Source organism: Eisenbergiella massiliensis (assembly GCF_003435485.1).
The window spans coordinates 173,014-230,684 of sequence record NZ_QVLV01000006.1 but is presented as its reverse complement, the minus strand read 5'-3'; the positions used below and the strand labels follow the sequence as shown (position 1 = coordinate 230,684).

Sequence of the window (57,671 nt, the reverse complement as noted above, 5' to 3'; positions counted from 1 at the left end):
AAGAAACACCGTAAACAAAGCGCCCTCTCCCAAGGTACTCTCCACACTTATCGTCCCTTCATGCCCTTCCACAATCGCCTTGGCCAGAGGAAGCCCCAGCCCGGCCCCTTCCCCGTCATTGGAGAAACGGCTCCTGTAGAATCGTTTGAAGATAGCGTACATGTCCTCAGGATGGATACCGTTTCCGTTGTCCTTTACCTGAATCCTTGTTCCGGTTCCCACCGCTTCCCAGGAAATCTCTATTTTCCCGCCTTCTTTTGTATGATCCAGCGCATTTTTCACCAGGTTGGAGACGGCTTCCTGCATCCAGTCCCTGTCGCACACAGTATAGCAGGCCGGGCTGCCCTCCAGAATTATCTCTTTGCCCTCCCTCTGCGCACGGGTTTCAAATTCCGAACGGATATCCTCCATCAGTCCGCGCACTTTTACCTCCTGGCTGCCGAACCGGATCATATCCGCATCCAGCCGGGCGATTTTAAGCAGATTCAACACAAGCGTCTGCATCCGTTCCAGGGCGGCCACGGATTTGGCGGCAAATTTTTTCACCGTTTCCTCTTCTCCGCTCTCCTGCTGAATGATATCCTGATACATAAAAAGAGCGGCCAACGGCGTTTTCAGCTGATGGGAAATATCGGAAATCGTATCCTTCAGAAATTCCTTTGCCTTCCTCTGGGCTTCCCTGTGGGAATTCAGCGAGGATGCCATTTCATTCACCGCCGTGGAAAGCAGCGCGAAATCACCTTCCCCTTCGGCAGCGATCCTCCGGTCAAAATTTCCTTCCGTAAACCGGCGCACATTTTCTTCCATTTCCTTAAGCCTGATATGCTCCCTTTGCAGCAGCCAAAATACCAGAAATACCGACAGGCCAATGGCTGTCAGGCCAAAAATGGAGTAGACAGCTCCCCATTTACCGCCCAGGGAACGCAGGACAGGCATCAGGTAAACCGCCAGCGTCTCTTCATATCCTGCCTGGCGCATCAACAGCCTGCCCTGCGCAGCCATTTCTTCCGATATCTCCCCGGCAAGCAGCTTTGCCGCCCGGGCCGGATCCACACCGGCCTCCAGCAGCGCGCCTGCCGCTTCCGCCTGCTGCTGCAGGTATACTTTTTTTATATCCTCCATCTGCCTGAACAGAAGGAAGCCGCCTGTCAATACCAGACATAATATCAAAGCGGCGCTTCCCGCCAAAAACCTGCGTATATCCCTGTCTTTCCCTAAACTTCCCACCATTAAACTCCTTTGCCGCCAGACTTATTCCTTCCACTGATAACCAAGCCCCCGTACCGTGAGCAGATGCTTCGGAGAAGAAGGCTCCTCTTCTATTTTGCTCCGCAGCCTCCTGATGTAAACGGACAGCGTATTATCGTCCACAAACTCCCCGTTTCCGTCCCAAAGCCTGTCAAGGATCCGTTCCCTTGTCAGAATCATGCCCTGATTCTTAAGAAACAGACAAAGCAGCCGGTATTCCTGCGCTGTAAGCTCAAGCGGCTCCTCCTCCAGCCAGGCCCTGTTTCCCACCAGATCCACCCGGATACCGCCGGACTCCAGCACAGGTTCCTGTACCGCGCCCGCCCCTTTTCCTCTTTTTCCGGCCCTTCTTTGCAACGAATGAATCCGGGAAAGAAGTTCGTTGAGCCGAAACGGCTTGGACACATAATCATCCCCGCCCATATCCAGCCCCCTGACCACATTGAACTCCTCATCCGCAGCCGTCAGAAACAGAATCGGCACTTCCGAGGTCCGCCGGATCCGTTCGCAAATCTCAAATCCGTTCCCGTCCGGCAGCGAAACATCCAGCAAAACCACATCAAACCTTCCGTCCGTGTAAAGCTTTCCAAACTCCTCCACACTCCTTGCTACCTCCACCTCAAACCCGTCCTTCTTCAGGGCGTATTCCAGCCCGTCAATCAGGCTTCCATCATCCTCTACCAGCAAAACCCTGTCCTTATCCATTTCACGGTTCATTCCCTGTTTCCTTCCTTCCATTCTTCCCTTAATTTTCTATCTGTTAAAAAACCACTCACCTGTATCCCGCTCATTTTCCTCTGCTTATCCCTACATTATAAAGTCCTCCTGCCCAAAAGACAATATTCCTGTCCAATACGTTCAGTGCAGCTTCACAGTTCAGTAACCTTCCCCCCTGTTTTTCACATAAGCAATTGACATCGCCTTTTTGCTGGATTATGATAGGAAAGGACTATTTTAACCAAAAATTCGGAGGTATATATCCGGCCGCATTATAACCGGAGAAAAAAAGATGGAAAACTTAAACATCCCTAAAAATTACGAATCAGCCCTTTCCCTCCACGATACCCAGATCGGCATTAAGACGGTAAAGGACTTCTTTCAGACGCTGCTGGCAGAACGGCTGAACCTGCTGCGTGTATCTGCGCCGCTTTTTGTAGACCCTGCTTCCGGCCTGAACGATAACCTGAACGGGATTGAGCGTCCCGTAGCTTTCGGCATCAAGGAACAGAATGATTACGAAGCCGAGATCGTACAGTCTCTGGCCAAATGGAAACGCTTCGCGCTGAAAAAATACGGCTTCCAGCCCGGCGAAGGCCTCTATACTGATATGAGCGCCATACGCAGGGATGAGATTACGGACAATATCCACTCTATTTACGTGGATCAGTGGGACTGGGAAAAAATCATAACCAAAGAGGAACGCAGCCTCGACACGCTGAAGGATATCGTGCGCATTGTATATAAGGTACTGCGCAAAACGGAAAAGTTCATGTCCATCCAGTACGATTACATAGAAGAAATCCTTCCCCACGATATTTTCTTTGTTACCACCCAGGAGCTGGAAACCATGTTCCCTGACAATACGCCAAAGGAAAGGGAATACTATATTGCCAAGGCCAAAGGCGCTGTCTGCATCATGCAGATCGGCGATACGCTGGAATCCGGCGAAAGGCATGACGGCCGCGCGCCGGACTACGACGACTGGTCCCTGAATGCGGATATCGTGGTTTATTATCCGGTTCTGGACATTGCGCTGGAGCTGTCCTCCATGGGTATCCGTGTAGATAAAGAGGCCCTGCTTTCCCAGCTTGAAAAAGCAGGCTGCCCGGAACGGGCGCAGCTGCCCTTCCAGAAGGCTATTATTGAAGAAAAGCTGCCCTACACCATCGGCGGCGGCATCGGCCAGTCCCGTATCTGTATGTTCTTCCTGAGAAAAGCCCACATCGGGGAGGTTCAGTGCTCTCTGTGGCCGGAGGAAATAATGGCGGAAGCGGAAAGCCACGGCATCCATCTTCTGTAGGCCGTATTTTTACGATAAGAAAGCCCTGACCGGCACACACTGCCGGCGGGGCTTCTTCAAATTACAATTCCAGGAGGCAGCTAAAAATGGCAGCTGATAAAACCTTTCTCCGTCCGCTCACCGAGGCGGACATTGATACCATCTATTCCCTTACCTCAGATCCCAGGGTGGCAAAATACATGCGTTTTTCAACCCATACCAGCCGGAAGGAGGCCGAGGAGCTTTTTTATGAATATACCAAATCCGGCAATTCCGGCTGGCTTATCTGTCTGACAGAGGACGAATCCCCTGTGGGCATTGCGGCGCTGAAGCAGGAGGAAAATGAGCCGGATACGCGCTCCATGTCCGTATTCCTTTATCCTGACTGCTGGAATAAGGGCTACAGCACCGAAGTGGTGCGGCACATGAAAAATGCTGCTGCCGCTGAAAAAATCGGGTGTCTGAAGGCTTACGTAGTCCAGGACAACGCAGGCTCCTGCCGGGTTCTGGAAAAAAGCGGCTTTTCCCTGCAGGAAATCCTTCATTTTCCTGATATGGCCTCAGGCCTCTGCATTTATACCCTGCAGCTGTAAACGTGCGCCTCCGGGCGCGCCGCAAAAAACCAGCTCAGCCATTTTTCCACATGGCTGAACTGGTTTTTATTTTCCATTTATTCCTGTATTATTGTACCCTGTTTCTTACTGCACACGCTTCCCTGTCATTGTCTGGGAAACAATGCTCTCCATCATATCAGGGCTTAGCGCTCCCTGCGCATATCCGAATACATTGCCGTCCTTATCAATCATGAAGGTGGTGGGGAAGGAACGGATGCCGTAGACGGAAAATATTTCGCCGGTGGTATCCATGACTACAGGAAAGCTGTAGCCGCTGTCACTCAGGAATTTTTCCACTTCCTCCTGAGTCCCGTCCTGATTGTAGGGATATTCATCCGACTTTGGATTGGCAATGCCGAGCACTACCAGATCTTCGCTGTTTTCCCCGTATTTTTCATATAACGCCTGGATGTCGGGCATTTCTCCCTTACAGGGAGGGCACCAGGTAGCCCAGAAGTTCAAAAACACCGTTTTCCCTTGATAATCCGAAAGCGTATGGGTTTCACCATACTGATCCACCAGTGTGAAATCAGGCGCAGGCGTCTTTTTCTCCTCAGCCTGTGTGCTCTCCTGAGCGGCTGTGCCTGAAGAATCGCTTTCTGACGATGCCTGTCCGGGCTGCGAAGGGGTATTCGATGCGGTTTCCGGAGTGCTCTCCGGCACGGTTTCAGCCGCATTCTCCGTTTCCGTTATCTGGGACTGCTCCGGCGCATCGCCAAGCTGCGCTTTGGAAAGGTAGCTGGTAATGCCGTTCATAAATCCGGTAAGAGTCATAACACCCATCAGGATCAGCAGCGCCGCGCCGACCTTTACTGTATATTTTACCACATTTCTCTTTTTCTTAAAGAAATCAAGCACGGAGCCGGTAAAGATTCCCACTGCCAGGAAAGGAATGACGAAGCCCAGTGTATATACGCCAACCAACAGGAATCCCTTTGCCGAAGAGGAGGAAGAGGAGGCCATCAACAGCACGCTTCCCAGCGTAGGACCTACGCAGGGTGTCCAGGCGAAGCTGAAGGTGAAGCCAAGCAGCAGCGCCACCAGCGGATTCATGGAAAACCGATCCAGCCGGAAGGGCAGGCGGTGCTCTCTCTCAATGGTTTCGGATCGTCCGAACACTCCCAGCTGGTAAAGGCCGAACATAATCATGATAATTCCGCTGATCCGTGCGAACCACACCCGGTTGTTGGTAAAGAAACGCCCCATCGCCGAGAAGCCGAAGCCCAGCAGGAAAAAGGTAAAACTGATACCCAATACGAAAAACAGCGTATTTATCAACACCTTTTTCCGTGGATAATGTACAATACCATTTTCGTCCACTGTCTTGGTCCCGCCTGCCAGATAGCTGACATACAGAGGAACAAGGGGCAGGACGCAGGGTGAGAAAAAGCTTAAAATACCCTGAATAAACACTGTAATTACCGGAACTCCGGTTTCAACTGAAAAACCCATAATCATCTCCTTAGCTTTCTTTTATATATTTTAATGTAACTGTCCAGTTTTTCTCAGTAACTGCTAACCTCCATCCTGAATCGCCTTTAGCGATGGATTGAATCTTTTTTACGGTCATTGCAAAGCGCTGGCCTGCGCAGCTACATGTGCTGGCTTGGCGAACAGTCAGATTTAATTTACCGCTGCGAACAAATCGTTCAGGGCCTCGCTCATGGTAGGATGCGTATAAATATTATCTCTCAGAACCGTGTAGGGAATACCTGCATCCATGGCAAGCTTGAACAGGTTGATTATTTCATAGGATTCCGCGCAGTACAGATGCGCCCCCAGAATCAGTCCTGTTTTTCCGTCAATCACAGCCTTCATCATCCCGGCTGTGGCTTTCAGAACGCGCGCCTTGGGAACCGCCGCCATCTGCAGCCGTGCCGTTTTTACTTCATAGCCGGCTTTGCGGGCTTCCGCTTCCGTCATACCCACTCTGGAAAGCGGGGGATCCAGAAATACACTGTAGGGAACCGCGCCTCTGTTGGCGGTGGTACGGCTGCCGTCACCCAATATCTGGGATTTTACGATACGGCTGTCATCCAGGGATATATAGGTAAACTGCAGACCTCCTGCCACATCGCCCATCGCCCAGATATGAGGGACGGACGTCCGCAGGCCTTCATCTGTTTTCACGGCGCCGCGCTGTGTCAGCTCGATGCCTGCCCTTTCCGGATGAAGCTCAGCCAGGTTGGGGCGTCTGCCTGTGGCTACCAGAATTGCATCCACACTCAGTTCCTCTTCTCCGCCTTCCGTTTTAATGGAAGCTATGGCTTTACCGTTCTCATCCCTTACTGCAGTTACCGCTGCTTTTCTGAGAATCCGCATACCCGCTGCCGTCATATGCTCAAGGACAGCTGCCGATACCTCTTCATCTTCCCTGGGAATAAAGGCTTCCCCATCCTGCACGATGGTTACCTGGGAGCCAAAATTGGTATAGTAGGAAGCAAATTCCAGCCCTATATAGCCGCCGCCGATAATAAGCAGTTTCTCCGGAAGCTCCTCCAGTTCCATCATGCCCTCGCTCGTATAGGCATAACGGCTTTCCTTCAGCCCTGTAATGGGAGGTACAAAGGGCGTCCCCCCGGTATTAATAAATATTCTCTTTCCGTACAGCTCTTCCGTATTTCCTTCCGGATATGTAACCAGAATTCTGTGGTCATCCAGAAAAGCTGCCGTTCCGGTAAGCACTTCTACCCCGGCCCCAACGGCTTTATTATAATTTTTCTGACGAAGTTCAGCTGTCAGCTGCCTTTTTTCCTCAATTACCTTACGGTAGCGGTCTGCCTTATCCTGAAAGCTTCCGCCCTCCGCCGCTGACATTCTGGCGTTGTTTTCCAGAAATTTACTGGGGATACAGGCCACATTTATGCACGTACCGCCATACATTTTATCGGAGCGCTCTATCAGCGCTGTCTTTTCCCCTTTAGAAGCAAGAGCGCCTGCCAGGGTCTTTCCGCCTTTTCCGAAACCTATAATTATATTGCCATATTCCTTCATTTGATTTCTCCTTGTTTTGTGAAGCAAAAATGAAATTTATCTGCGGGCAGAAGAATTATCCCACTGCTGCTTTCGCCTGTTTTTGCGCCCGTATTTCTATCAGTTTCCGTTCTATCTCGCCTATCGTAATCGTTTTCAGCTTCTCCAGGCACATGTCATTTAAGTTCAGGTAAATTTCATCCATCACATCCGCCATGCCCGAAGCAATCATACAGTTCATATCACTGTCCCCGCTGCGCCAGGAAGCTTCCACAAACCGGATATCCAATGCTTCGGCAACCCGGTACAGCGTAATATCTTCCGCCTGCTCCACAGACGTATAACCGCCCACCTTTCCTTCCTTTGTCTGCACCAGGCCCACCTTCTTCAGCCTAGCCATTACTTTTCTTACGCGGGCCGGATTGGTACAGATATTTTCCGCCAGCTCTTCACTGGAAATTGTGCATCCCTTATGCTTCAGAAATACCAGGCCATGCACGGCCACACAAAAATCACTGTTCAATACATTACCCCCTTCTGCGTTATTGCGCCCATATTTTATTTTCATTTGTAACTGTAATTATTTGTTGTACACTTTGTACTGTAACTATATCATTTACAGATATAGTTGTCAATCCCTTTTTTCCTCTTAACATTATTTTTTCCAGTTGGATAAAAATGATATTACCATAACACATATAAAGGCATTTGTCCCCACAGATTCCCTGGACAAAACTTATTGCTTATGCCGCCTCCTGCTCCTGGAAGGCCGGACCGTTTCTGGCAAAGGATAGAATGTACCGGCGGAACAGCACCGCCGGCAAAGGGAATCATGGCAAAGCCTTCTGCAACATTTTAACGCAAAAAAATGCGCCCTCTGTCCGGAGGGCGCATACAAACCGCAAAAACGGCCATCAGCTTTATACCGCAGCCACATCCATTAAGTAACAGATGTCAGGTATTCAGTCATATATACATATATATATTCAAAAATCAGGCAAACATCACAGCATCAGCGCTGTACTCTTCCCGAGGCATCTCCGCCTGCAAGCTTGGAAACCTCATCCACGGTTACCATATTGAAGTCACCTTCGATGCTGTGCTTCAGGCAGCTGGCAGCAACGGCAAACTCAATGATCTGCTGAGGCTCCATATTCTGCAGGCAGCTGTAAATCAGCCCTGCGCCGAAGGAATCCCCGCCGCCTACACGGTCAACGATGTGCATCAGATAATTTTTGCTGAAATAAAAATCCGTTCCGTCATACAGCATGGCAGCCCATTTGTTGTCATTTGCGGAAATGGACGTCCTTAAGGTGATTGCCACCTTCTTAAAGCCGAATCTGTCAGCCAGCTGCTTTGCCACGTCCTTGTAGCCCTCGTGATTTACCTGTCCGCTGGTTACATCGGTATTTGCCGCTTTGATGCCGAATACATCTCCCGCATCCTCTTCGTTGGCAATGCAGACATCCACATATTTGCAGAGCTCTCCCATAACCTGTCCTGCTTTTTCCTTACTCCACAGTTTATTTCTGTAATTCAGGTCGCAGCTTACGGTGATTCCCTTTTCCTTCGCTTTCTTTACGGCTTCCAGACAGATTTCTGCCACATTGTCGCCCAGCGCGGGAGTAATCCCGGTAAAATGGAACCAGTCTGCGCCTTCAAAAATCTTATCCCAGTCAAAATCCTCTTTTACCGCTTCCGCAATAGAAGATCCGGCACGGTCGTAAATAACCTTGGAAGGACGCTGGCTTGCGCCTTTTTCCAGGAAATAAATACCTACACGGCTGCCGCCTCTTACGATATCTGAGGTATCCACGCCAAATTTTCTCAGGGAATTCACCCCTGCCTGTCCGATTTCATGCTTCGGCAGTTTGGTCACAAATTTGGAATCCAAACCAAAATTCGCCAGAGATACGGAAACGTTCGCTTCCCCTCCGCCATAGGTTGCGCCATAGGTATCCGCCTGTACGAAGCGGTAATAGCCTTCCGGTGCAAGTCTCAGCATGATTTCCCCGAATGTAACTACTTTACTCATAATTTTCCTCACCTTTCCTTTATCCGTTTCTCTTATTTCTGTACCAGATGAACCGCAAAACCGCCGACTTCTTCCTTCAGATAAATTGCCTTGAGGCTGCCCTTGTCATCATATTTTGCACTGGACTGATCAAATTCAACACCCTGGTATTCGAGATAATTAACCGCTCTGTTGATAAAGTTGGTCCTGATGCCGATATGTCCCTTAGCGCCCAGCCCGGGTGTCTTCATCACTTCTACTGCAGTTCCTGCAAATACGGAGCTGGCGCCGGTTTTCTTCGTAAATCCGAAAATGGATTCAAAACGTCCTGCTGTTTTGTCGGCAGCATCTTCATCCGTCTCATTAATTCCCACATGCGCCAGTTCAAAGCCAAGCATCAGCTGTACCGCTTCTCTTGTAAGCGCTTCAATTTTATCAAATTCACCCGCATTGATCAGCTCGCTCTTCACCATCCAGCTTCCGCCGCAGGCAATAATTTTATTAAAACCAAGATATTCATTCAGGTTCTTGGCGCTGATTCCGCCGGTAGGCATAAATTTCATATTTACATAAGGAGCGGACATCGCTTTGATCATGGCCAGGCCGCCTGCCGCCTCTGCCGGGAAAAACTTCACAACATCAAGCCCCAGGGAAATGGCGATTTCAATATCGCTGGGATTCGAACAGCCGGGGGTGACGGGAATTTTATTATCCACACAGTATTTTACCACTTCGGGATTCAGCCCGGGGCTGACAATAAAGGTCGCTCCTGCATCCATGGCTTCATCTACCTGTTTTGTGGTCAGCACGGTTCCTGCGCCCAGCAGCATTTCCGGGAACGCCTTTCTGATGGCGGCAATCGCTCCTGCTGCAGCTTCCGTACGGAAGGTCACCTCCGCACAGGGAAGACCGCCGTTGCAAAGCGCTGCTGCAAGCGGCACCGCATCCTCCACTCTGTCAATTTTCACAACCGGGACAATACCGATTCTGCTGATTTGTTCCAATACTTCGTTCATTCTCTTTCCTCCCCTTTTTAGGTGATAGGTTATTTATTCCTGCGTACAACGGACCGGATGGCTGCGGCGGGCGCAGAAACCAGGATTTGTAGATATAATGTCGTCTACGCTGACATTATATCATGTTTTATCTATTATTTACTATATCATCTTATTTCTTCCGTATCTTGTTGGTTTTTTTCGTAAATATGGTTTTTTTTGAACCATTACGGAAAATACTTATAATCCTTATTATCCTTTGCCATTCTGATACTGCTCTCATGAACGGCTGCTGCTTTCAGGGAAATACGCTCATCCGCCCGGAAGAACTTCTGCCGCTGGACAGCGCCCGGAATCTCCACACCAATCAGGGAAAGCCAGGCTTGCCCGCCTGATCAGTTGTTGGAAAATGAAGGCCGCATTGCAGACATTTTGGAAGCGGCAAAGAATGCCGCGGTCAGGAACAGATTATATAAAAAGTACGGGCTATAGCAGCGTGTGAAAACGGACTGCTATACCGCCCGCAGAAAGAGAGGGACTCTTCCATTCATTGGAGGGGTCCCTCTCTCTTTTCCTTACAAAAATAAACAGTGACTGTCCAGCGCTTTCACAGTTACAATAAATACTATATTACCCCAAATCCGGTTCCGCCAGCAGGGAAATACTGTCTGCGCATTTTCCTTCCGATTCAAAAAGAATGATTTCGTTCTCCCCTTTTTTCAGAAGCGCTCCCGGCAGATACAGCCTTTTCTGCGGGCCTGCCTCCCAGAACCTTCCCAGATGGAAGCCATTTACAAAAACACAGCCCTTTCCCCAGCCGCTGCAGTCCAGGAAGGTATCTCCAGGCGCCTCCACCGTAAAGGCAAACCGGTAAAACGCAGGCATTCCCTCATCATAGCCTCTGGTAAAATCCAGCTTCTCCAGGTTATCCATGGGAAGGCAGTACTGCTGCCAGCCATGCTGGGCGAAACAATCGTTTATCATTACGCAGCCGTCGATTCCCTTCCTCTGCCAGTTTATCATAGGCCCATAATTGACCCTTCCCATGTTTTCCATGAGAATATCCAGCCGGATATCCTGCGATACTGTCGGCTCCACCTCATGGCGTTCCAGAAGCTCCCTGTCCATTGCAGTGAGAATCCTTTTTCCATCGGCAAAGCAAATGGCCCGATCCGCCGCCTGATAAAGCCTGATGCTGTGCAGCTGTCTCTCCGTATGCAGAACCGAGGAATACAGGGTATAACCGTAGCTCTGCCCCAGCCGTTCCATGGACATGGGACTGAGTGTCCCTACAGGCTCCGCCAGGCAGTCCAGCGCATGGAACAAATCTACCTTCTGCGAAACATTGCATGTGCCATAGGCAGTTCTTTCCCGGAAATTCTTTTCTTCCCCATCTTCTCCGGATAATTTGCTGCCGGTAATACTTTCATCCGGCTCCGCCCCTTTTCCGCGATGCCTGCTGATGATCTCCTGGAAACGTCTGTATTTCTCCGTAATCTGTCCGTCCTCGGTAAGCAGGGCGTCATAATCGTAAGAAGTCACATCCGCCGTCAGATGATCTCCGTAATTGGATCCGTTCATAAAGCCAAAGTTAGTGCCGCCCTCAAACATATAAAAGTTCACATTTCCCAGCTCCAGAAGCTCCTCCAGCTCCTTTGCGGCAATTTCCATATTGCCCTTATGGTGCTTCTCATCGCGCCAGGCATCAAACCAGCCTATCCAGAATTCCGTGCACATACAGGGACCGCCGTCCGTATATTCCTCCAGAATAGAAAAAGCCCTTTTCGTGCCTGAGCCGAAATTCGCGGTGGGAAGCACACCGTCAATCCTGGTATTGGAAAGCATGTTATGCCCCGGCCCGTCGGATGCAAAAAGAGGCACCGTAATTCCCTGTCCGCGCATCATATCCCGCAGGCTTTCCAGATATTTCTTATCATTGCCGAAGGAGCCGTATTCATTTTCCACCTGAAGCATGATGACGGGGCCGCCGTGATCAATCTGGAGCGGCGCCAGCAAAGGCATCAGCCTGTCATAATAGGCTCTCACATGGCAGAGAAATCTTTCATCGCTGGTTCTTAAGGCCATATCCCCCTGCGCCAGCAGCCAGGCGGGCAGGCCTCCAAAGTCCCACTCCGCGCAGATATAGGGCGAAGGGCGCAGAATCACCCACAGCCCCAGCTGCTGTGCCTTCCGGATGAAAGACACTATGTCCAGCATGCCGTGTACCTTTTCCCCATAAAAGTCAAACCTGCCCTTTTCAGGCTCATGCATGTTCCATGGGATGTAGGTTTCCACGGTATTGCAGCCCATCTCCTTGAGCTTCCGCAGCCTGTCCTCCCAGTATTCGGGAAGGACCCTGAAATAATGGATTCCTCCCGAAATAATCTGGAACGGTTTTCCATTCAGATAAAATTTGTCCCTGATTTCAAAGGTTCCTGTGTTTGTCATCATAATAGATTCCAATTTCAGTCAATGAAGTCTTTCCTCTTGCTTTAAGCACTCTGAACCTCAGAACCTGCGTATGTACCGTGGGGAAACGGCATATTCTCTGATAACCCACTGTGGCAGCCCTGTAAATTTCCTGAAATCCCCCTGCTACCGGAATCTCCAGGCAAAATTCCTCAATATGCTGTCCAAGCTCTATGGTTTCCTTAATGGTCACCAGATTTATTTCTTTTTCCCCTATCAGATGAATTTCAATCGCAGGAAGTTCTTCGGAAGCGGCTTCATAAAACTGTCCCCTGTCCTTATTTAGTACCGCGCCGGCATCCCTTCCCTTTCCGGCTGCCGCTGATGCATTTGCAAGCTGGGATTTACTGAAGATGCGTTTGATTTCATTTCCCATTTCCCTAAGGCGCGCCACGTCCGCTTCATCAAACAGTCCCTCTGTGTTGGGAGGAACATTCAGGAGCAGATTGGCATTGCCGCCCACTGCTTTTTCATACATATTAATCAATGTATCAAGCGAATGAAGCTTTTCCGCTTCGCCTTTCATATAGCCCCAGCTGGGGCGTATGGATACATCCACCTCTGCGGGATACCATATCAGTTCATCATATTGCTGAATGAATTCCCGGCTTCCGATATCCATCCATGTGGAATTGGGAACCTTATCAATCTGCCTCCAGTATCCGGGATTACGTTCCGTAGTCATAATTACCCTGGGAACTACGCTCCATTCCTCTTCCCTGCTCACCCCTGCTTCGTTTCCAATCCATCTCACGTCAGGGCCGCAGATACTGATACAGGCTTCCGGCTGCAGTCGTCTGATTATATCATAATAGCCATCCCAATCATAGTCCTGAAGTTTATCTTTTGAACGGCAGGCGCCGTCAAACCAGACGCAGAACAGTTCACCGTAATTACTGCACAGCTCCGTCAGCTGATTTTTGAAAAATACGTCATATTCCGGTGTGCCGTATGTCTTTTCATGCATATCCCATGGGGAAAGATAAACACCGAACTTCAGGCCTTCCGCATGACAGGCCTCGGAGACCTCTTTTACGATATCCCCTTTTCCATCCTTCCACGGGCTGTTCCTGACACTGAATTCCGTATATTCACTGGGCCAGAGGCAAAAGCCTTCATGATGCTTACAGGTCAGCAGCAGGCCTTTCATGCCTGCTGCCTTAAATGCCCTGACCCACTGATACGGATCGAATTTTTCCGGATTGAAGATTTCAGGCCCTGCCTTCCCCTCTCTTGACGGGTCAAACGTATATAAGCCAAAATGTACAAAACCGTAAAATTCCATGCAATTCCATTTTACCTGTCTGGCTGAGGGCACTATGGCTGCCGCTCTTTTTACAGCTGCTTCTGTAGCGTTCTGCTCATCCGGGATATATTTTACTTCGGAATCGACTCCTGTATCCATGGTTCTCTCCTTTACTTATTCTGCCGAATCGTAACGATCAAAAATCTGCTGCTTTACTTCCAGGTAATGACTTAAGCCCACATTTTCAAGCTCTTTCAGATAATTATCCCAATCCGCATTGACGTCGCTTTCACCGGCGATCCATTTTGCCAGCTGGTTCTTGGAATAAACCTGGAGGTCAGTTTCTGTTGTAGCGATATCTTCCTTTTCTTCCACCGTCATGTAGCAGCTGGGCCAGCGTTCCCAGGTTCCGTCCTCGAATTTTCCGGCATACTGCTTCATCTGTGCATTGATTTCGTTCTTGGCCGGATTCCCGAGGAAATCTTCCACACCGGCTCCAAGAATCGCAGGTGCAAACGGGAGCTGCTGCTGTCCGCGGATTTGATCCTCCGGAAGCTCTGTATCTTTTTTGAAGATAATATTATTATTGTCATCATAATACCAGGCTTTTTCTTTATCAGGCCCAATCCCATAGGTTGCATTCAGACCTGTTTCCATATTTTCATAAAAACGATCAATCCACTGCATCAGAATTTCCGGATTTTTTGCTTTGTCGGTTATCATAAATCTGCCTTTGTAGAAGCCTGTAATCCCTTCCACCAGAGCATTCTGCTCTCCATCCGGTCCCTTAAGGGGCATAAGCGCCACATACTCATCCGTATGCTCTCCGGCATCCGTAATGTCCCAGGCAGAAAATACTCCGACCGTTCCCTGGGAAATCTTTGCTGTCATACCGCTGGAATCCTGTGTAAATATGTCTCGATCTACCAGCCCTTCACCATAAAGCTTACCCAGCCACTCAGCACCTTTCTTAAAGCTGTCCTGTGCCCCCAGGTATTTTACCTCTTTATTGTCAATCATAATATAGTCAGGTGAAAGAGGATAACCGAAAGCTCCGAAATAAGGACCGTGATCGGATGCTCCCCAGTCAGAGAACATAAATGTCATCGGAATCTCATCCGCTTCTCCATTGCCGTTGGGATCCTCTTCCTTAAATTTCTTCAGAACCGCTTCAAACTCTTCGGTGGTTGTGGGGATATCCGCACCTACCGCATCCAGCCATTTTTTATTGATAAAGGTATTGTTGTAAATATCCGGGTTGTACAGTACGGAAGGCATGCCATAGATATTGCCGTCCGCGCAGGTAATCATTTTCATCAGGTCAGGATATTCTTCGCTGACTCTGCGTTTGAAATTAGGACAGTACTTATCAATTAAATCATTCAAAGGAATATATATTCCTTCACTGCCATAGGTGACAATATCATTGTCCGAACCGCCGAGTGCTCCGATAAAACCATCCGGATAATCGCCTGACGCCATCAGCAGCTTAAATTTCTCGTCAGCCTCTGTTTCCAGATAAGTAACCCATTCGATATGTACATTGGTTTCTTCCTCCAGCTTCTGCCAGAATTCCCCGTCCGCCGGGTTTCCCCAATTAGGTGACAGCTGACATGCCAGCGTATAAGTAACCTTTTCATCCACAATGGGGCCTTTGCCGCTTACTTCAGAAGTCCCGCCATTCTCCGCATCTGCAGCCGTACTTTCCCCTGCAGCCGGTGTTTCTGCCGAAGCCGGTACAGATTCCTTATTGTTCCCTGTTTCCGAAGAACCGCATCCTGCAAGCAGCATAGCGCCTGTAAGCATGATACACAACAATCTTCTGATACTTTTTCTTTTCATACTGTAATCCTCCGTTTCATTAATAATAAAAATAGTATTTCAGCCCTTCACAGAGCCTACCATAACCCCCTGCACAAAATATTTCTGCACAAAAGGATAAAGGACAATCATGGGTACGCTGGAAACCACCACCAGCGCATATTTCAGCATTTCCGTCTGTTTATACATCTCAGCCCGGTCAGTCATTCCTGCAAGAGAGGCGTCCGGCTGGCTGGAAATCAGGATATTTTTCAGTACAAGCTGCAGCGGATACCTGCTTCTGTCGGACAGATAAAGCAGAGGCTGCATGTAGGAATTCCAGTGTCCTACTGCATAAAACAGCACCATAACCGCAATCAGTGCCTTGGAAAGAGGCAGTACAATCCGGAAAAAGAAATAATCATTCCTGCATCCGTCAATCTGGGAAACCTCCAGAAGCTCCTTGGGGATATTGCTTTCAAAAAAATTCCTGCACAATATCAGATTCCATACACTCATGGCATTGGGTATTACCATTGCCCAGAATGTATTGATCAAATGGAGATTTCTTACCAGCATATAGGTAGGCACTGTACCGCCCCCGAAAAACATGGTAAATACGAAAAACAGTGTAAATCCTTTTCTGCCCCGCAGATCGGGCCTGGATAACGCATATCCGGCAGTCAGCGTCACTGCAAGGTTGATGCAGGTTCCCACTGCCGCATACATAATGGTGTGCATATATCCGTTCATAACCTCCGAATTGCTGAAAACCTTTTTATAGCTGTCCAGCTGAAATCCCTTGGGAAGCAAAAATATCTTCCCTGTCAGTACCAGATCCGGATCGCTGAAGGATGCGATTACCACATAATACAAAGGATATAAAATAATGAGAAAAATAAAAACCAGCAACAGGGTGTTAACAATGTCAAATACCTTGTCTCCCGCCTTTATACTTTTATTTCTGATTGACTTTTCTTTCATATGCCGCCTCCGCTCTCTTACCACAGGGATGTCTCACTCAGTTTTCCGGATATCTTGTTGATCGTAATCAGGATTACGAAATTTATCGCGGAATTAAACAGGTTAATCGCGGCCGAAAAGCTGTAACGTGCATCTATCAGACCGACTTTATATACGTAAGTGGACAGGATTTCGGACACACCCGAGTTTCTGTCATTCTGCATCAGATATGCCTTTTCAAAACCGACGCTCATCAGGTTCCCGGCACTCATAATCAGCATGATAATAACCGTTGGCATAATACTGGGAAGATCAATATACAGAATCCTCTGCAGCTTGCTGGCTCCGTCCAACTCCGCCGCTTCATAAAGAGTCGGATCAATTCCCGCCAGGGCCGCAAAATAAATAACCGAGGAATAGCCCATCCCCTGCCAGATGCCTGACCAGACATACATGTGGCGGAAGCTTGCTTCACTGGACATAAAGGTATATGCCTCCATTCCCAGCGCCTTCAGTACCATATTCACCACTCCGTAGTTTGTGGAAAAAAAGATATTCATCATACCTACCAGAACCATAACCGATATAAAGTAGGGCATATAGGTCACTGTCTGTACTACCTTGCCGAATCTTTTACTTACACAGTAATTCAGCATCAGCGCCAGGATTACCGGGAAAGGAAAGGACACGATAAGGGAGTAGGCGGAAAGGACTACCGTATTGGTTATTATCTGCTTTGCCATATAGGTACTGAAAAATTTTTCAAAATGCTTCAGCCCCACAAAGGTGCTTCCCATAATTCCTCTTGCCGGGCTGTAATCCTGAAAGGCCATCAGCACTCCATACATAGGTACATACATAAAAATGGCAACATACAATACCGCCGGCAAAAGCAGCAGGTACAAATCATAATGTCCTTTCATATAGGCTCCGAAGGGCTGCTTTTTCGGCATAATTGCTTTGGCTGCTTCTTTTCTCTTTTTCACAATTCTGTCCCCTTTCTAAAAATGGTGTTCATCCGTAGACCGTAAAATCCCGGATAACCGGCTTTCCCTCGCTTTGAAGGATATCCAGCCTGATTTCACGCGCCCTCAGATCGGCCGTGCGTATCAGGCGTTTATGTCCGATGCAATGGGCATGGAGCAGTTCCCGTTCTCCTCTGTCCGTTTTTGCCGTGATTCGGAATTCCCGTATTTTTTCTCCCTCCGAAATTTCTTCCATTATGGAAATATTTCTTATTATGCTGCTTTGGGGCAAAGTAAGGATATGGGTGGCGCCTTCTCCCCTCACACTTTTCAAAGGTCTTTCATAAATGCGTCTGAGATATGCCCCCAGCTTTACGTACTGCTCCGTATCAGGAAAGCTTCCATCGTCCGCAATACATTGGCCCAGCAGGAAATTGCTGTTTCTCCCCACAGAGGTATAATAACGTTCCAGCAGTTCCTCCGGCGTCCATACCAGGCCTTCCTCTCCAGGCGCCCAGCCCCAGCCGGCTCCGGCGGCCTGCGGCCTGCGGTTTCCCATATCCGTTTCGGCCGGAAACCAGTATTTTCCTCCGGGTACGCCGCTGCCGATCAGTTCATCTCTGCTTTTACCGTCAAAATGGCACACCTTCTGATCCGCTGTCGACCAGGTGTCAAAAGGAGCCTCGCCGTCCTCATTTCCAATCCACCGAAGATTCTGCCCATGCTCTTTCGGTCCCTGGAAACAGATGGCCTGCGGCTGATATTCTTCTAACAGTTTTGCTACATCCGCACCGCCGTCCTGTCTTGTAACAACACCGCCGTCAAACCAGATCTCAAACAGCTGTCCATATCTGCTCCACAGCTCCGTAAGATCACCCTCCACCACGCGCAGATATTCCTCATGCTCTTTTGTTCCTGGTGTCCGGTAACTCTCTCTGTTGTAATAATGTCCGTTAAATCCGGTCTGGTAATATAAACCCGGAAGAATATTATATTTTTTGCAGGATTTGATAAATTCTCTGACACAGTCGAAGGTTCCCCGCTCATAAGGGGATTGTTTCATCGATCTGGGATTTGATTCCGACTGCCATAAGGAGATTCCCTGGCAGTTTTTTTGATTTGTAACAAATATGGCATATTTGGCACCCAAAGCGGCTGCGCTTTCCAGCCATTGATCCGTATCCAGCTTCTGCGGATTCAATCCTGCAGGATCCGCCGCCTTTTCAGGTGCGATTCCTTCCAGTCTGCTCATCCCCAGCAGCCCTCTGCTGTAGTGGATAATCACTCCCAGCTCGCAGTCAGCCCAAAGCTGCTGCTGTTTTGTCGGCCGGCATAATTCTTTCATTCCAATACCCCTGCCCTTTCTGTTTTTTCTGACGACAGAATTATTGTATTACAAAACAAATTTATACAATATGCACTGGTTTTGGTATTTTGGTATTATTTTTGGTAAAATCCTGCGTATTCTTTATCACTATAAGGCAGAGCTCATCCTATCGGACGAGCTCCACCTCAAGTACGGTATCCACCGGATCCGGCAGTATCGGGTTTTTCCCCAGATCAGCAAAGGTAATCTCCGGATAATTTTTGCTTACCCAATTATCTGCTATCGGCACTTCGGCCCCGGCTGAAATCAGCCTTATTTTTTTCACATCCTTCTTTTCGATTCCAATCAGGGGAACCGGTCCGATGGTATTATCAAAAATATGATAATACAGTTTATTTCCCTTCTGGGTAATCCGGCCGAAATCCGGACGGGGCATGTCCGACATACCGCAGCCATAAATGCTTTCCCCGTTTTTCTCCATCCATTTACCAATTTCCTTCAGTCTGGATACCGACTCCTCCGGAAAGTTTCCCCGTGCATCCGGCCCTACGTTCAGCAGCATGTTTCCACCCTTGGATACGCATTCCACCAGCTTCCTGATAAGCATGGGCGCAGGTTTGAAATATTTATCCTTCAGGTTATATCCCCAACTGTCATTCATGGTAAAACAGGCTTCCCAGATCAGTGGATTACCATTTATATCACGGATCCCCTCCTGCGGAATGATCTGCTCAGGGCTTACAAAATCGCCGTGATAGGGCAGCGGATTCCCTGATGCAAGAGAACCCAGGCCGGAACCGCTCACCTCCAGCCGGTTATCAATAATCACGCCGGGCTGCAGCTGTCTTACCATATTGACCAGCCTGGTTGCTCCCCATTTTTCCCCACTGTATTCTCCGAAGGAATAGTCAAACCACAGAATATCTATTTTTCCATAGTTTGTACACAGCTCCCTTACCTGATTATGCAGATATTCCACATATCTCTCCCAGACACGGCCCTCGTCCGGATATGCCGGGTTTTGATACATAGGATGGGCGCCATCGCTAAAATGCGGGTAATCCTCATGGTGCCAGTCAAGAAGGGAATAATACAGCCCAACCTTCAGCCCTTCGGCCCTGACCGCTTCCACATATTCCTTTATCAGATCCCTGCCGCATTTTGTATTTGTCGCTTTAAAATCCGTATACCCACTGTCAAACAAACAGAAACCATCGTGATGCTTTGCCGTAAGAACCATATATTTCATTCCGGCTTTTTTTGCCAGCTTCGCCCATTTTTTCGGATCATAATCCACTGGATTGAATTCCTCAAAATATTTCCCATATTCCTCATCCGTCAGCTTTTCAAAGCTGCGCATCCATTCCCCTCTTGCGGGAATGGAATACAGCCCCCAATGAAGGAACATGCCGAATCTTGCCTGTGTGTACCATTCCATCCGTTTCATATAATCCTCTTTGTTAAAGCTATACATTATATAAACCTCCCTTCCTGTTATATTACCTATCCTAAAAGGATGTGCTTTTAAGTTCCATGAACAATTTTTGGTCTTTTGGTATTATTTTTTACCAATGGCCTTCCGCATTCCATAAAACAGCTGCCGCACCGACAAAATATGTCAGTACGGCAGCCAATGGTTCCTTTTCCATCACTTCATCCTGAATCTGTAAATCCGGGCCTTTCTTTCCTCCAGCTCCTTAACTCCGGCTTTGTACAGCTCTTCTTCGAAACTATCGTATAATGTCTTAAATTCCTCTTCCGTTTCCGCCATGATGATTGAATTCAGATGTACTTTTACACATCCGTCAACGGCAGTTTCCAGATTCCTGAAGTCCTCTTCCTCCATTGGGAAAAAAAGTTCTGAACTGTCATAAACAGTTACCTCCGGCATGCGGGCGAAAGCACAGAGATTCTGTTTCCACGCCATATCCCGCGCGTCGGGTTTTCCCTGGATGGAACAGTACCAGTCCATATCTAGCAACGGCCACCATTCACCCGGACAGGAGGTGATATAATCCGCCATACCCTCCGGCGAGGTCATATAATCCAGCCAGAGAGCGGCCGCCTCCGGATATTCACAGCTTTTCGAAATAAAAGTAGTCATCTCTCCGCAGGCAGGTGACAGAGCCATTTTCAAAACCGGTTTGCTTCCGTTATCAGAAAGTATGACACCGCTGGACACCCATTCCAGAGGATCAATCCCTGAACGGCTTACATCTCCGATAAAACAGAGAACCTGTCCTGAATTCAGCGTCCTTTGTATATTATAGGGCTTCATTATGAACTGCTCCGGCTCCACATACCCGCACCGAAGCATCCGGTTCAGAAAGGAAAGTGCATGCCTGCTTCCATCCGCCAGAATACGCTCCTGATATCTGCCTTCCCTATCCGTCCAGCCGGCGCCGAAAAAGTCACAAAGAATGGGAAGGGTTGTTTCCTGATAATTTCTCCCGTCAACAAGCAAAGGTATTACCGGATTGGTATTTACCGTAACCTCTTTTTCCATTACCATTGCAAATGCCGCCAGCACTTCTTCCTCCGTGCGCGGGCCATTGGAAGGAAGGCCAAGCCTCTTCAGCAAAGCCTTATTCCATATGATGCCAAGCCTGCAGCCCTGCTGCTGCAATTCCCGGTAAAAAGGGGCGATCTCTTTGTATTTCATCTGATTGTCCGGACTGTGCAGATCAGAGGAAAGACCGTACCAGTCTCCATCCCTTTGAATAAGTTTGTCTTTCATATCCTCCGGATAATCCGTAAGCAGATGTGAGGAAGGTAAATAAGTGCGCATCAGCTCCTCTATTGTCCAAACCTCGTCCGATTTTATCAAATGTCTGATCATGTTATCATCGGAAACAGATAAAATATCCGGTAATTTTCCGTTAATTATCATCAGGCTCAGCCTGTTGTCTCCATTGTCCTCGGGTATCATATAACTGATTTTCACACCAGTCTGTTCCGTTATATTACCCGTACCGCTCCCAGCTTCCTCCGACCATTCCTCCGGATACCACAACGGCCTGTCGGAAAACCAGCTCAGCTCACGCACAATGTCTTCAGGAATGCCCTCTTCCAACTTTTCTGCTGCTCTGTTATATATAATAAAAAAAATGCAAAACCCGGCCAGCATAATAATCTGTATAATTCTTATTCCTTTTTTCATATGCTTTTCCTGTACATACTTGGAGACATTCCCACGTATTTTTTAAACGCCTTGGTGAAATAAAAATAATCATGATATCCTACCATATCCGCCACTTCATCTATGGACAGTTCCTCCCTGCACAAAAGCTTTTTTGCATCCTCCATTCTTTTGCCGGTGATATATTCCGAAAAGGACTGCCCGGTCTCTTTTTTAATCAAGGTACTCAGATGGCCGATACTCAGTCCGCATTCATCCGCCAGATCACCCAGGGAAATTTTATCTGTATACCGTTTATTAATCTCTTCAATAATCTTTTTTACCCTGGAATCCTGAATGCTGCTGTCCATATCTTCAACCGGCTCGGGTTTTTCTCTCTTCTTCTCCCGGACATCCACATATCTTTTCAGGATTGCCGTAAGGCCATCCTCCTCCACCGGCTTGAGCAGATAATCGAAAGCGCCCATCCGCAGGGCATCCTTGGCATATTCAAATTCCGCATAACCGCTGATAAATACCACCTTCAGGGTATGTCCCTCCTCCATCAGCTTTTTCATAAGCTCCAGGCCATTCAGCCCCGGCATCCGGATATCCGTAATTAAAAGATCAGGCTTTAATTCCTTTACCATTTCATATGCCTTAATTCCATTCGGGGCTTCTCCCACAACCTCAAAGGGCAGGCCGCTTCTATGGATTAATTTTTTAATACCGAAGCCGATCCACACCTCGTCGTCCGCTATTATTACCTTGTACATATGCTACATCCCCTTTCCTGGTATTCTGTGAGGGATTATAATTTCCACCCTTGTCCCTTTTCCCGGGCTGCTTTCCATTCTGAATGTGGCCGTCTCCCCATAAAAAAGCTGTAACCGCTGGTAAATATTCGTCAGTCCTATACTGTCTTTACTGGAACTGCGGTGCAGGCTCTGCCTTTTCATCTGATAGAGAAGCCTGTCCACCGTTTCCTGCTGCATGCCGCAGCCGTCATCCTCCACCGTAAGCCGCAGCCATGTTTCACGGACAATTTCTACCTTGACAGCAACCAGACCATCCTCCAGCTTCTGTTCCAGTCCATGGAAAATACTGTTTTCCACAATAGGCTGAAGAATCAGCTTTATGAGTTCCTTATCCTCCGCCTCCTCTTCCACCTGGATATCCACCCGTATTCTTCCACCAAAGCGATAGTGGATAATCTTGGCATACTCCCTGATATTCCGGATCTCCTCCGCCACCGTTACCACATTATCCCCTTTAATGGCATATCGGAAGATTCTTGACAGGGCCATTGTAATTTCTGCAATTTCATCCGCATCATAATACAGGGCCATGGCCCTGATGCACTCAAATGTGTTATACAGGAAATGGGGATTGATTTGATTCCGATAAGCCAACACCTGCATCTGCTGTTTGGCAAGCTCTGTTTCATAAAGGATTCTCTGTGACAGTCTCAGCTTTTCGCTCATTTCATCCTTTTCATCCAGCATGTGGTTCAGGTTCCCTGCAAGTACGCTGATTTCATCCTCCCCTTCTATCGCAAGCCTTCTGGTGGGATAGGCCACATTGTTTTTTACAAACAGGTCTATCCTGCGGATGGGACGGATTACTATAAAATAGCAGAAACAAAGCAACAGCAACAGCCCTGCCAGCGTAATCAGATAAATTACCAGAATCGAGCTCCTCACAATAGTCATTCCGTTGTATAGCTCCTGAACAGGGATGATACTCACAATCCGCCAGCCGGTTTCTTTCTGTTCCACCACCTGTATGAAGCGCTCCGGCGTGCTCTCCAGCTCACTGGCATCCAGACGCTGGAATTCCTGTTCCCTATCGCCGGCAATCACCACATTGTTCCTGTCCACCAGAAACAACTGCTCATTTTCGGTAATTGCTGTATCCACCAGGTAAGAAGAAAACTTACTCGCTCTCATCAGAAAGACAATCATCCCAAGCTGCTTATCATAATTTCCATTCTGAAGATCATAGACCGGATAAAAAACCATAAAATATGCTTCACTGGAGGAATTCGGCCGGAATACATTGGAATAAGTCAGCTTACTCACCATCTCAACCTGTGCAAATACATCAAAATCCTTTCCCACACCTGCCAGCTTGCTTTTATGGGCATCGTACAGCGTAATTCCTGCAATATCATTTTGTATCATCATTGTATTGGATAGAAGAGATATCAGATTTTCGTATTCATTCAGCCTGTCAAGCCTGCTCTGGCTGAAATAATCATAGGCGGTCTGTTCATAAGCCAGAAGGGTAAGTATATTATAAAGTGAATTATGGAATTCGGACGTCTTGGCATCGATTTGGTGCAGAATTTTTTCATTGGAGGTTTCTGTATTTTTCCTGATCAGATTCTTTACAACCCGGGTTGTAAGTCCATAGCTTCCTGTCATAAAAACCAGCAGCAGGATTACAATCACCAGAAACCGCCTGAAAAGACTGTTTTTAATCCATAACTTATCTTTTATGTTTTTATTGCCGCCTTTTCTCTTCCCCAGCATTTACCCACCCTCGTTTTCGGAAATAAAATCTCATAATATAGTTTATACGAGCTTGTGGCGGATTGCAATATTTATCCCCCATCTCCGGCTAATTTGCTGTTGCCAGGTTATTACTGTCACATTACTGTCTTCCCCCATTTATTCCGGATATGAACAGTAACGCGCCTGCATATCATAATAGTATTGCAAAAGGAAATACTTGTTTTCTTCCTAATCCTTTGCTATTATTATTTTGCGAAACAAAATTTAGCGGATAAATTCATGGCGGTGTTTCAGCCGCTTTTCTGAATGAATCTTTGGGAACTCTCCCATATATTCCAATGTTCAAATAATAATCGTCCGGTATAAAAACTATCGGCAAAGTTTGTTTTTTTCTAAATACTAATTGATTTTTGTCGTTAAAAAATTTATAATTACAGGAGATAATTATGGGTAAAAAAGATATTACCCTGAATGCTTTTCTGGGAGATGTGCATATTTTTGCAGATCTTCTGAACGGATGCTGCTTTCAGGGAAAAACAGTCATCCTTCCGGAAGAGCTTCTGCCGTTGGACAGTGCCCAGTATACCAGCACCAATCAGGGAAAACCCGGGAAAAAATACAGAGATTTGAAAAAGCTGTGGTATCAGGAAGAACCAGTTGCCATATTTGCGGTAGAGAATCAGGAATGCAGAGACTATCGGATGCCTGTCCGTTGTATGCGTTATGACGCGGATGAATACGAACGTCAGATTAAGGCTTTTGAAGCGGAACAGAAATCCGTCAGTATAATTTTCAGGCCTGGGAAAGCCATATCGCTGCTGCCCGTGCTGACCATTGTTTTATATTATGGGCAGGAGGAATGGACGGTTCCCCGCAGACTGTCCGAAATGATTGCTTTTCGTTCAAAAACGGCGCGCTTCAGAGAACAGATTCCGGACTATCCTCTGCGCCTAATCTCTGTAAGGAAAGATATGGATATTGAATTGTTCCATACTGAGCTGAGAGAGGTTATGGGAATTCTACAGCGTGTGGATGACAAACGGGCCATGCAGATTTTTTTTGAAAATAACAGAGCCGCTTTTTCAAGGCTGACGGAACAGGCCTTTGAGGTAATTGTCAACTGTACCAATTCACCAAAACTGAGAAAATATATGCTGGAAAATAAGGAAGGAGAATGTGTTGATATGTGCAGAGCTTTTGAAGAATGGATGGAAGACTGCAGGACGGAAGGTATAAAGGAAGGCATAAAAGAAGGCGAAAACAGATTTGCCCGGCTGATACATCTGCTGGAAAGGGATAGCCGTTATTCAGATATTTCCAAGGCTGCGGACAATCCTGCCATCAGAAGCAGACTGTACAGAAAGTACGGACTGTAAAGGTTTTGGAAAAAGTACCGATATATAATAGATCCCATATACGTCATGGATAAGGATAAATAAATATAGCCGATTATGCTTCAGAAACAGACTCACCGACTGACCGTTTTTTCGTGAACATATTGAGGGATTCTTCCGTTCTTAATGGAGGAATCCCTTTGTTATTTCCTCAAATATCAGTTCATTTTTCTCTTATTATTTCATTCTTATAAAAACCATCGCCCACACGAAAAGCCATGGCACAGTAAACTTTACAAATCTCCCCTTATTAGTCAAAAAATAATCATATTGTAGACTATTCATACCTTCATATGAAGCTATATCTGACTGAAATCCCACAGCATCCTGCGCTTCTTTATCCGGAGTTGCCAGATATATTCCTTCCACATCTCCGTCTGTAAGTACAGTAAATTCCAGTTCACGCTGTACCTGGGGCCGTTCCTTCCCCCGGTTCCAATAATCATCACTGCATCCGCACAGATTGATCAGGCTGATGCGCTTTGCTCTTTCGCTCTGACGAATAATTGTCCAGATTCTGCCGGCTGCCTACCGAAAATTTTACCGAGCCCCTCCTTACAGATGCACTTCATGGATCCATCTGTGCATTACTTTCCCCTGACAAACCAGCCCGTATTTCCGAGTCCCAGCAAATAGCGGAAAATGCCCGTAAATACATCCTGTCCCATTATCAGGAGCAGATAAGTCTTTCACAGATAGCAGAAGAAATCGGCGTCAACAGCTGCTATCTGAGTGATATCTTCCATAAATATATGGGGGAGCCCTGTTCCCGCTATCTGCTTCGCATTCGAATGGAACAGGCGGCCCGGCTTCTGAAAGAAAATCCAGGAGAAAAGATATACAAAATTGCTGAACACACCGGTTTCGTCAGTTACCTTTGCCGTTTTGAAAGAACACTATTCATCATCCTTCTCAAAATACTTATCCCTCCACTTCCGGCCAATCTGCTGCAGCCGGATTGCTGTCTGCGCCAGTTCGTCATACTGGCGTTTTGCCTGCAGGAGCTGTTTTTCATAGCCTTCCCTGCATTTGGCCAGCTTTTCCTCGTATTCTCCCCGCAGGCGGTTTACCTTTCCTTCGTATTCCTTCCGGCACTGGATCAGGCGCTCTTCCCGTTCCTGCTGAAGTTCTCCCATTTTGGCCAAGGCCACTGCCTGTATTTCTTCTTTCTGAAGCTCCCAGCCTTCCTTTTCCTCCTGCCAGGCCGCCTGAAGGCTGTTCAGCCTCCGGCCGTGCTCTTCCTCTCCCACCTGCCGTCTTTCTTCAAAAATAAGCCCGCTCTTCCATTCAAAAACCCGGACCTCTCCGCTGATTTTGTCCACACAGGTAATTACCGTCCCCGCATCCGTTGCCGTCACATGAAAACCCAGCGCATTTTTTCCCACAAGATCATTCTTCCCTGCCAGATCATTTCTCCTGCCCTTCTGCTCCTGGTTCTCATCCTGTCCGCCGCTCTTTCTGGCGCCGTCCCCGACAGGGCTTTCCTTTTCAAAGACCACTCCCCGGCAGTTCTCCTGATACGGCATGCATACGTAAAGTCCATACCCCTTTTCACGTCCGGAAAAGGCCTGGTAGAACAGATACAAATCCCCGTCCCTGACTACCAGATGCAGATTGCAGAATCCGTACCCAAGCGGTCCGTCCGTAAGAATGATCCGCGCAGGGCCGTTTCCCAGCGTATCCAGTATAATCGTATGCTCCAGGTTTTCATACACATAACACACCGTATCCCGAAAAACCCGCGCCTCAAAATGCGCCAGATAATCTCTCTTTACCTCTATTGGCAGCATCCCCCTTGCAAAGGGCAGCAGGCAGTATAATACGGAGTTGCCCTGGGAATACAGCGCCACTCTCTGTCCATCCGACATTTCAAAAATCTGGTAAGCCATGGTGTTTCCTCCTTTATATCCACTTCGCGTTCACTGGCTTTACAATAAATATATTTCCAACACTGAACAAAAAGAAGCGGGATGCATAGGATATAGTAAGTATTTTTATAAGGAGCATTCCATATGCCTAACTGCAAATCCAAAAACTGCAAATGCTGTTCAAAAAGATATGTCAGCTGCGGTATTGACAAAAAAGGCAACTGCCTGGATGTCTGCACGGATCCTATCTGCGGTGACCCGGACTGCCTTACGGTCCTGACCCCGGTTGTATATGATGAGCTTGGTATCAACCTCTGCCGGAATATCCCGCTGGAACCGCCCTCCACAAATGTAGAAAGCATTTCCGTACAGGTTATGGATATCACATTTGAAACCTGCGGCGACGCAGCCGTATCCGCTGTCCCGATCAGCGGAAGGCCCAACTGCTATCTTGTGACGCTGACTAATCTGCAGGTTGTTTTTTTCGTAACTTTTTACGACTGTGCAAAACGGGTACTCTGTACACAGACCGTATGCGCAAACTACCTGCCCTATGACGAGTCCTCCGCAGACTACGAATACATGGATGAAGATACCAATCCCTCCTCTGTGGAACTGGAAATTTATGCACCTTACGGCGTAGCCCATGCCGATACGGCCGATCTACCGGCTATTGTCCACGTTATCGGCTTCGGAGCCTGCAATACCTCGCTGACCCAGGGACTGAACCTGATTGCAATCCCCAAGGTCCTTAACTATGATACAGAAGATGATATTGCCACAATCGGGCTGAGCGTTATCCTGAAATCCGTTTATTTCTCCCAGTATAAGCTTCCCCACAATGGAAAAGCGGTGGTCCCCAAGGCCTGTACCCGTCCTACGGATGATACTATCTGCCTTGATTTTGTATGCGGCGACCTTCTTGACCTGGCCATCAAACCGCTGGAGCTGGGCCCGCCCAAATACGAAGAGACTCTTAAGGATTCCTGCGATGTCTCCTGTGACGTTCCCTGTGACCCCTGCTGCGCCGCCACACCAGGTTCCAAGGGCTGCAAGCAGACGCCGACGGCGGAAAACGACTGACCTTCCGGCAGCAGAAGGGTGCTGCTAAACCAGCACCTTTCAAGCTGCGGTTCAGCCTTACAAAAATGATTGCCCAACTGCCTTCAGCGCTCCGTTTTCCATGGCCAATCCGTCCATTCCTTTCCACATGGCAAAACTGCCGCCTTATTTTACTTTTTTGTCGCCCGAAACGGTAAAGTATGATAAAATCAGTAGAAAAGACATAACTGTTATATATAAAACAAACAGTTATTAAACCTGCCCATTTGCCGCCGGGCTCAGGCGGATACCAGTGCTCTCCCCAGCAAAAGAAAGGACATGCCATGACTATCAATGATAAAATCCCGTATCTGTCAACCCCGCTCCCGGAAGATATTCTGCGTTTTAGCAGGGCCGGATATTTTACAAAGGCGCTTTCCCTCATCGAAGGCTATCTGGCTGAAGATATTCCCAAAGCCCTCCGGGGACGTCTGGAACTGGAAAAAATCAGGCTTATCCACCTGCCCGCGGATTTTCCCTACACCTATACACAGGCAATGGCGCTCATCCATGAAACCATTCCTGATTTTACCGACGAAGAATTTGCCGCCCTGGAGGATGCCGGACGGATTGACTGTCTTTTTGTGGAGGGGGAGAAAAAATATTTTTCCCGTTTCTTTGAAACGCTCACCGCCACCCACCCGGACATCGCAGCACGCTCCTATCCCTCGCTTACCCTGGAAGCCGCCCGCAAAGCGCAGTTCCGGCGGGAAACCATGAAAAAAATCATGGAAGACGGCGGACTGCAGTATCACATCCATCTCCGGGCCGGACTGCAGGTCAAAGACGAATTCTTTGCCCCCGGAAAGGAAATGCTTGTCCACCTTCCCTTCCCTAAGGAAAGCAGCCCTACCTCCCACATCCGCATTCTCCGGACAAGCCATAATCCTACCGCGCTCGCGCCCGTAGATGCGCCGTCCCGGACCATCGCCTTCCGGACCACGCTTACGGAAAACGCCGCCTTCTGGGTGGAATATGAATATGACAGCACGATACGTTATCAAAAGCCCGATCCCGACGGGGTATCCCCCCTGCAGCCGGACTTTGATACGGACGAAGCGCTTCCCCACATCCGCTTCACGCCCTTTTTACGTTCTCTTGCAGAGGAAATCACCGGCAATGAAACCAATCCTCTTTGCAAGGCGGAAAAAATATATGACTACATCACTACCCACGTGAAATATTCCTTTATGAAAGAATATTTTCTGCTGGATGATATCCCGGAATACTGCGCCATCAACCGGAAGGGGGACTGCGGTGTCCAGGCGCTGCTTTTCATCACCCTCTGCCGTATCGCAGGAATCCCTGCGCGCTGGCAGTCCGGGCTGTCCGCCACGCCGGAATCCATTGGCCCCCACGACTGGGCACAGTTCTATATCGCCCCTTACGGCTGGCTGCATGCCGACCTCTCCTTTGGCGGAAGCGCCTTCCGCGCCGGGGATGAGGAACGCAGGAAATTCTATTTCTGCAATCTGGATCCCTTCCGCATGGTTGCCAATACGGAGTTTCAGGCGCCGCTGCTTCCCGAAAAGAAAGGGCTGCGGGCAGATCCCTATGATAACCAGGTAGGGGAATGTGAGATTGAAGGCGTGGGGCTTTATACCACACAGTTTGAATATTTCCACCAGATGATCGATATCCATCCGGTTCCCTGCGATTTCCCGGAGGAGTAAAGCCATGACGGGAGCTGCCCCTGGAAGCTATTTTTAAGCCGGAAGCCATTCGGGAAGACATCCCGGAAGCCGTTTTAAAGCCGGAAGCTATGAAGCCGGGCTTATTCTTCCGGCCTAAAAACGCTGCCGGCATCAAGGTGCCTGCGGCAATCAAATCCCCCGGCAAGCAGCGGGGGATTTGACCCTCGCGGCAGTCGCCAAATATCCATGCAAGCATGGATACTTGGCTCGTTGCTCGCGGGAATAAAAAAAGACCGTATTGTACCGGCGCATCCACCGTCCCGGAGACGGCGGCGCGCCGGTTTCCTGCCGCCATGCGGTCAGGAAATGCAATCGGTCTTTTTTCATTCCAAGTTTACAGCCGGTGTTTCCTCAGTCCAGATGAAACACTGTCTGTAAGTCAATGCTCACCGGGCTGTTGTCAGGGTTTGTTTCCATGATATCAGCCATATAATCCCACCATTTTCTGTTGATGGCGGTATCCGCGCCTTTGGCCCAAAGCTCCTCGTCCTCTATCTCTATGTAACCAAACAGCGTCAGCGTTTCCTTATCCAGGAATATTGTATAGTTCTTTCCGCCATGCTCATGAATCATGTCCTTCATTTCCGGCCAGAGCAGGTTATGCCTTCTTTCATACTCCGCTTCCTGTCCTTCATACAGCTTCATTTTAAATCCTTTTACCATTTTTATGCCTCCTGCATATCGCAGGCCTGCCTGCGATACTGCCTTAATAAGTAGTTTAAAGGGAACTTGCCTGCAAAATATTACTTCAGGATTTTTTCCACACGGAACCTGCATGTTCTTTTTTCCGCGGCCGGATCTGCCGGCACATCCCAGCTGATGCAGTACACGTTTTCCTCCAGGCCCTTGTGGTTCATGTGCTTTTTCTGCTCCCAGCGGATGCTGCCTTCCAGCTCCTCCACCGTGATCAGGCATGCATATTTTTCACCTTCGATCCGTATGGTATTGCCTTTTGCAACGGGGACAAACTGCGTTACAAGGTTCTCACTCATGGGAACCGGCTCCGAAGACTCCGGCGCTCCCCCAGGCAGCTTTGCCGCCGTGAGGCAGTCCTCCACGCAAAGTGTTTCCATCGCACAGTCATAACGGAGCGTACGCGTAAGCTCCTTCACCTTATCATTTCCATAAGCGCCCGCAAAGGAAATGATGGTTTCTCCCCTGCCGTCCGCTTCAAAGCGGCTGCAGGAATATTCCCCGCCTTCCTTCTGTCCTTCGCCGTCAATCACCGGAACGCTGTGTCCAAAGGAATTATTGCAGAGGATCCGGTACCTGCCCTCATGAAAATATTCCTTCGTATACTCTCCTGCGCCCAGATCCGTCAGCAGCATTTCATCTCCCACAAGATAGAAAAAGCTTCCCACGTCATTGTGGTTGTGAGGCTCTCCGTTATTGCCGCCCTTGGCCGCCATACCGCCGCCGGAAGCGCCTTTGCAGATACTCCACTGGGCATCGGCAAGCACGTCGCAGCCGCGCTCCTCCCCGTTTTTCTCCGCCTGGGGAAGGGTGCCCTTTTCCGCCCGCTCCAGATACTGCTGTGTCCAGAGCACATCCCTTAAGTTGGCCATAAAACGGTAGCAGCTGTCCCCGTCGAAGCCGCCCGCACAGGACACGGGAGGAATCTCCATCCCGGCATAACGCATGGCAAGGAAGCATGTCAGTCCCATCTTATATTTGTCCCTGCTGTCGCCGTCGGAAAAGCTGAGCGTCCTGCCTGACGGGAAAAAGCATTTCTGCTGGAAGAGGGCGATCTGCCTGCATTTTTCCTGTTCCATCAGATCTGTCTTTCCTTCCGTATACCGGTAAAGCATATCGGCAAAACCGGTATAGTAGGTCATACCATATACGAAATAGCTCAATCCCTCCATACATGCGCCGTCATCGGAAAAACCGCCGATATAGGAACGAAGGGAACGCTCCAGACGCTCCAGCAGCGGCTGCAGCCGTTCCGGCTCCTCCTGCATCAGGGAGAGCGCCGCGCAGCCGATGCTGCCGCAGCATACCGCATTCCAGTTATTGTCGCCGCCTTCCCAGAAATTATAGGGCGGCCGGGAATTCATAAAAGGCTCCAGGATACGGCGGAAAACATTGTCCCGTACCTTTACCCGCAGGCTTTCCGGCAGCCGGTCTCCCACCAGGCTGATGATCTCAGCCAGAGCCTGGGCTGTTTCGGAGGCGAACAAATCCACGCGGATACGCCAGTCCGGATCACTGTCCCTCTCCACATGGGCGGGCAGCGCCCAGCATTCCTCTTCACAGATCCCATCCAGAACCTCTTCCAGCTTATGCAGGTATTCCGGCTTTCCTTCCAATATGGAAAGGCAGCCGAACACCGCCAGCATCTTGCGTCTGGTAAAATACACTTCTTCATAAATCAGCCGGTTCCCTGTCTTCTCATAAAGGGCAAACAGCTCCTCTCCGGCCACCGGCATGGGCTGATCCATCATCTCAGCCGCATGCGCTCTCATACATTCACAATAGGCCTTCAGATAGGCCTTTATCTCTTCTGTCCGCACCTGTTTCTGCTCCGTCATTTCTGCTCCCATCTGCGCACCGCAGCGCGCATATAACTAAAACCGCCCGCCAGTCAGGCCTCCGCAAGGTTGCATCCGGCAGCCGGCTTTTTTTCCGCCAGCCGGACGGCTTTCATTCAGCATCCGAAGGTTCTTTTTCCGGCTTTCCCTCTGTATCAGGCGCGCGTCAGTTGCCTGCGGCCTCTTTGCCGTACACCTCGATCTGTGTCAGAGCCGGGAAGGGAGACGGATCCTCCGCTTTGATTAAGTCGCCCATTTCCAGCCAGGTAATGGTTTTCTTTTCAAAAGTAAAGGTATGGGGAAGTACCGATTTTTCCATGGGAAGCTGCATTTCGCTTCCGTCTGAAAATGTGATTTTCCCGTCCACCCACCAGTTGTCGTGGGGGAAATCTGCCCTGGTATACAAAACAATGGTATCCACCTCAACCGGACGGCCGAAATCCAGACGGATCCTGGCGTCATCCTGGCGGTTAATTCCCCAGGAGGCATAGGGCCACGCCCCATGGGAACGGTTTTCCGTCACACCGTCAATGGCATTCATCGCCGCAAAAACGGACTCTCCCCTTGTTTCCACATTGGCAGAAGCCCTGGGATAGCAGACCTCATTGCCGTGCTGGTCATTTACATTCAGCGCCAGATTGCGGTAGGCGCCGATTTCATAAGCCCTGGCCTTTTTCACACACAGAAGGTGCCTGTCCCCGGAAAACACCTTGGGGGAATAGCAGATTCTTTTTTCACCGAAGGGGATGGTATATTCATAAGTATCCGTCAGGTAAACCAGGGATTTCCCCAGCGCATCATCCACCTGAAGCCAGAGGAAGCAGTTTTTCTCCGTGGTCTCCACCAGGATTTTATCCCCCTCCTCATATGCACTCAGCACGGCCAGGCTGGTTTCCTCTTCTCCGCTGCTCATGCATTTTACCTGCCGGTCTTTATCGATCACTTTTAATGTCAGCAAGATTTTTCCCTCCTAAATCAAGAAAAACGGCAGAAGCCGCAACGATCCGGATAACCGGACTGTTGCGGATATCCGGCCATTTCAAAATCGCTGCGCGATAGGCCGGATGCTTGCTGCCGCCATGTTTTCATACGATACGCTTAACTGTCCCGCAGCTTACCCTGATGCTTGCTGTGGCTTCTTGCCGGGACTGTCTGCCGGGGCTATAGGGTGCTTACTGGGGCTGTTTTCCGATGTAAGCCAGGATACCGCCGTCTACGTAAAGTACATGTCCGTTTACGAAGTTGGAAGCATCGGATGCCAGGAATACAGCAGGTCCCTGCAGATCTGCGGTGTCTCCCCAACGTGCGGCAGGAGTCTTTGCAATAATGAACTGATCGAAGGGATGTCTGCTTCCATCAGGCTGGATTTCACGCAGGGGGGCAGTCTGGGGTGTGGCAATATAGCCGGGCCCGATGCCGTTGCACTGAATGTTGTATTCGCCATATTCGGATGCAATATTTCTGGTGAGCATCTTCAGACCGCCCTTGGCAGCCGCATAAGCGGAAACGGTTTCACGGCCCAGCTCGCTCATCATGGAGCAGATGTTGATAATCTTGCCGTGGCCCTTCTTAATCATGCCGGGAATTACGGCCTTGGATACGATGAAAGGAGCATTTAAGTCCACGTCGATTACCTGACGGAACTGATCAGCGGACATCTCCAGCATAGGGATACGTTTGATGATACCTGCATTGTTTACCAGGATATCGATTACGCCCACTTCTTCTTCAATCTTCTTAACCATTTCCGTTACCGCTTCTTCATTGGTAACATCGCACACATAGCCGTGTGCTTCGATTCCCTCTTCCTTGTAAGCGGCCACTCCCTTGTCCACCAGCTCCTGCTTGATATCGTTGAAAACGATGGTCGCGCCGGCCTGGGCATAAGCGGTTGCAATCGCAAAACCGATGCCGTAGGATGCGCCTGTAACGAGAGCTACCTTGCCTTCCAGTGAAAAATCATTCAAAATTCCCATTTTTGTTTCCTCCTTATATGAAATAAAATTACATCAGTTCCGTCATTTTAACGCCGTCCATGTCGTCGAAATCCTGATTTTCCCCGACCATGCCCCAGATAAAGGTATAAGCTCTGGAGCCGCTGCCGGAATGGATGGACCAGCTGGGTGAAATCACCGCTTCTTCATTTCTTACCACAATATGTCTTGTTTCTGTGGGCTCTCCCATGTAATGCATCACGAAAGCATCCTCGGGAAGATCAAAATAGAGGTAAACCTCCATCCTTCTGTCATGGGTATGGCAGGGCATGGTATTCCATACGCTGCCCGGTTTCAGGGAGGTCATTCCCATTACCAGCTGACAGCTCTCCACCTGGCCGGGAAGAATGTATTTGCAGATAACTCTGTGATTGGATTCCTCCAGACTGCCCAGTTCCACCTTATTTTCATCCTTAATGATGACCACGCCGTCTTCCGGTGTGCCTTCCCGCTTAATCAGCACGGTGGGGTAGGTTGTATGCGCGGGAGCGCTGTTTAAATAAAATTTTGCAGGATTTCCTGCATCTACGCTTTCAAAGCTGATGTCCCTGGAACCCATGCCTATGTACATGCCTTCTCTGGAAGCCACTTCATAAACTCTGCCGTCAACGGTAATTCTTCCTGCGCCGCCGATATTGATAACGCCCAGCTCTCTTCTCTGCAGGAAATATTCCGCACGAAGCTCGTCTCCTGCCGTAAGCTCCAGCTTCTTTGCAACCGGAGTTGCCGTTCCCGTAATAATACGGTCAATGTGGCTGTATACCAGCTTGATTTCATCTGCCGGGAAAAGCCCCTGAATCAGGAACTCCTCACGCAGTCTTTCTGTTGTGTAATGCTTTACGTCTCTGGGTGATGATGCCGTTCTTAATTCCATTTCTGCTCCCTTCCGCCCGCTTCAACGGGCATGCGGCTGCGCCGCCTGCAGGCAAAAGGCCGGATGCCGCCATTACCGCTTGCACCTTCAGCCATTTTTGCCCTGTTCCGTCATTTCCAACTGCCTTAACTGCATTTATCATATCATGCTTTATATTCCGGTTCTTGTGTTATTTTCTTTAAAATCTTGCTTATTCTGAACTTATGTCGTATACTGTACAAAAAGGATATTTTTCCTGTAACTATATGCCGCAGATTTACCATAGCGCGGCTGTTTTTCAGGAAAAACAAGGGTTCTTTTACTAAATCAGAGAAAGGATAAAGCGAACACATTATGAAAGAATACAGCTCCTGCAAATCAGCCATTCAGTCCTGCATAGAGAACAAAAGTTTTGCGGTAGCCCACCTGTATAATGATGAGAGACCTATGGATATGCATATCCATGACTGCTATGAGATCTATTATTCCATCTCAGGAGGCAAGCAGTTTCTCATTGACAACCGCTTCTACGATATTCAGCCTGGGGATATTTTTTTTATTAACCAATATGAAAGCCATTACCTGTCCCAGATTGATCAGGCTGTCCATGAACGGATTGTCCTGTCGATTTATCCTGATTTCGTTAAAAGCATTTCCTCCCAGGCAACAGATCTGAATACCTGCTTCCACTACCGCGGCAGCGAGGTTTCCCACAAGCTCCATCTTTCCGAAGAGGAGCAGAACCGTTTCCGTTATTTTATACATAAGCTTACGGGCTTTTCCGGCTTTGGCTCCGATCTGGAGGAAAGGGCCGTTTTTACAGAGCTCATGGTGTTCCTGAACCGTATTTTCTACAGCAAAAGCAAATCCGGTGAGCTGCCGCTTGATGCAGCGGCATACCATACACAGGTGGACGACATTCTTACCTTTATCAACCAGAACATTGATTCCCAGCTGAGCATAGACGATCTGTCCTCCCATTTTTACCTGAGCAGCTCCTATCTGTGCCGTATTTTCAAAGCTGCCACAGGCACTACCATCAACAAATATATTACCGCCAAACGTATTACGGTGGCCAAATCCCTGCTCAGCACCGGTTATTCCGTCACGGAAACGTGCGAGAGGTGCGGCTTTAACGATTACAGCAATTTTCTTAAGGCCTTTACAAAGGCTGTGGGGATTTCACCCAAAAAGTATGCTCAGTGTTCGGCCAGCTGATGGGCTTATTGGGTGTTCTGCATGCGGTAGTAGGTGCCTTTTTGAGCCATCAGCTGGTCGTGGGTGCCGCGTTCTATTATTTCACCTTCCTGAATTACGAGTATTAAGTCGGCATTGCGGATGGTGGAGAGGCGGTGGGCTATGGCTATGATGGTGCGTTTGCCTGTGATGCGGTTGATGGCTTTCTGGATCTGGCGTTCGGTTTCCACGTCTACTGAGGCAGTCGCTTCATCGAGGATGATAATGGGGGACTGGCGCAGGATAGCTCTTGCTATGGCCACGCGTTGTTTTTGTCCGCCGGAGAGGCGCAGACCTCTTTCTCCTACTTTTGTTTCATAACGGTCGGGCATGTGCATGATGTCTTCATGGATGTTGGCGGCTTTTGCGGCTTCTTCGATCTCCTCCCGGGTGGCGTCCGGTTTTGCATAGCCGATATTATCGGCGATGGTGCCGTTGAAGAGGAACGTGTCCTGGAGCACGGGGGAAATGTTGCGGCGGAGGCTTTGGAGAGTGACGTTTTTAATATCCTTGCCGTCTATGAGAATCCGGCCTCCCACCGGATCATAAAACCGGGACAGAAGCTGTGTCATGGTTGTTTTTCCCACGCCGGTGGGGCCGACCAATGCCACCATCATGCCGGGTTCGCAGGAAAAAGATACTTTTTTGAGCACCGGTATTTTATTGGCATAGTGAAAGCTCACATCTTCGAAGGTAATGCTTCCCTGGGCCTTTCCCAGATCCTCTGCCTCCGGTGCGTCCTGAATGGCTGAGGGCGTATCCAGAATCAGGGTGACACGTTCCGCTCCGGCCAGCGACTGCTGCAGGTTTTCCAGCAGATTGGCAAGTCCGGAAACCGGCGCGTAAAACAGGGAGAGGTACAGCATGAAGGCAACAATGTCTTCCACGGAAAGCTGCCCCCGGTACGCCAGCACGCCTCCGAAAAATACCACGAGCACAGTACCTACAGAGGACAGGAATTCCACGCTGGGGTGGAATACGGCGCTGGCGCGCAGCGCGCGGAGCATGGCGCGTACCTGTTCAAAATTTTTCTTTTTTACCTGTTCATCTTCGAATTCTTCCTGGCCGAAGGATTGGATTTCGTGCAGGCCGGAAAGGTTATCCTGGAGCTTGGCATTCAGTTCACCCATGCATTTCTGGGAAGCCTTGAAGAAAGGGCGCACTTTCTTGGCAAAAATTACGCCGGAAAAGAGAATCAGCGGAATCGGGCAGCAGGTAATCAGCGCCAGCTTCCAGTTTATCATAAGAAGAATGATGAGGACGCCCGCAAAGGTCACCAGGTTGGTGATCATTTCGGGTATCATATGCGCATAAAGCAGTTCAAAATCCCTGGTGTCATTTACTACCCTGCTCATCAGATCTCCGGTCTGCTTATCATGGAAGAAGCCCAGATCCAGATGCTGCAGCTTGTCATACATCCTGCTGCGCAGGTCCCCTACCAGGTACCAGGCAGCTTTATGCGCCAGATAATTGCTTAAAAACCGGAAAGCTATCCGCAGCAGATAGAGTCCCAGCAAAATCAGCGTCAGCTTCGTAATTATGGAGAAGGACGTATTTTCCAGCCCCTTTTCCACTACGCCGGTCATGGTTGACAGTACCTTGGGCGCCGCCAGATTCACCGCGGTCAGGCAGAGCGTGGACACGATAGCCAAAATATAGAGTCCCTTGTATCTCGCCGCTTCCTTTGTCAGCTTCCATAGCATTTTCATTGATATTTTTCCCCCTTTATCTGTTATGCCTGTTTTGTTTTGATTTATCTAAAGGATTTCAGATTACTATTAAGTATAACGCCATTCTGCATTGGTGAAAAGAAGAAATCAGATTTCTTTTTCGTTTTTTTCCTGTTATGCGTTTTTTTCCGGACACTGCTCTTGACGGCTGTTACGCCGGCGGATCGGTATTCCGGCAGAAACAGGCGGGAATACTTACTTATACCAGCCCGGTTTGGGGTGAAAAGATGGGAAAAGGAGAGTTTTATGAATGAAAAGAAATATGAATTTGATGCGGTAATTAAAAAGGTCCCTGACATAGACGGCGCTTATGTGGAATTTCCCTTTGATGTACGGCAGGAGTTTGGAAGGGGGCGTGTCAAGGTTCATGCCCTTTTTGACGGGGCGGCCTATGATGGCAGTCTGGTGCGCATGCAGACGCCGGGACATATTATTGGACTCAGGAAGGATATCCGGAGCCTGATTGGAAAACAGCCGGGAGATACGGTACATGTTGTGATTACGGAACGGGAATGAAAGGGATAATTTTGTTATCTCTCCCATTTTATCCGTTATGTGACATCGTCACGGAAGTTTACGCATATAACAGTTAAAATAAGACCATGAAGTAAAAACACCCGTAACTGTTGAGGTTCGGAACAGTTATGGGCACATTAACAATTATAAGCGTAAAAGGAGTGAATGATATGTCAGTAACAAACATCACATCAGACAATTTTCATAAAGAGGTACTTGAGTCCGAAAAGCCCGTGCTGCTGGATTTCTGGGCGCCCTGGTGCGGCCCCTGCCGCATGTTTTCGCCCACGGTGGATTCTGTGGCCGAGGAGCGTGAGGATATCAAGGTCGGGAAAATCAATATTGATGAAAATATCGAGCTGGCAAACCAATTCGGTGTGGCCAGCATCCCCACTCTTGTCCTCGTGCAGAATGGAAGGAAAAAAGCGGCCAGCGTAGGCCTTCGTTCCAAAAAGGATGTTTTAAAAATGCTGGATGCCTGAGCGGCTGCCCTTGCAGGCTCCCGCCCGTAGGTCATCCAGTCATGATGTGCTTTCCCGATAAATCAAGGCCTTGCTTTGCAGCCGGTAAAAGGCTGGAAAGCAAGGTCTTTTTATCTTTGAAGCAACACGCCTGAAGGCTTTTTATTTTCCCCACTTGCCTTCCAGCGCCTGAAATTCCTCTTCCGTCAGGTTAAGCACGCTGCCATGTCTCTTTTTGCTCTTTCCCAAATCGTATTCCGATTCCTCCGGGATTCTGAATTCGCCGCTCCCGAAATCCGGGCTGAACAGGGGAAGATAGCCTTTTCCCTCCGCAAAGCGATCCACAAGGACACACCATTCCTCTCTGTCGTTAAACCGGAAGGATGCGGGTCCTTCCACGCCGGCCAGCGCGTTCAGTACCGGCGCGTACACCTCCGTAAAGCTGTCCTTATCCAGGCTTCTGCTTTTTTCCAGGCGGATATTTTTCTCGGTTTCATCTTTTGAGAATCTGTAATAATAATCCCCGGCTTTTAATATCGTGGTGTCAATGATATGGTTTTCACCCTCCTGATATTTGACAGGCTCCGTGAAGGTATGAAAATCCGTCGTATAGGAAGCGTAAATACGCTGCTTTGATTCCGTGTCGCCCGGTTCCTTCACCTTGGAAGCCCAGAATACAAGGAAGGCCTGTTTCTTTTCATCAAAAATTGCTTCCGGCGCCCAGACGCAGCCGGCCTCCGGGATTCCAACCTCCGCGCAGAACGGGCCGTCCCAGTTCACCATATCCTCCGACTCCCACACAATCAGGTTCCTGCTGCCTTCTTCCTGTGCAGCCGTCCAGCCTTTTCCTGCTTCGATCCGAAGATCCGTAGCGATAATCACGTATTTTCCGTTCAGAGGATTCCTGAGGATAAAGGGATCTCTCACGCCCGCCTCTCCGATATCCGAAACCAGGACCGGTTTCCCTTCATTCAAGTCCATCCAGTGCAGCCCGTCCCTGCTCAGCGCAAAATAAATCTGCTCTCCCAGCTTTTCCTCTCCTGTAAAATGTACGAACAAATATCCTGTGTATGCTGCCATAATTCTTCCTTTCTCTCATGCCGTCAAAGCGGCTGTTGCTGTTTATACTTTTTATTAATATAGGTACAGGCCGTTACAGCCCGTATTTTCTGTACAGCCGGCTCCGCAGGGATGCGTCCTCAGCCACACGCAGGATGTCCGTAAAGCGTTCTTCCTCTCCCAGCCGCTGTATCAGCTGCGCCAGGCGGTTTTCCCCTTTTTTCATCCCACGCCTTTCTCCTCGTCTTTCTCCGCGTCTTTCTCCGCGTTCCTCACCGATTTTAATTCCTTCCTTACGGCAGTCGTCCATCCATTCGTCAAAAGCTCTGCACATATCGATGCGTCCTCCTTCCCTGTTTTCCCTGATATATTTCTCCAGCCTCCGGGAATTGGTGCAGTTTACTATCACCGCGAATCCCCTTTCTGTCATGCGTGTGAAGGCATCCCTGTTGGAATTCACAAAAGCGCACATGGCAGCTTTATCATCCACTCTCTGCAAAATACCCATCACCTCCCGCAGCTCCGTACGGAACAGTTCGATATCCAAATCCTTTCTTATCGAGAGCCGCCGCAACGGGTAATCCGGCACCATATCCAACAGCCATTGGGCGGCGCCTCCGAATTCCAGCAGATCATGCAGCCTGTCCGGATAATCCCATTCGGCGGCGCCATAATACAGGACGAGCGTAAAAACCGGAATCAGACGGTCCTCTTTCCCAAAACGGGAAAGCCCTGCCTTTTCTTTATGTACTGCGGCAATTGCCTTTATCTGCCGCTCGTATTCATCCGCATCATAACGCATACAGCGTACAGGCATCCGGCAGTCCGGGTTCTCCTGGTTTTCTACAGCCAGCACTGCGGCCGGACGGTGTCTGTAAAACAGCTTCTTTGTATCCCGAATCCTTTTTCCCGGCTTTCCGCTCCTGCTTTCGGTGCCCTGCACGCTGTCCATGGGCAGAAGCTCCTCCGGGCGGATTTCCTGTCTTCCCCGGAAAAAGCAGCCATTGAGCAGATCTGCAAAGATATGCGGATCTCCCAGAAATTCATTCAGGGTAATGTCTTTTTTCCCCATTCGTTTCTCCTACATATTATAAACTTTTGTGCGTGAAATATCAATCATTTTTCAGTTGTGATCCAGAGGTTACAAACCGGACCGAACTGTTACAGTTCAGCCTGGCCGCCCTGTAACCGCATCAAAAAAATGATTTCTTTTGACTGGCTTATGCCTGGGGAAACACCTGAGAGAGCTCTCGGGATTTTTCAAGATTAACTCACTTAATTTCGTTTATGATATAGAATAACAAAATTTGTGGGAGAGGGCAAGTTTTTTCAAGCTTTTTTACTTATTTTTAACTGTTTCGAAGCAGGATGTCAACTGCAACCCTGAAAGCGGCAGGGAGCATAACTGACGGTTCTGCTCCCTGCCGTAAATTTTGATTGTTTACTCCGCCGTAATCGTCCTGCTTTCCCTTTCCGCTGAAATTTCTTCCACGGTTTTTTCACGGATTCTTACAGCTCCCTGATATCCAACTTTTGTAGGAATCAGATCGCCTTTGGCAAAGCGTTCCTTGGCCTCTGCGATGGCCTGGGTATACTGGGGCAGCCACTCCGCTTCCGCGATCAGCATTTCATCTATCATCTGCCAGATTTCCGGAGGGTTGCACACGGCTCCGGTCAGAGGATCCATGAGGGCGGCCTGCTTCAGAAGCTTCACATCGCCCGCCACCGCTGCTTCTACGGCCAGACGCTGTACCCATATGGACTGGGAACAAACGGCGGCACAGCCCAGGGGCAGATCCCCCAGCTTGGGAACGGAGATTCCGTTGCCGTCCACATAGCAGGGAACTTCAACCACACACTCATAAGGCAGGTTGGTAATGCAGCCTTCATTCATGATATTAAAATGGCCCCTGTATTTTCTGCCGGTTTCCAGGGACTCCATGATGTAGGAGCAGTGCTCCTTTCCCCTCTGGCTGCCGTCGTATTTTTTGGGAGGCTCTGCTGCAATCTTGGGGTATTCCGTTTCAAACCAGTTGCGTTCCTCTCTGGTAACGCGCAGATAGCCGCCGGTTTCTCCATTGATCCAGCTGTCCGTATTGATCCAGTCCTTGATTTCATCCGGACGCTTCCGGTACCATGCCACATATTCGGATAAATGGCCGTTGGATTCGGTGGAATAATAGCCGAAACGTTTCAGGATATCAATTCTGACCTTCTCCTCTTCGCTGAAGCGTTCATGGGCCTCAAAACCGGCAAGCAGCTTATCTTTCAGCTCCACGCCTTTATGCTTTACGCTCACATACCAGGTCTGATGGTTGATGCCGGCGCAGGTGATGTCCAGCTCCTCCCTGGGGATTCCCAGAACCTCGGCAATCTGGCTCTCGCCGTGAATCTCACCGTGGCACAGGCCGATGGTTTTGACCCCGCCGTATTTATTGCATGCCCAGGTGGCCATGGCGTTGGGATTGGAGTAATTAAGCATAATTGCCCCCGGCTCCGCCACTTCCCTGATATCCTTACAGAAATTCAGCATTTCAGCGATAACGCGCTGTCCGTACATGATGCCGCCGGTGCAGAGGGTATCGCCCACACACTGATCCACACCGTATTTCAACGGAATGTCCACATCCATTTCAAAAGCGGGCAGGCCCCCGATGCGGACGCAGTTGATAATATATCTGGCGCCGCGGAAGGCTTCCCTTCTGTCTGTTGTGGCCTGAATGGTAATCGGGATATTGTTGCTGTCCAAATCCCGCTGGCACAGACGGGTTACCTTATCCAGATTGTCCGGATTGATATCCGTAAAGGCCACCTCAATGTCATGAAATTCCGGTACGGACATGATATCCGTAAATAATGTCCTGGCAAAAACCAGGCTTCCCGCCCCAATCACTGCAATTTTAAAGCTCATAATACTTCCCCTTTCCTGATGTCAGCAGTATCGCTGTTCATGTGCAAAAACAGGAATCCGGATGAACCACATAAAATAACGGGTTCCTTCCTCCCTGCGCTGTTTTTACAGCCGGTCCGGCAGGCGTTCACCTGCCGGGCAATTGCCTTATTCCCTTATTTTCAGGCTCTGCGGATACAGAAAAGCTTCGCGCCATGTGCCTTCACAACGCTGGAAATCACGCTTCCCCTGCTTTGCTGCACTTCTCCGGTCCAAAGCTCCTCCATCACAAGCTCCTGATCCAAATCAGGAACCTCCGCGGATACGGCGGCATACACATCCTCCGTCTTTACGCCGACTTCCTTTTCTTCATCGTTGAAATTAAACAGCGCGGCATAAACGGCATCCTCTCCGTTTTTCCTGCTGGCCCATACCGCATGCACGCCGTCCCGTTCCACCTGTACGCCATGGTACTCCGATCCCATAAGCGCCAGCACCCTTTCATTGGTGAGCAGGGAAAGCGTCCATTCGTCCAGCTTGGGCATTTCCGCGCCCAGCATCAGGGGCGAACGGAAGATGCACCACAGGGTCATCATGGTCACCTGCTCTTCCTTTGTAAAATTGGTCTGCCTTTCTTCACCGAAGCCCTTGCCCAGCCAGCCCAACGGCAGCATGTCGCAGTCCGGATAGCAGCCCTGTGTCACGTGGTTCTGCCACAGCTCGCAGCGGTAGAACATGTTCAGGAGAAGTTCCCATTTATCCCAGAAATCATCGGTAATACGCCACATATTGGCATACTTCTCATAATGCCATGCCTTCTCAATCAGCGCAGGGCCGGGAGAAAGACTGAGAACGATGGAACGGCCGCATTTTTCAATGGCCTTGTGGAGCATTTCGATCTCATGGGCGGCCGAATACTGGTTTTCCCGATAAATACTGGTGTTGCAGATGTCGTCACATTTGATATAATCCACTCCCCACTGGGCATACAGCGCAAGCAGGGAATCGTAGTAAGCCTGGCTGCCCTCCATATCCTTTCTCAGGCCGTACATATCCGGATTCCAGCCGCAGATGGAAGAAGGATTGGCAACCTCGTCCGCTGTCTGGCTGCTTCCCAGCACCGGCAGATGGTTCTGTGCGGCCGCACGGGGAATCCCCCTCATAATATGAATGCCGAATTTCAGGCCCAGGCCGTGTATGTAATCCGCCAGAGGCTTAAAGCCCGCCCCGTCCGCAGCGGAAGGGAAACGCTCCGGGCAGGGAAGGAGCCTTCCGTATTCATCCATTTCCAGCTTGCTGAAGGGGATATACTGATGCTTATCGCGCATGCTTCCCGCCCCATAGGCATACCACTGGATGTCCACAACGATGTACTCCCAGCCGTACTGCTTCAAATGAGCCGCCATATAGTCGGCATTGGCCTTCACCTGTTCTTCATTCACCGTGGTATCATAGTAGTCATAGCTGTTCCAGCCCATGGGCGGCGTCATGGCAAACCTGTTTTTATCCATTATCAAATCCTCCTAAGTTTTGCGGAGCAAAATGCGAACCCTCTGGCGAGCAGAGGATTTTCCTCCTAAGTTTTGCGGAGCAAAATGCGAGTCCTCTGGCAAGCAGAGGAATTTTCTCCTGCATGGTATTTTTTTGACACCGGAAATTATTGTTCTGTTTTCATTGTCTTTCCTGTCTGACTTGATTATAATATTCCCATATTGACAGCACAAGAATAAAAAAACGATAACGGAGGGTAATTTTTTGACCTTACAAACTTATGGAACCTTCGGCTTCCTCAATCCGGGGCAATTGGCGGAGGAACCGCTTATGCTTCTGGATTTCGGTATCGAAAAAAGGCAGTCCGAGAAGTATGATTTCTATAATGACGACCGGGATTATGACGGCTTTCTGTTTCAGTATACCTTTCAGGGGGAGGGGGTTTTTGAGACGGAGGAGGGCAGCCGCAGGCTTTCCGCCGGCACCGCCTTTTTCTCCTGTATCCCGGAAAAAAGCAGGTACTATCTGCCTGCGGGAGAACCGGAAAACCGGTGGGAATATCTGTATGTGCATTTTCAGGGCCCGGCAGCCGTTCCTTTTTTCCGGAAAATAAGAGACAGCTTCGGCCCGGTGGTTACGGTTCCCGCGGACAGCTTTCCAATACAGCTGTGGCTGAACCTGCACGAGGATATGACAAATGGCCGTCAGCTGCGGCGGTATGAGGGTGGAGATCTGGTTTACCGCTTTCTGTCTTCGCTGCTGCGGACCCTGGAGGAACCGCAGCGGCCTGCGCTGACGCCCTGTGTGGAGGAAAGCATCCGCTACATGAAGGAGCATTTCCCGGAGCATTTTTCCATAGAGGAGCTGGCGGCGTACAAGGGGCTTTCCTCCGCCTATTTCACCCGGCTTTTTACCAGGGAAACCGGGCAGTCCCCGGTCAGATATCTGACCGGGCTGCGGCTTTCCCATGCGCTGTCCCTGCTTCTGAACACCACCATGCCCGTGGAAGCAGTGGCCCGGGACTGCGGTTTCTCCTGCGGGAATTATTTCTGTAAGGTGTTCCGCAGGGCATCCGGCTGCACGCCTGCCGAATACCGGCGGCGCTATGGGGGCTGACCGGCTGCGGGCGTCACACATCCTCCCTGCAATGCCTGTTTTTTATGCCGCACAGAAACGGAAGTCGCTAAAAGATAAAAAGAAGCATCTTATCTCCATTGTTTTCCGGCAGATTTTATTTATACTTGGTTAGAGCGTGATTAAAAATTACGTGGGAAAACGGCGGATAAAAACACTGCCGCCGGCACCAAATAAGGCCTGGCCGCAGAAAGGCAGCTGCCAGTTATCAGCAGCGGACGGGCATGAAAAAAACGGAGGACAGATCTATGGACAGTTTGACGATGAGGCTTGAAGAAAATTGGAAATTTCACCTTGGCGAGGCGGAAGACGCCTGGTATAAGGGCTACGATGACAGCAGCTGGCGCGACGTGGTAATTCCCCACGACTGGTCGGTGGAACAGCCCTTCAGCCAGGAATATTCCAGCGGTACGGGATACCTGGCAGGCGGGACCGGCTGGTACCGGGTTCGTTTTACACTGCCGGAGGAATACCGGGGGAAGAAAATCTCACTGCTGTTCGACGGAGTATATAAAAACAGCCAGGTATGGTGCAACAGCTATTACCTGGGAAAACGTCCCAACGGTTATGTCCCTTTTGCTTATGACATCAGCGAAAAGGCCTTTTTCGGGGATATGGACAATGAGGTAAGCGTGAAGGTAACCCACACGGATGTGGCGGATTCCAGATGGTTTACAGGAACCGGCATCACACGGAAGGTGTGTGTCCTTGTGGAAGAGGCGGTGCATCCCGTACAGAACGGGATCTTCTTTTCCACGCTTTACGGTGATGACGGAAAATCAGCCCAGGTGGAGGTTTCCCATGAAATCGTGAACGAGGGGACGGATAAGGCCAGCGTTTCCCTGATCAGCTCCCTTTGGGACGCAGAGGGGAAAAAAGTGCTGGAGGTATCTTCCTGTACGGAGTTTGCCCCGGGAGAGAAAAAGACCATCGCTTTAAACGGATGTGTGAAACACCCCAGCCTCTGGTCCCCGGAATCCCCTTATCTGTACCGCCTCAATACGGTGCTCTCCGTAAACGGGGAAGAGGGTTACGAAGTATTTTCAGGTAAGGTGGGCATCCGTACCTTCCGTTTTGATGCGGATAAGGGATTTTTCCTGAGCGGGAAAAACCGGAAGCTGAAGGGCGTCTGCGTCCACCATGACGGAGGCTGCCTGGGAGCCGCCATGACAAAAGAAGTCTGGGAGCGCAGACTGACCGCGCTGAAGGAAATGGGCTGCGACGCCATCCGCACCAGCCATAATCCCCATATGCCGGAGCTGTACGATCTGTGTGATGAAATGGGCTTCCTGATGATGGATGAGGCCTTCGACGAGTGGGAAAACCCGAAAAACAAATGGTCCACAGGACATAATGTGTACCCGCCCAAGCATCAGGGTTACTTTGAGGATTTCCCGGAATGGCATGAAAAGGATCTGGCGGCCATGGTTTTAAGGGACAGGAACCATCCTTCCATTATCATGTGGAGCATCGGAAATGAAATCGACTACCCCAATGATCCCTACTGCCATCCTTTATTTGGAGAAATGACGGGCAACAATGACAAAAATAAGCCCGCCGCGGAGCGGATGTACAATCCTGATAAGCCGAACATGGAAAGGCTTTCGCCCATCGCGGCAGAGCTGGCCGGCATTGTAAGACAGTACGATTCCACACGCCCGGTAACGCTGGCCGCAGCATTCCCGGAGCTTTCCTCCAGGCTGCATTATTTCGACGCGCTGGATGTGGTGGGCTACAACTATAAAGAGCATCTGTATGAAGAGGATCACCGCCGTTTTCCCACCCTGCCTTTCCTGGGCAGTGAAAACGGACACAGCTATCAGGCCTGGAAGGCTGTAAGGGATAACGATTATATCAGCGGCCAGTTCCTCTGGACCGGCATTGATTACCTGGGAGAAGCGCACGGCTGGCCTATCCACGGCTCCTCCGCCGGGCTCCTGACGCTTGCCGGCTTCCCAAAAGCACGCTATTACCGCAGAAAGTCCTTCTGGTCAGAAAGTCCCATGGTATATCTTGCCACGGTAAAATACGAAGGAAACCACGAGGAATGGATGCCTTTATATGAATCCTGGAACTATGAATCCGGCGATAAGGTTCTGGTCCGCCTGTTCACCAACCAGCCTGAAGCGGAGCTTTTCCTGAACGGGAAATCCCTGGGCGCCCGGAAGGAACTGGACGGGGACGGCTGCATGGAATGGATCGTGGATTATGAGCCAGGCGAACTGAAGGCCGTGGCCGGGAAGCTTTCCGCAGCCTCCAGTGAAGGCTGCGTAAGCTTTACCCTCCATACCACAGGGGATGCGGCGAAGCTGCTGCTTTCCCGCTGGCGCTCCGCACGGGAAAAAGGAGAAAACGCGGATGGCCTTCACCCTGTTTATCAGGTGGAGATCACGGTTGCTGACAGCGAGGGATGCCGTATCGGCAATGCGGACTGCCTTGTAGAGGCGCAGGTTACCGGCAGCGGCGTTCTCCTGGGGCTGGAAAACGGTGACCTGGCTGACAACACGCCTTATTCCGCTTCTTCCAGAAGGGCGTACGAAGGCCGCCTCATCGCTTACATACGCCGCACGGGAGACGGAACCATCACTCTGCGCGCCCACGCGGAAAACCTGCCCGAAGAAAAACTTATTATAGAAGAAAATGCCTGAAGCTGACGGAATCGAGGAAATGACAGAATATGGATACTTTGACCGGGCAAAAAAAGATCTTTCAATTGTATGACAAATCCCTGAGCCGGATTGAAACGCCTCAGGGGACGCTGACGCTGGTATCGGTGTTTCTCCCCTTCTTTGTGGAAATGCTGCTTACCAACTCCATGGGAACCGTCAACACGCTGGTGCTCAGCCACTATTCCGATGAGGCCGTGGCATCCGTAGGCGCAGCCAACCAGCTGATGGGCATGATATTTACCTTTTATACGGTTATCAGCACCGGCGCCAGCATTTTTATCAGCCACCGGCTGGGGGCAAAGCAGAAGGAGGCGGCTTCAGACGCCGCCTTCACCTCCATATTCTGCGGGCTGGCGCTCAGCCTCGTGGTGGGGACCGTGCTTTCCCTCTTTGCCCACAGGCTGATGGAAATGATGCAGCTAAGCGGCCAGGTGCTGGAGGATGCGGCGGTTTATTTCCGGATCTGCATCTCCTTCTCCTTTTTCCAGGCGCTGATATCCTCCATTTCCGCCATCTTCCGGAGCTACGGCCTGCCGAAAATAGCGGTCTGGGTATCACTGTTCATGAATTTTCTGAACGCCGTGCTGAATGTAATCGTTATTTTCCGGCCGTTTGAAACTCCGCTTCATGGGGTCAGCGGCATTGCGATTACCAACGTAATCAGCCGCGGAGCTGCCTTTGTACTGATTGTGGTATGCCTTCTGAAAAGCTCCCTGGAGCTAAACTTCCGTAAGAAGAACCTGAAAACGCTGAAATGCATCGGAAATATCCTGCATATCGGTCTTCCCGGCGGAATCAGTTCACTTTCCTATTCCACTTCCCAGGTGGTATCCACCTCCATCCTCGCGGTTCTGGGGACGGCGGCCATCTCTACCAAAATATACCTGTCCACCATATTCTTTTATGTCTATGTGATCGGTATGTCCCTTGGCATGGCAACCTCCCTCATCATCGGCTGGATGACCGGAGCAGGGGAATATGATAAGGCTTACCGGCTGAACATGCAGAACCTGCGCATTGCCGTGCTGTTAAACGCCGCCGGCTCCACCCTGATTTTCCTTTTCGGCGGACCGTTGATGGGCCTGTTTACGGACAGTGCGGAAATCATGGCTCTGGCACGTCCCATCCTGTTTATCGATATTTTTGTGGAAATCGGCAGGGCCTTCAACCATATCGAGGATAACTCCCTGCGCGGCGCCGGGGATGTGATATTCTCCATGATCGTTTCCATTATTTCCTGCTGGACCATGAGCATCCTCTTTTCCTATATTCTGGGAATCCGGCTGGGACTGGGGTTGACAGGCTGCTGGATTGCCTTTATGATGGATGAACTGTTCCGTGGAATCACCTTCTTCTTCCGCTGGCGGTCGCGGCGTTGGACACTGCGGAAGGTATAACCGAATCGTCGTAACCGGATCAGGCATTTTGATGTTGAAAAGCCTCTGTCGTTTTCCATTACGGCAGAGGCTTCTTTTGTATTTTTCTTTGTTTACCTTTTATTTTCTTAGCTTCCATTTCTTCTATCATTTTTCTGAAATCTGAACTGTCCCTCAGCGTTTTCTTACTCATTTTCAATACGTAAGAGAGAATTCTGGTCTCATACTCATCGCAATCCTTAAGCAGCTCTATATATCCTCCCGGCAGCTGGGGTTCCTTTCTGTCTGGCTCGTCATAGAGAAGTTCATCCACAGATACATACAGCGCATTGGCTATATTTACAATGATCTCCAGACTGGGATTTCCGAGTCCTGATTCAATCCGGCTGACATATACCGGAACAATACCGACTGCATCAGCCAGCATTTCCTGAGTCATGTCCGCCCTGATTCTGGCTATCTTGATCCGTTTTCCCATCTCTTTCTTCTCCGCCTGCGTCAGCTGCTTCTTTTCCCCTTTCCTTCTTCCCATTCCATTTCTTCCTCTCCAACAGCTTTATAGCTTCCGTATAGTCCTCGTCCATCCGCAGCGTTGCTTTATACCATTTTAAAATATAAAGCAGCTGACGCTGTTCGTTAGCACTGCAGTCCTTCAGCGTATCCATTATTTCCCACCTGAACACTCTGCCGGATTTCAATACACTGTCACACAGAAGCTCATCATTCCGGACAGAAAGAGCCTTGGAAATACTGCATAAAACAGCCAGGCTGGGCCTCTCATTTCCCGATTCCAAATTCGATATGCGGGACGGTTCCACCACAGCCAATGACGCCAGCTTTTCCTGACCAATTTCCATCCTGTTTCTTGCTGCTTTTATTCTTTCACCAAGCGCTTTCGTATTCACCGTCACAAAGACCAGCCTCCTGCATTACGTCTTATATGACTCATTGTAACCTTAGATATAGTATATTATAATAAACTATATAATTAATTTATTATTATAGTATAATTATTTAATCCGTAATAAAAGATTGTTTTCCGGGAATGCTTATATAGATGCGCGCTGCTTACAAATTTACATAACATAATAAACGGGGATCTTTTTTCTCCGATGAAAGGAATAATCATGGAATTTGAATCGGTAGAAATCCGCAGGCTGCTGGCCGCGCTTACGGAACGCACCCGGAAAGGGACGATTAGCTGGGAAGTGGCGGAATACGATCCCATCTGCTTTATGACTGAAATGGGTGTGGAATTTGATGGCTCGGAGACAGAAAATTTTGCCCAGAACATCGCCTTTTGCTGCCGGCTGAAAACCGGCCGCTCCATCTGGCTGGAGGCCTATGAATCCATAGGCTTCCCGTCTCCCCGCGGCTTTCCCTCCCCATCGGCCGGACCCGCCCTGAGGGGCCTGGGGTTTTACATCATCCGTTTCCTCTCCCCTTCCGGGAAGGTGCTTTACCAGTCGGAACGGATTGTGACCAAAAGAGAGCAGCAGCTTCTCATATGTCTTCTCTGTGACGCTGTTTTTCAGAATACGGAGCCTTATTTTCTCCATCTGCCGCACAATAATACGGCACAGTTCCAGAAATACCTGCACCATCATGATCCGGGCGGCGGCCTGGAGGGCCATCCGCTCTCCCAGCTTATGAAAAAATTTTACAGGGATAACCGCTGTCTGGAATTTCATTTGCTGGCCATAAGCTGTGCCAACGGAATCAAAAACGGGAAATGACGCATTCTGTCATTTCCCGCTTTTTCTCCCGTTCAGGCCTTCCCTGGCATATTCTGTGGGCGATTTTCCCGTATACTTTTTAAAGACCCTGCTGAAATAGTATTCATCCGGGAACCCAACGCTCTCCCCGATTTTGGACATTTTCCAGGGGGAATTGAGGATCAGAGCCTTGGCATGGTTAATCCGCACCCGGTTCAGATACCTGAAAATCGTCTGCCCCGTCACCTTCTTAAAGGTACGGTTCATATAATCAAAATTGCCGCCGAATTCCTTTTCCAGAAGCTGACCCGTGATATCCCCGGCATATTCCCTGTTCAGGTAATTCAGCATTTCCTGTACATTCCGGTAGGAGCGGGGCTGCTCCTCCACATAGGCAACCGTCTCCGTGGATACATAGCTTCTGCCAATTTCCACAAAAGCCTCCAGTATCTTACAGGCCAGCATGGTTTTATAATTCTCCAGCTGTGTCGTGTTATTTTCCACCGCCTCATTCAAAAGCTCTGTCACCTTAACAAGACTGCTGTAATCGGCCATGTGGTAATGCTTCGGAAGATACAGGCTCTGGCCTTCGCACTTTTCATAGCTGAAAATATCACTCTGGATCGACTCCTGCCTGTTCTCCAGCAGAAGCTTCTGGAATCCCTTTTCTTCTTCAAAGGGTTCTATTTCAGGATGCCTGAAATGTACGTAAAAATACTCGCACCAGGAGGCTTTCACTCCCACATGTGTAAACCGGGGATCCAGTACAAATACATCCCCCGGCTGAAGGGTAACCGCCCGTCCGTCCTCCTCCAGATACATGACGCCCTTCTTAATGAGATAAACTATGTATTCGTCCGCCTTTCTTCTCCGGTGCACGTAAGGCGGTTCAATCACCACCGAATCCGCCAGCCTGACCGATGGCAGAATCCGGGGATTCATCCGGTAAAACATTCCCTGCTGTCTCCCTTCCTCTCACCCCTCCGGGCATACCGCCGGCCAGCCCGGAACCGGAAATCCAATACTTAACGCACCTGCTTACAGGAATCCCGAATCACCAGCCTGGATTTCACCATCTGTACCCGCGGCGGCTCCTCATTGTGGATAGCCTGTATGGCAGTTTCGATCAGAGTCTTCCCGAACAGCTTATAATCGTAGCCGACACAGGTCAGCCTTGGCATACAGGTCTCTGCAATATAAGTATTATCAAAGCTCACCACGGAAATATCGTCCGGAATGCTGTAGCCCTGCTCCCGCAGCGCGCGGACAATCCCCACAGCCGTAAAGTCATTGATGGCGATAATCGCACTGGGCATGGGATGATCTTCCCTGATAAAGTGATACATTGCTGCATTCCCACTTTCTATGTCATAACTGATACCATCCACAATATATTCTTCCCGCACAGGAATCCCGTATTTACGCAGTATCTGGCGGTAACGAAGACGCTTATCCAAAGTTGATTTTACATTATCACGGCCGCCAATCAACGCAATATCCCTGTGGCCGTTTTCAATCAGAAATTGCATCATAAGTTCCATGGACTGACCTTCATCAAGATTCACCTGATAACAGTCAGCACCGTCCAGTTTTCCAGTAATCAAAACCGGTGTTGTATTGGCAATTCGATTGATATTCTCCACATATCTGGTATCCGATACCAGTTCATCAACTTTTCCTCCGATTTGAATAATCGCATCCACCCTTTGTCCTGAAAACTTTTCCAAATAAGATACTTCCATCTCATTACTTCCCAGGGAATTACACAACATAAGCAGGTACCCATTCTTATTGGCCTCCTTTTCACATTCCACAGCCATCGTAGCATAGAAAGGATTTCTGATATCAGAAACCATCAGGCCGATGATTTTGGTTTCCACACTGCTTAATCCCCTGGCCAAAGCATTGGGCCTGAAATCGTATTTACGTATTAATGCCTGAACTTTGGATTTCTTATCCTCGCTTACCTTCGCGTTCCCTGTCAGGACTCTGGAAACCGTAGCGGGGGATACCCCCGCTTCCTTTGCAATTGTATAGATACTTATAGTCTCTTTTTCCATAACACGCCTCCCCCGCTTCTTCCCCCCGCATATAGTAACTATGTCAATGAAACCGGTATCATTATATTTTATTATAATACATACCGCGGAATAAACCAATCTTTTTTTACCAAAAATCGGTTTTGTGCAAATTTTATACAAAATTTGCACTTTCACAGCCAATCAGTACGATTTAGGATAAGCTCATGAGTGGAGTGTCATTATAATTTCTAACCTACATCCGGTTCGGCCTTCAGACTGATTTCATCCGCAGCCCTGCCATCTGTTTCAAAAAGAATAATTTCATTAACTCCTTTTTTCAATAGCGGCGCTGGTATATAGAGGCGTTTCTGAGGCCCTATCTCCCAGAACCGGCCCAAATTGAAACCATTAAGGAATGCACAACCCTTTCCCCAGCCTGCAAAATCCAAAAATGTATCTCCCGCTTCCTCCACTTCAAAGGTAAAACGATAAAATCCCGGAGTTCCTTCCTTATATCCCTTAGTAAAATCAAGCTTATCCAGATTATCCAAAGGCAATGTATACATATCCCAGTTATAATGCATATGCCCGTTTAACTGTACGCAACCTTCAATTCCCTTTCTCTGATACTCCATACGAGGCCCGAAATTGACACGGCCCATATTTTCTATCAGAATATCCAGTGGAGCTCCGGATTCAAAATCCACATTTACCTGGGCTTCTGCCAGTAATTCTCTATCATATAACGTAATCACCGGTTTATTATCCACAAATATATTCGCCCTGTCATTCGCTCCCCATAGACGGATTTTTTCCAGATTCTGTTCTCTTTCCAAAGCTGTATGGTAAAGGATATAACCGTAGCTTTGATCCAGCTTTTCCATAGGAATCGGAAAAGTACTCTTTACGGGAACAGAAATATCTTCAAGTACCTGGAACAATCCGACCTTCTCCTGTACTTTCAGAATTCCATAATCCTTCTTTTTAATGTCCGTAGTAAAAGCAACTGTCGGAAGCTGCGTATGTTTTCCAATGATTTCCCTGTATTTTTCATATTTCAGGGTGAAATCGCCGGCTTCCGTAAGCACTGCGTCATAATCATAACTGGTAACATCCGGCGTCAGTTCATCATAATAGTTTGAGCCATTCATAAAACCAAAGTTGGTTCCGCCTTCAAACATGTAAATGTTCACATGCCCCAGCTCCAGCATCCTGTCCAGATCCTTCGTACTTTCTTCCAGATGACCGCGCATATGGCCACCATTGCCCCAATGATCAAACCACCCCACCCAGAATTCCGTACACATCAGAGGGCCGCCGTCCGTATACTTTTTCAGCACATCAAAGCGCTCCTCTGTTTTTGAACCGAAATTGCCGGTGGGAAGCACGCCCTGCAGCCTGCCGCAGGAAAGGGATTCATCCATGGGGCCATCAGAGGTTACAAGGGGTACCGTTACACCATTTTCCAACATAATCTGTTTCATAGCTTCCATATAATTGGTATCGTCACCGTAGTAGCCATATTCATTTTCCACCTGCATCAGTATTATTGGACCGCCGTTTGTAATCTGAAGAGGTGTAAGCACGGGGAACAGCACCTTGTAATATTCACGAACAGCATTTAAAAAAGGCTCATAGCAGGCTCTCAGACGCATCCCATCTTCTTTCAGCAGCCATGCCGGAAGTCCGCCAAACTCCCATTCCGCGCATATATACGGAGAAGGGCGCACGATGACATAAAGCCCCAGTTCCTGAGCGAGCAGGATAAACTTTTTTATATCCAGCATACCATCGAACCTGAACTGTCCTTTTTGGGGCTCATGCATATTCCATGGCACATAGGTTTCCACTGTATTAGCCCCCATTGCTTTCAGTTTTTCCAGTCTGTCACGCCAGTACTCAGGAACAATTCTGAAATAATGAATAGCTCCCGATATGATTTTGAACGGTTTTCCGTCCAAATAAAAATCATCCCTGATTTCAAAAATACTCTCCTTCATTCCCTCTCCTACTCCTTTTCCAAAAGTCAATATTTTTCAATCTATCTGAGAATAACATCGGTTATTGAATTTTCCACTCCATTATACATAAATTTTTAATTATATGTATATTAAAATAAATATTATCTGAATAATTGATGGGATGATACAAATTTTGCCGGCTGCATACCCGATATACAGCCGGCAAAGTTTTTCAGGTATTAAATCTTATATCCTACTTATAAACCGCATCTACCTGTTTCTGTAATTCTTCAAGAACTGTTTCAAAGCCTGCACTCTGTAATGCTGCTCTGTATTCAGCAACGATATCTTCTGCGCTGCCATCATATTTACCATAAGAAATCTTCTTCATGTAGTTATCATGAATTTCATTGATGTTATTGATATTGGACTGGATAGCTGACAGATCCGGTACCAGTTTACCATAAGGATAGTCAATCTTTACCTTATCATATTCCGCACACAGAGCTTCATAGCTTACCAGGTCTCTCTTGCCGTCCGGGATTTCCAGATCGTCGTTTCTGCCCCACCAGTAGTTGAAAGCAATACCTTTTCCTTCATCTGTATAGCCTTCAGGCTGCTGTCTTGTGCCTGTTGCTTCATCATAAACATACTGCTCGCCTTCCCTGCCGTAGCAGATCAGGTGATAAACTTCTTCATTGTTTCTCAGATAATCAGCTACCATCAGCGCTCTTTCAGGATTCTTGCTTGCTGCAGAAATAGCCATTGCGCCATGGGTAATGTTAAGAGCTACCAGGTTGCCAGTTTCTTCGCCGAACCAGAAGAAGCCAACATCAGAACCAGGCTGTTCTTTGTCCATTCTGGGTCTTACAGTACCATACCAGGTCTCTGTATGGTGCTGATCTACGGAAGTCTGTCCCTGTAACATTTCTTCTCTGTTATCAACACCGGTATTGTTCAGAACGTCTGTCTTCCAAACACCGAGGGTATCCCATTCCTTCATCATCTTAGCGAATTCTACCAGTTCATCGCCTTCATAGAAAGGAGACCAGAGAGTATAAGGATCATTGGTGCGGCCTCCGTATAATGCGCCTGCACAGATACCGTCAATGGAGATGAAGTCTGTGTGGGATGCCATCCATCCGCCTACAAGCTGAACGTTGTGTGTTCCGTCACTGTCCCAAGGAAGGACATCAGGATGTTTCTCTTTTACGCTCTTGAAGTAGGTTGTCAGATCTTCCCAGCTATGTACGCCGTTTTCCAGACCTGCTTCTTTTGCCCAGTCCATACGGTACATAAAGCCGTGGTTGGTCCACTGAGTAAAGTGATCTTCAGGGAGGAAATAAATTTCTCCGTTGTATTTACATTTATCCCAGTTCTCTGCCGGAACCTGCGCATAGGTTAAAGGTGCATAGGTTTTCAGCATATCCTCAGAAAGTTCAAGGAATGCGCCCTGCTGTGCGTTAGGCCATGCATCCAGCCAGTCAGTACCTGTACCTACCAGGTCAACACTACCGTCCATCTGTGCCAGTGTCAGGTTGTAGTTGGAAAGATAGTCTGTCCATCCAATATTGTAAACTTCCAGCGTGGTATTGATTTCTGATTCCAGAATCTTATTGATTTCTGCCAGAGCCGCTTCCTGCTCACCATTTGTCTTGGCATCACCTACTGTCATATAGGTAATTGTTACATGCTCAGAGGTATCGATTCCTGCATACGGGTTATTGGGA

General features: G+C 49.0%; 47 protein-coding genes and 1 pseudogene (2 of these 48 only partly in view). 13 read left to right on the top strand and 35 right to left on the bottom strand.

Annotated features, from left to right (window positions below):
* On the bottom strand, positions 1 to 1,230 hold the 5' portion of the coding sequence (locus DXC51_RS11080; protein WP_117544557.1) for a HAMP domain-containing sensor histidine kinase. It extends 24 nt beyond the left edge of the window; 1,230 of the gene's 1,254 nt are visible here — the first part of the coding sequence; its start codon is at positions 1,228 to 1,230; its stop codon lies beyond the left edge, outside the window.
* Positions 1,231 to 1,251: 21 nt separating this feature from the next.
* Positions 1,252 to 1,965 carry a response regulator transcription factor gene (locus DXC51_RS11075; RefSeq protein ID WP_242991242.1) on the bottom strand — a complete coding sequence of 238 codons (714 nt, stop codon included), beginning with the start codon at positions 1,963 to 1,965 and terminating at the stop codon, positions 1,252 to 1,254.
* A gap of 292 nt (positions 1,966 to 2,257) precedes the next feature.
* On the opposite strand from DXC51_RS11075, the gene asnA reads away from it, so the two are divergent.
* On the top strand, positions 2,258 to 3,268 hold the full coding sequence (asnA, locus tag DXC51_RS11070; RefSeq protein ID WP_117544556.1) for an aspartate--ammonia ligase: 1,011 nt from the start codon (positions 2,258 to 2,260) through the stop codon (positions 3,266 to 3,268).
* Between the two features lie 86 nt (positions 3,269 to 3,354).
* Positions 3,355 to 3,840 (top strand): GNAT family N-acetyltransferase, encoded by a 486-nt coding sequence (locus tag DXC51_RS11065; protein ID WP_102286936.1) that lies wholly within the window; start codon positions 3,355 to 3,357, stop codon positions 3,838 to 3,840.
* Between the two features lie 105 nt (positions 3,841 to 3,945).
* On the opposite strand, the gene DXC51_RS11060 is transcribed toward DXC51_RS11065, so the two are convergent.
* The 15 genes from DXC51_RS11060 to DXC51_RS10985 form a co-directional block, all read right to left on the bottom strand.
* Complete coding sequence (locus DXC51_RS11060) at positions 3,946 to 5,313, bottom strand: cytochrome c biogenesis protein/redoxin (protein ID WP_117544555.1); 1,368 nt, start codon at positions 5,311 to 5,313, stop codon at positions 3,946 to 3,948.
* A 171-nt stretch (positions 5,314 to 5,484) separates the two neighbouring features.
* Entirely contained in the window at positions 5,485 to 6,855 is a 1,371-nt protein-coding gene (locus DXC51_RS11055; RefSeq protein ID WP_117544554.1) for an FAD-dependent oxidoreductase, read from the bottom strand.
* 55 nt (positions 6,856 to 6,910) lie between these two features.
* The gene (locus DXC51_RS11050) at positions 6,911 to 7,357 is read right to left on the bottom strand and encodes an RrF2 family transcriptional regulator (RefSeq protein WP_117544553.1); all 447 of its coding nucleotides are present in this window, start codon (positions 7,355 to 7,357) and stop codon (positions 6,911 to 6,913) included.
* Between the two features lie 489 nt (positions 7,358 to 7,846).
* On the bottom strand, positions 7,847 to 8,872 hold the full coding sequence (locus DXC51_RS11040; protein ID WP_180998039.1) for a PfkB family carbohydrate kinase: 1,026 nt from the start codon (positions 8,870 to 8,872) through the stop codon (positions 7,847 to 7,849).
* Positions 8,873 to 8,901: 29 nt separating this feature from the next.
* Positions 8,902 to 9,864: a bifunctional 4-hydroxy-2-oxoglutarate aldolase/2-dehydro-3-deoxy-phosphogluconate aldolase gene (locus DXC51_RS11035; protein ID WP_021637195.1), complete on the bottom strand. Its 963-nt coding sequence runs from the start codon at positions 9,862 to 9,864 to the stop codon at positions 8,902 to 8,904.
* A 609-nt stretch (positions 9,865 to 10,473) separates the two neighbouring features.
* Positions 10,474 to 12,294: a glycoside hydrolase family 35 protein gene (locus DXC51_RS11030; protein ID WP_117544552.1), complete on the bottom strand. Its 1,821-nt coding sequence runs from the start codon at positions 12,292 to 12,294 to the stop codon at positions 10,474 to 10,476.
* Positions 12,269 to 13,717: an alpha-L-fucosidase gene (locus DXC51_RS11025; RefSeq protein ID WP_117544551.1), complete on the bottom strand. Its 1,449-nt coding sequence runs from the start codon at positions 13,715 to 13,717 to the stop codon at positions 12,269 to 12,271. Before DXC51_RS11025 ends, DXC51_RS11030 begins: the two co-directional genes overlap by 26 nt.
* A 15-nt stretch (positions 13,718 to 13,732) precedes the next feature.
* The gene (locus DXC51_RS11020; RefSeq protein WP_117544550.1) at positions 13,733 to 15,400 is read right to left on the bottom strand and encodes an extracellular solute-binding protein; all 1,668 of its coding nucleotides are present in this window, start codon (positions 15,398 to 15,400) and stop codon (positions 13,733 to 13,735) included.
* Positions 15,401 to 15,439: 39 nt separating this feature from the next.
* Positions 15,440 to 16,342 carry a carbohydrate ABC transporter permease gene (locus tag DXC51_RS11015; protein ID WP_117544549.1) on the bottom strand — a complete coding sequence of 301 codons (903 nt, stop codon included), beginning with the start codon at positions 16,340 to 16,342 and terminating at the stop codon, positions 15,440 to 15,442.
* 17 nt (positions 16,343 to 16,359) lie between these two features.
* Positions 16,360 to 17,307 carry an ABC transporter permease gene (locus DXC51_RS11010; RefSeq protein WP_117544548.1) on the bottom strand — a complete coding sequence of 316 codons (948 nt, stop codon included), beginning with the start codon at positions 17,305 to 17,307 and terminating at the stop codon, positions 16,360 to 16,362.
* 28 nt (positions 17,308 to 17,335) lie between these two features.
* Positions 17,336 to 18,631 carry an alpha-L-fucosidase gene (locus tag DXC51_RS11005; RefSeq protein WP_117544547.1) on the bottom strand — a complete coding sequence of 432 codons (1,296 nt, stop codon included), beginning with the start codon at positions 18,629 to 18,631 and terminating at the stop codon, positions 17,336 to 17,338.
* A gap of 148 nt (positions 18,632 to 18,779) precedes the next feature.
* Positions 18,780 to 20,087 carry an alpha-L-fucosidase gene (locus tag DXC51_RS11000; RefSeq protein ID WP_117544546.1) on the bottom strand — a complete coding sequence of 436 codons (1,308 nt, stop codon included), beginning with the start codon at positions 20,085 to 20,087 and terminating at the stop codon, positions 18,780 to 18,782.
* A gap of 174 nt (positions 20,088 to 20,261) precedes the next feature.
* Complete coding sequence (locus tag DXC51_RS10995) at positions 20,262 to 21,773, bottom strand: type 2 periplasmic-binding domain-containing protein (protein WP_117544545.1); 1,512 nt, start codon at positions 21,771 to 21,773, stop codon at positions 20,262 to 20,264.
* A complete protein-coding gene (locus tag DXC51_RS10990) occupies positions 21,770 to 22,507 on the bottom strand; it encodes a response regulator transcription factor (RefSeq protein ID WP_117544544.1) in 738 nt (245 codons plus the stop codon). The genes DXC51_RS10995 and DXC51_RS10990 overlap by 4 nt, the downstream gene beginning before the upstream one ends.
* 3 nt (positions 22,508 to 22,510) lie before the next feature.
* Complete coding sequence (locus tag DXC51_RS10985; protein ID WP_117544543.1) at positions 22,511 to 24,265, bottom strand: sensor histidine kinase; 1,755 nt, start codon at positions 24,263 to 24,265, stop codon at positions 22,511 to 22,513.
* A gap of 428 nt (positions 24,266 to 24,693) precedes the next feature.
* Between DXC51_RS10985 and DXC51_RS10980 the strand changes: the two genes are divergently transcribed.
* The gene (locus tag DXC51_RS10980) at positions 24,694 to 25,623 is read left to right on the top strand and encodes an Rpn family recombination-promoting nuclease/putative transposase (protein ID WP_117544542.1); all 930 of its coding nucleotides are present in this window, start codon (positions 24,694 to 24,696) and stop codon (positions 25,621 to 25,623) included.
* Positions 25,624 to 25,818: 195 nt separating this feature from the next.
* Here the strand turns inward: DXC51_RS10980 and DXC51_RS30740 are convergent, their stop codons facing one another.
* Entirely contained in the window at positions 25,819 to 26,157 is a 339-nt protein-coding gene (locus DXC51_RS30740) for a glycoside hydrolase family 66 protein (protein ID WP_117544541.1), read from the bottom strand.
* On the opposite strand from DXC51_RS30740, the pseudogene DXC51_RS30735 reads away from it, so the two are divergent.
* Positions 26,148 to 26,501: pseudogene (locus tag DXC51_RS30735) on the top strand (hypothetical protein); the annotation flags it as partial. The gene DXC51_RS30740 and the pseudogene DXC51_RS30735 sit on opposite strands and share 10 nt — an antisense overlap.
* A gap of 36 nt (positions 26,502 to 26,537) precedes the next feature.
* Here DXC51_RS30735 and DXC51_RS30000 read toward each other — a convergent pair.
* Positions 26,538 to 27,530, bottom strand: coding sequence for an MICOS complex subunit MIC60 (locus DXC51_RS30000; protein WP_243003178.1), 993 nt, complete (start codon positions 27,528 to 27,530; stop codon positions 26,538 to 26,540).
* A 123-nt stretch (positions 27,531 to 27,653) separates the two neighbouring features.
* On the opposite strand from DXC51_RS30000, the gene DXC51_RS10965 reads away from it, so the two are divergent.
* Both DXC51_RS10965 and DXC51_RS10960 read left to right on the top strand, forming a co-directional pair.
* Positions 27,654 to 28,592: a hypothetical protein gene (locus tag DXC51_RS10965; RefSeq protein ID WP_117544540.1), complete on the top strand. Its 939-nt coding sequence runs from the start codon at positions 27,654 to 27,656 to the stop codon at positions 28,590 to 28,592.
* Between the two features lie 302 nt (positions 28,593 to 28,894).
* The gene (locus DXC51_RS10960; protein ID WP_117544539.1) at positions 28,895 to 30,283 is read left to right on the top strand and encodes a transglutaminase-like domain-containing protein; all 1,389 of its coding nucleotides are present in this window, start codon (positions 28,895 to 28,897) and stop codon (positions 30,281 to 30,283) included.
* Between the two features lie 372 nt (positions 30,284 to 30,655).
* On the opposite strand, the gene rhaM is transcribed toward DXC51_RS10960, so the two are convergent.
* The 5 genes from rhaM to kduI all read right to left on the bottom strand — a co-directional run bounded on the left by rhaM (position 30,656) and on the right by kduI (position 35,703).
* The gene (rhaM, locus tag DXC51_RS10950) at positions 30,656 to 30,967 is read right to left on the bottom strand and encodes an L-rhamnose mutarotase (RefSeq protein WP_025490606.1); all 312 of its coding nucleotides are present in this window, start codon (positions 30,965 to 30,967) and stop codon (positions 30,656 to 30,658) included.
* Positions 30,968 to 31,047: 80 nt separating this feature from the next.
* Complete coding sequence (locus DXC51_RS10945; RefSeq protein WP_181970083.1) at positions 31,048 to 32,835, bottom strand: heparinase II/III family protein; 1,788 nt, start codon at positions 32,833 to 32,835, stop codon at positions 31,048 to 31,050.
* A 166-nt stretch (positions 32,836 to 33,001) separates the two neighbouring features.
* Positions 33,002 to 33,793: a DUF7402 domain-containing protein gene (locus DXC51_RS10940; RefSeq protein ID WP_117544536.1), complete on the bottom strand. Its 792-nt coding sequence runs from the start codon at positions 33,791 to 33,793 to the stop codon at positions 33,002 to 33,004.
* A gap of 214 nt (positions 33,794 to 34,007) precedes the next feature.
* Positions 34,008 to 34,811: a gluconate 5-dehydrogenase gene (locus DXC51_RS10935; RefSeq protein WP_021635355.1), complete on the bottom strand. Its 804-nt coding sequence runs from the start codon at positions 34,809 to 34,811 to the stop codon at positions 34,008 to 34,010.
* Positions 34,812 to 34,839: 28 nt separating this feature from the next.
* The gene (gene kduI, locus DXC51_RS10930; protein ID WP_021635356.1) at positions 34,840 to 35,703 is read right to left on the bottom strand and encodes a 5-dehydro-4-deoxy-D-glucuronate isomerase; all 864 of its coding nucleotides are present in this window, start codon (positions 35,701 to 35,703) and stop codon (positions 34,840 to 34,842) included.
* A gap of 333 nt (positions 35,704 to 36,036) precedes the next feature.
* Here kduI and DXC51_RS10920 point away from each other — a divergent pair, with 333 nt between their 5' ends.
* A complete protein-coding gene (locus DXC51_RS10920) occupies positions 36,037 to 36,900 on the top strand; it encodes a helix-turn-helix transcriptional regulator (RefSeq protein WP_025490604.1) in 864 nt (287 codons plus the stop codon).
* A gap of 5 nt (positions 36,901 to 36,905) precedes the next feature.
* On the opposite strand, the gene DXC51_RS10915 is transcribed toward DXC51_RS10920, so the two are convergent.
* Positions 36,906 to 38,627: an ABC transporter ATP-binding protein gene (locus tag DXC51_RS10915; RefSeq protein WP_117544534.1), complete on the bottom strand. Its 1,722-nt coding sequence runs from the start codon at positions 38,625 to 38,627 to the stop codon at positions 36,906 to 36,908.
* A 267-nt stretch (positions 38,628 to 38,894) separates the two neighbouring features.
* Here DXC51_RS10915 and DXC51_RS10910 point away from each other — a divergent pair, with 267 nt between their 5' ends.
* Both DXC51_RS10910 and trxA read left to right on the top strand, forming a co-directional pair.
* Positions 38,895 to 39,164 (top strand): DUF1905 domain-containing protein, encoded by a 270-nt coding sequence (locus DXC51_RS10910; RefSeq protein WP_021635362.1) that lies wholly within the window; start codon positions 38,895 to 38,897, stop codon positions 39,162 to 39,164.
* 170 nt (positions 39,165 to 39,334) lie between these two features.
* On the top strand, positions 39,335 to 39,646 hold the full coding sequence (trxA, locus tag DXC51_RS10905; protein WP_025490601.1) for a thioredoxin: 312 nt from the start codon (positions 39,335 to 39,337) through the stop codon (positions 39,644 to 39,646).
* A gap of 141 nt (positions 39,647 to 39,787) precedes the next feature.
* Here trxA and DXC51_RS10900 read toward each other — a convergent pair whose 3' ends face one another.
* The 4 genes from DXC51_RS10900 to DXC51_RS10885 all read right to left on the bottom strand — a co-directional run bounded on the left by DXC51_RS10900 (position 39,788) and on the right by DXC51_RS10885 (position 45,085).
* Entirely contained in the window at positions 39,788 to 40,705 is a 918-nt protein-coding gene (locus DXC51_RS10900) for a glycoside hydrolase family 43 protein (RefSeq protein WP_021635364.1), read from the bottom strand.
* 73 nt (positions 40,706 to 40,778) lie between these two features.
* Positions 40,779 to 41,756, bottom strand: coding sequence for an Rpn family recombination-promoting nuclease/putative transposase (locus DXC51_RS10895; RefSeq protein ID WP_025490599.1), 978 nt, complete (start codon positions 41,754 to 41,756; stop codon positions 40,779 to 40,781).
* Positions 41,757 to 42,125: 369 nt separating this feature from the next.
* Positions 42,126 to 43,595: an alpha-glucosidase/alpha-galactosidase gene (gene melA / locus DXC51_RS10890; RefSeq protein WP_025490598.1), complete on the bottom strand. Its 1,470-nt coding sequence runs from the start codon at positions 43,593 to 43,595 to the stop codon at positions 42,126 to 42,128.
* A gap of 161 nt (positions 43,596 to 43,756) precedes the next feature.
* Positions 43,757 to 45,085, bottom strand: a complete 1,329-nt coding sequence (locus DXC51_RS10885) for a glycoside hydrolase family 27 protein (RefSeq protein ID WP_025490597.1) — start codon at positions 45,083 to 45,085, stop codon at positions 43,757 to 43,759.
* 244 nt (positions 45,086 to 45,329) lie between these two features.
* On the opposite strand from DXC51_RS10885, the gene DXC51_RS10880 reads away from it, so the two are divergent.
* The 3 genes from DXC51_RS10880 (at position 45,330) to DXC51_RS10870 (ending at position 50,265) form a co-directional block, all read left to right on the top strand.
* On the top strand, positions 45,330 to 46,181 hold the full coding sequence (locus DXC51_RS10880) for a helix-turn-helix domain-containing protein (RefSeq protein ID WP_147331826.1): 852 nt from the start codon (positions 45,330 to 45,332) through the stop codon (positions 46,179 to 46,181).
* Between the two features lie 266 nt (positions 46,182 to 46,447).
* Complete coding sequence (locus DXC51_RS10875) at positions 46,448 to 48,847, top strand: glycoside hydrolase family 2 TIM barrel-domain containing protein (protein ID WP_117544533.1); 2,400 nt, start codon at positions 46,448 to 46,450, stop codon at positions 48,845 to 48,847.
* Positions 48,848 to 48,876: 29 nt separating this feature from the next.
* A complete protein-coding gene (locus DXC51_RS10870) occupies positions 48,877 to 50,265 on the top strand; it encodes an MATE family efflux transporter (RefSeq protein ID WP_117544532.1) in 1,389 nt (462 codons plus the stop codon).
* 58 nt (positions 50,266 to 50,323) lie between these two features.
* Here the strand turns inward: DXC51_RS10870 and DXC51_RS10865 are convergent, their stop codons facing one another.
* Complete coding sequence (locus tag DXC51_RS10865) at positions 50,324 to 50,722, bottom strand: helix-turn-helix domain-containing protein (protein WP_181970082.1); 399 nt, start codon at positions 50,720 to 50,722, stop codon at positions 50,324 to 50,326.
* Positions 50,661 to 51,155 carry a helix-turn-helix domain-containing protein gene (locus DXC51_RS10860; RefSeq protein WP_025490592.1) on the bottom strand — a complete coding sequence of 165 codons (495 nt, stop codon included), beginning with the start codon at positions 51,153 to 51,155 and terminating at the stop codon, positions 50,661 to 50,663. The genes DXC51_RS10865 and DXC51_RS10860 overlap by 62 nt, the downstream gene beginning before the upstream one ends.
* A 216-nt stretch (positions 51,156 to 51,371) precedes the next feature.
* On the opposite strand from DXC51_RS10860, the gene DXC51_RS10855 reads away from it, so the two are divergent.
* Complete coding sequence (locus DXC51_RS10855; protein ID WP_035321545.1) at positions 51,372 to 51,980, top strand: hypothetical protein; 609 nt, start codon at positions 51,372 to 51,374, stop codon at positions 51,978 to 51,980.
* A 9-nt stretch (positions 51,981 to 51,989) separates the two neighbouring features.
* Here the strand turns inward: DXC51_RS10855 and DXC51_RS10850 are convergent, their stop codons facing one another.
* From DXC51_RS10850 to DXC51_RS10835, 4 genes are all read right to left on the bottom strand, one after another.
* On the bottom strand, positions 51,990 to 52,913 hold the full coding sequence (locus DXC51_RS10850) for an AraC family transcriptional regulator (protein WP_021635376.1): 924 nt from the start codon (positions 52,911 to 52,913) through the stop codon (positions 51,990 to 51,992).
* Between the two features lie 71 nt (positions 52,914 to 52,984).
* Complete coding sequence (locus tag DXC51_RS10845) at positions 52,985 to 54,019, bottom strand: LacI family DNA-binding transcriptional regulator (protein ID WP_025490590.1); 1,035 nt, start codon at positions 54,017 to 54,019, stop codon at positions 52,985 to 52,987.
* 209 nt (positions 54,020 to 54,228) lie between these two features.
* Positions 54,229 to 55,980: a glycoside hydrolase family 35 protein gene (locus DXC51_RS10840; RefSeq protein ID WP_117544529.1), complete on the bottom strand. Its 1,752-nt coding sequence runs from the start codon at positions 55,978 to 55,980 to the stop codon at positions 54,229 to 54,231.
* A gap of 214 nt (positions 55,981 to 56,194) precedes the next feature.
* Positions 56,195 to 57,671 carry the 3' portion of a DUF3502 domain-containing protein gene (locus DXC51_RS10835; RefSeq protein ID WP_021635380.1) on the bottom strand. The gene runs 182 nt beyond the window's last position, so only the last 1,477 of its 1,659 coding nucleotides appear in the window; the start codon falls outside the window, past its right edge; the stop codon is at positions 56,195 to 56,197.

Excerpts from the sequence above, each read along its gene's own strand:
- DXC51_RS11075 (WP_242991242.1), bottom strand. The coding sequence starts at position 1,965 with ATGAACCGTGAAATGGATAAGGACAGGGTTTTGCTGGTAGAGGATGAT.
- asnA (WP_117544556.1), top strand. The coding sequence starts at position 2,258 with ATGGAAAACTTAAACATCCCTAAAAATTACGAATCAGCCCTTTCCCTC.
- DXC51_RS11065 (WP_102286936.1), top strand. The coding sequence starts at position 3,355 with ATGGCAGCTGATAAAACCTTTCTCCGTCCGCTCACCGAGGCGGACATT.
- DXC51_RS11060 (WP_117544555.1), bottom strand. The coding sequence starts at position 5,313 with ATGGGTTTTTCAGTTGAAACCGGAGTTCCGGTAATTACAGTGTTTATT.
- DXC51_RS11055 (WP_117544554.1), bottom strand. The coding sequence starts at position 6,855 with ATGAAGGAATATGGCAATATAATTATAGGTTTCGGAAAAGGCGGAAAG.
- DXC51_RS11035 (WP_021637195.1), bottom strand. The coding sequence starts at position 9,864 with ATGAACGAAGTATTGGAACAAATCAGCAGAATCGGTATTGTCCCGGTT.
- DXC51_RS11030 (WP_117544552.1), bottom strand. The coding sequence starts at position 12,294 with ATGATGACAAACACAGGAACCTTTGAAATCAGGGACAAATTTTATCTG.
- DXC51_RS11025 (WP_117544551.1), bottom strand. The coding sequence starts at position 13,717 with ATGGATACAGGAGTCGATTCCGAAGTAAAATATATCCCGGATGAGCAG.
- DXC51_RS11020 (WP_117544550.1), bottom strand. The coding sequence starts at position 15,400 with ATGAAAAGAAAAAGTATCAGAAGATTGTTGTGTATCATGCTTACAGGC.
- DXC51_RS11015 (WP_117544549.1), bottom strand. The coding sequence starts at position 16,342 with ATGAAAGAAAAGTCAATCAGAAATAAAAGTATAAAGGCGGGAGACAAG.
- DXC51_RS11005 (WP_117544547.1), bottom strand. The coding sequence starts at position 18,631 with ATGAAAGAATTATGCCGGCCGACAAAACAGCAGCAGCTTTGGGCTGAC.
- DXC51_RS11000 (WP_117544546.1), bottom strand. The coding sequence starts at position 20,087 with ATGTATAGCTTTAACAAAGAGGATTATATGAAACGGATGGAATGGTAC.
- DXC51_RS10995 (WP_117544545.1), bottom strand. The coding sequence starts at position 21,773 with ATGAAAAAAGGAATAAGAATTATACAGATTATTATGCTGGCCGGGTTT.
- DXC51_RS10990 (WP_117544544.1), bottom strand. The coding sequence starts at position 22,507 with ATGTACAAGGTAATAATAGCGGACGACGAGGTGTGGATCGGCTTCGGT.
- DXC51_RS10985 (WP_117544543.1), bottom strand. The coding sequence starts at position 24,265 with ATGCTGGGGAAGAGAAAAGGCGGCAATAAAAACATAAAAGATAAGTTA.
- DXC51_RS10980 (WP_117544542.1), top strand. The coding sequence starts at position 24,694 with ATGGGTAAAAAAGATATTACCCTGAATGCTTTTCTGGGAGATGTGCAT.
- DXC51_RS30000 (WP_243003178.1), bottom strand. The coding sequence starts at position 27,530 with ATGGCTTACCAGATTTTTGAAATGTCGGATGGACAGAGAGTGGCGCTG.
- DXC51_RS10965 (WP_117544540.1), top strand. The coding sequence starts at position 27,654 with ATGCCTAACTGCAAATCCAAAAACTGCAAATGCTGTTCAAAAAGATAT.
- DXC51_RS10960 (WP_117544539.1), top strand. The coding sequence starts at position 28,895 with ATGACTATCAATGATAAAATCCCGTATCTGTCAACCCCGCTCCCGGAA.
- rhaM (WP_025490606.1), bottom strand. The coding sequence starts at position 30,967 with ATGGTAAAAGGATTTAAAATGAAGCTGTATGAAGGACAGGAAGCGGAG.
- DXC51_RS10945 (WP_181970083.1), bottom strand. The coding sequence starts at position 32,835 with ATGACGGAGCAGAAACAGGTGCGGACAGAAGAGATAAAGGCCTATCTG.
- DXC51_RS10935 (WP_021635355.1), bottom strand. The coding sequence starts at position 34,811 with ATGGGAATTTTGAATGATTTTTCACTGGAAGGCAAGGTAGCTCTCGTT.
- kduI (WP_021635356.1), bottom strand. The coding sequence starts at position 35,703 with ATGGAATTAAGAACGGCATCATCACCCAGAGACGTAAAGCATTACACA.
- DXC51_RS10920 (WP_025490604.1), top strand. The coding sequence starts at position 36,037 with ATGAAAGAATACAGCTCCTGCAAATCAGCCATTCAGTCCTGCATAGAG.
- DXC51_RS10915 (WP_117544534.1), bottom strand. The coding sequence starts at position 38,627 with ATGAAAATGCTATGGAAGCTGACAAAGGAAGCGGCGAGATACAAGGGA.
- DXC51_RS10910 (WP_021635362.1), top strand. The coding sequence starts at position 38,895 with ATGAATGAAAAGAAATATGAATTTGATGCGGTAATTAAAAAGGTCCCT.
- trxA (WP_025490601.1), top strand. The coding sequence starts at position 39,335 with ATGTCAGTAACAAACATCACATCAGACAATTTTCATAAAGAGGTACTT.
- DXC51_RS10900 (WP_021635364.1), bottom strand. The coding sequence starts at position 40,705 with ATGGCAGCATACACAGGATATTTGTTCGTACATTTTACAGGAGAGGAA.
- DXC51_RS10895 (WP_025490599.1), bottom strand. The coding sequence starts at position 41,756 with ATGGGGAAAAAAGACATTACCCTGAATGAATTTCTGGGAGATCCGCAT.
- melA (WP_025490598.1), bottom strand. The coding sequence starts at position 43,595 with ATGAGCTTTAAAATTGCAGTGATTGGGGCGGGAAGCCTGGTTTTTGCC.
- DXC51_RS10885 (WP_025490597.1), bottom strand. The coding sequence starts at position 45,085 with ATGGATAAAAACAGGTTTGCCATGACGCCGCCCATGGGCTGGAACAGC.
- DXC51_RS10875 (WP_117544533.1), top strand. The coding sequence starts at position 46,448 with ATGGACAGTTTGACGATGAGGCTTGAAGAAAATTGGAAATTTCACCTT.
- DXC51_RS10870 (WP_117544532.1), top strand. The coding sequence starts at position 48,877 with ATGGATACTTTGACCGGGCAAAAAAAGATCTTTCAATTGTATGACAAA.
- DXC51_RS10865 (WP_181970082.1), bottom strand. The coding sequence starts at position 50,722 with ATGGGAAAACGGATCAAGATAGCCAGAATCAGGGCGGACATGACTCAG.
- DXC51_RS10855 (WP_035321545.1), top strand. The coding sequence starts at position 51,372 with ATGGAATTTGAATCGGTAGAAATCCGCAGGCTGCTGGCCGCGCTTACG.
- DXC51_RS10850 (WP_021635376.1), bottom strand. The coding sequence starts at position 52,913 with ATGTTTTACCGGATGAATCCCCGGATTCTGCCATCGGTCAGGCTGGCG.
- DXC51_RS10845 (WP_025490590.1), bottom strand. The coding sequence starts at position 54,019 with ATGGAAAAAGAGACTATAAGTATCTATACAATTGCAAAGGAAGCGGGG.
- DXC51_RS10840 (WP_117544529.1), bottom strand. The coding sequence starts at position 55,980 with ATGAAGGAGAGTATTTTTGAAATCAGGGATGATTTTTATTTGGACGGA.